46 protein-coding genes and 1 tRNA gene (1 of these 47 running past the window's edge) are annotated in these 57,671 nt (G+C 45.7%); 24 read left to right on the forward strand and 23 right to left on the reverse strand.

Annotated features, from left to right (window positions below; all coding sequences use genetic code 11):
- Positions 1 to 596 precede the first annotated feature (596 nt).
- The 3 genes from BIW15_RS20330 to BIW15_RS20340 all read right to left on the reverse strand — a co-directional run bounded on the left by BIW15_RS20330 (position 597) and on the right by BIW15_RS20340 (position 1,991).
- The gene (locus BIW15_RS20330; RefSeq protein WP_025535771.1) at positions 597 to 827 is read right to left on the reverse strand and encodes a hypothetical protein; all 231 of its coding nucleotides are present in this window, start codon (positions 825 to 827) and stop codon (positions 597 to 599) included.
- A gap of 87 nt (positions 828 to 914) precedes the next feature.
- Positions 915 to 1,469: a sugar O-acetyltransferase gene (locus tag BIW15_RS20335; protein WP_005459239.1), complete on the reverse strand. Its 555-nt coding sequence runs from the start codon at positions 1,467 to 1,469 to the stop codon at positions 915 to 917.
- A gap of 123 nt (positions 1,470 to 1,592) precedes the next feature.
- Positions 1,593 to 1,991, reverse strand: a complete 399-nt coding sequence (locus BIW15_RS20340; protein WP_005459319.1) for an OsmC family protein — start codon at positions 1,989 to 1,991, stop codon at positions 1,593 to 1,595.
- Between the two features lie 205 nt (positions 1,992 to 2,196).
- Between BIW15_RS20340 and msrB the strand changes: the two genes are divergently transcribed.
- Both msrB and BIW15_RS20350 read left to right on the forward strand, forming a co-directional pair.
- On the forward strand, positions 2,197 to 3,339 hold the full coding sequence (gene msrB / locus BIW15_RS20345; protein ID WP_005479994.1) for a peptide-methionine (R)-S-oxide reductase MsrB: 1,143 nt from the start codon (positions 2,197 to 2,199) through the stop codon (positions 3,337 to 3,339).
- Between the two features lie 32 nt (positions 3,340 to 3,371).
- On the forward strand, positions 3,372 to 3,521 hold the full coding sequence (locus BIW15_RS20350) for a DUF2256 domain-containing protein (protein WP_071653083.1): 150 nt from the start codon (positions 3,372 to 3,374) through the stop codon (positions 3,519 to 3,521).
- Positions 3,522 to 3,524: 3 nt separating this feature from the next.
- Here the strand turns inward: BIW15_RS20350 and BIW15_RS20355 are convergent, their stop codons facing one another.
- Genes BIW15_RS20355 through BIW15_RS20365 form a run of 3 tightly spaced genes read right to left on the reverse strand, consistent with a single transcriptional unit; the run spans position 3,525 to position 7,114 of the window.
- Positions 3,525 to 4,232 carry an SDR family oxidoreductase gene (locus tag BIW15_RS20355; protein ID WP_005480002.1) on the reverse strand — a complete coding sequence of 236 codons (708 nt, stop codon included), beginning with the start codon at positions 4,230 to 4,232 and terminating at the stop codon, positions 3,525 to 3,527.
- Positions 4,232 to 5,776, reverse strand: a complete 1,545-nt coding sequence (locus tag BIW15_RS20360) for a cryptochrome/photolyase family protein (protein ID WP_069515023.1) — start codon at positions 5,774 to 5,776, stop codon at positions 4,232 to 4,234. The genes BIW15_RS20355 and BIW15_RS20360 overlap by 1 nt, the downstream gene beginning before the upstream one ends.
- Positions 5,777 to 7,114: a DASH family cryptochrome gene (locus BIW15_RS20365; RefSeq protein ID WP_077281545.1), complete on the reverse strand. Its 1,338-nt coding sequence runs from the start codon at positions 7,112 to 7,114 to the stop codon at positions 5,777 to 5,779. It abuts the gene before it with no gap.
- Between the two features lie 320 nt (positions 7,115 to 7,434).
- Between BIW15_RS20365 and BIW15_RS20370 the strand changes: the two genes are divergently transcribed.
- Complete coding sequence (locus BIW15_RS20370; RefSeq protein WP_005479978.1) at positions 7,435 to 8,448, forward strand: GGDEF domain-containing protein; 1,014 nt, start codon at positions 7,435 to 7,437, stop codon at positions 8,446 to 8,448.
- Positions 8,449 to 8,573: 125 nt separating this feature from the next.
- Here the strand turns inward: BIW15_RS20370 and BIW15_RS20375 are convergent, their stop codons facing one another.
- Entirely contained in the window at positions 8,574 to 9,152 is a 579-nt protein-coding gene (locus tag BIW15_RS20375) for a malate synthase (protein WP_005484284.1), read from the reverse strand.
- 174 nt (positions 9,153 to 9,326) lie between these two features.
- Between BIW15_RS20375 and BIW15_RS20380 the strand changes: the two genes are divergently transcribed.
- A complete protein-coding gene (locus BIW15_RS20380; RefSeq protein ID WP_005479975.1) occupies positions 9,327 to 10,883 on the forward strand; it encodes a DUF3612 domain-containing protein in 1,557 nt (518 codons plus the stop codon).
- A 397-nt stretch (positions 10,884 to 11,280) separates the two neighbouring features.
- Positions 11,281 to 13,278 (forward strand): methyl-accepting chemotaxis protein, encoded by a 1,998-nt coding sequence (locus BIW15_RS20385; RefSeq protein ID WP_077281546.1) that lies wholly within the window; start codon positions 11,281 to 11,283, stop codon positions 13,276 to 13,278.
- 89 nt (positions 13,279 to 13,367) lie between these two features.
- Here BIW15_RS20385 and BIW15_RS20390 read toward each other — a convergent pair whose 3' ends face one another.
- Positions 13,368 to 14,723, reverse strand: coding sequence for a diguanylate cyclase (locus BIW15_RS20390; protein ID WP_023624819.1), 1,356 nt, complete (start codon positions 14,721 to 14,723; stop codon positions 13,368 to 13,370).
- 137 nt (positions 14,724 to 14,860) lie between these two features.
- Here BIW15_RS20390 and BIW15_RS20395 point away from each other — a divergent pair, with 137 nt between their 5' ends.
- Complete coding sequence (locus BIW15_RS20395) at positions 14,861 to 15,466, forward strand: alpha-ketoglutarate-dependent dioxygenase AlkB (protein ID WP_015312834.1); 606 nt, start codon at positions 14,861 to 14,863, stop codon at positions 15,464 to 15,466.
- A gap of 69 nt (positions 15,467 to 15,535) precedes the next feature.
- Positions 15,536 to 16,630, forward strand: coding sequence for a DUF3541 domain-containing protein (locus BIW15_RS20400; protein ID WP_045586718.1), 1,095 nt, complete (start codon positions 15,536 to 15,538; stop codon positions 16,628 to 16,630).
- 109 nt (positions 16,631 to 16,739) lie between these two features.
- Here BIW15_RS20400 and BIW15_RS20405 read toward each other — a convergent pair whose 3' ends face one another.
- On the reverse strand, positions 16,740 to 17,948 hold the full coding sequence (locus tag BIW15_RS20405) for a NupC/NupG family nucleoside CNT transporter (RefSeq protein WP_005459233.1): 1,209 nt from the start codon (positions 17,946 to 17,948) through the stop codon (positions 16,740 to 16,742).
- Positions 17,949 to 18,511: 563 nt separating this feature from the next.
- Between BIW15_RS20405 and BIW15_RS20410 the strand changes: the two genes are divergently transcribed.
- Both BIW15_RS20410 and BIW15_RS20415 read left to right on the forward strand, forming a co-directional pair.
- Positions 18,512 to 18,595 (forward strand) — tRNA-Leu (locus BIW15_RS20410).
- Positions 18,596 to 18,627: 32 nt separating this feature from the next.
- Positions 18,628 to 19,239, forward strand: coding sequence for a DUF2913 family protein (locus BIW15_RS20415; protein ID WP_017448027.1), 612 nt, complete (start codon positions 18,628 to 18,630; stop codon positions 19,237 to 19,239).
- Positions 19,240 to 19,357: 118 nt separating this feature from the next.
- Here the strand turns inward: BIW15_RS20415 and BIW15_RS20420 are convergent, their stop codons facing one another.
- Complete coding sequence (locus tag BIW15_RS20420) at positions 19,358 to 20,758, reverse strand: tryptophanase (RefSeq protein WP_005479941.1); 1,401 nt, start codon at positions 20,756 to 20,758, stop codon at positions 19,358 to 19,360.
- Positions 20,759 to 21,171: 413 nt separating this feature from the next.
- On the opposite strand from BIW15_RS20420, the gene BIW15_RS20425 reads away from it, so the two are divergent.
- Positions 21,172 to 21,567, forward strand: coding sequence for a cystatin domain-containing protein (locus tag BIW15_RS20425; protein ID WP_077281547.1), 396 nt, complete (start codon positions 21,172 to 21,174; stop codon positions 21,565 to 21,567).
- A 66-nt stretch (positions 21,568 to 21,633) separates the two neighbouring features.
- Here BIW15_RS20425 and lhgO read toward each other — a convergent pair whose 3' ends face one another.
- The 3 genes from lhgO to BIW15_RS20440 all read right to left on the reverse strand — a co-directional run bounded on the left by lhgO (position 21,634) and on the right by BIW15_RS20440 (position 26,084).
- The gene (gene lhgO, locus BIW15_RS20430) at positions 21,634 to 22,860 is read right to left on the reverse strand and encodes an L-2-hydroxyglutarate oxidase (RefSeq protein WP_005459316.1); all 1,227 of its coding nucleotides are present in this window, start codon (positions 22,858 to 22,860) and stop codon (positions 21,634 to 21,636) included.
- A gap of 8 nt (positions 22,861 to 22,868) precedes the next feature.
- On the reverse strand, positions 22,869 to 24,992 hold the full coding sequence (locus tag BIW15_RS20435) for a TRAP transporter permease (protein WP_077281548.1): 2,124 nt from the start codon (positions 24,990 to 24,992) through the stop codon (positions 22,869 to 22,871).
- A gap of 81 nt (positions 24,993 to 25,073) precedes the next feature.
- The gene (locus tag BIW15_RS20440) at positions 25,074 to 26,084 is read right to left on the reverse strand and encodes a TAXI family TRAP transporter solute-binding subunit (protein ID WP_005459299.1); all 1,011 of its coding nucleotides are present in this window, start codon (positions 26,082 to 26,084) and stop codon (positions 25,074 to 25,076) included.
- Between the two features lie 881 nt (positions 26,085 to 26,965).
- On the opposite strand from BIW15_RS20440, the gene brnQ reads away from it, so the two are divergent.
- Positions 26,966 to 28,276, forward strand: a complete 1,311-nt coding sequence (gene brnQ, locus BIW15_RS20445) for a branched-chain amino acid transport system II carrier protein (RefSeq protein ID WP_077281549.1) — start codon at positions 26,966 to 26,968, stop codon at positions 28,274 to 28,276.
- A 103-nt stretch (positions 28,277 to 28,379) separates the two neighbouring features.
- A complete protein-coding gene (locus BIW15_RS20450; RefSeq protein ID WP_021821278.1) occupies positions 28,380 to 29,588 on the forward strand; it encodes a GGDEF domain-containing protein in 1,209 nt (402 codons plus the stop codon).
- A gap of 36 nt (positions 29,589 to 29,624) precedes the next feature.
- Here the strand turns inward: BIW15_RS20450 and BIW15_RS20455 are convergent, their stop codons facing one another.
- The gene (locus BIW15_RS20455; protein ID WP_025794499.1) at positions 29,625 to 30,980 is read right to left on the reverse strand and encodes a sigma-54 dependent transcriptional regulator; all 1,356 of its coding nucleotides are present in this window, start codon (positions 30,978 to 30,980) and stop codon (positions 29,625 to 29,627) included.
- 268 nt (positions 30,981 to 31,248) lie between these two features.
- Here BIW15_RS20455 and BIW15_RS20460 point away from each other — a divergent pair, with 268 nt between their 5' ends.
- The 3 genes from BIW15_RS20460 to BIW15_RS20470 all read left to right on the forward strand — a co-directional run bounded on the left by BIW15_RS20460 (position 31,249) and on the right by BIW15_RS20470 (position 36,230).
- Positions 31,249 to 33,321 (forward strand): sensor histidine kinase, encoded by a 2,073-nt coding sequence (locus BIW15_RS20460; RefSeq protein ID WP_077281551.1) that lies wholly within the window; start codon positions 31,249 to 31,251, stop codon positions 33,319 to 33,321.
- 209 nt (positions 33,322 to 33,530) lie between these two features.
- The gene (locus BIW15_RS20465; protein WP_077281552.1) at positions 33,531 to 34,658 is read left to right on the forward strand and encodes a conjugal transfer protein TraF; all 1,128 of its coding nucleotides are present in this window, start codon (positions 33,531 to 33,533) and stop codon (positions 34,656 to 34,658) included.
- Between the two features lie 180 nt (positions 34,659 to 34,838).
- The gene (locus BIW15_RS20470; RefSeq protein ID WP_077281553.1) at positions 34,839 to 36,230 is read left to right on the forward strand and encodes a glycoside hydrolase family 1 protein; all 1,392 of its coding nucleotides are present in this window, start codon (positions 34,839 to 34,841) and stop codon (positions 36,228 to 36,230) included.
- Between the two features lie 92 nt (positions 36,231 to 36,322).
- On the opposite strand, the gene BIW15_RS20475 is transcribed toward BIW15_RS20470, so the two are convergent.
- Positions 36,323 to 38,359: a PhoX family phosphatase gene (locus BIW15_RS20475; RefSeq protein ID WP_077281554.1), complete on the reverse strand. Its 2,037-nt coding sequence runs from the start codon at positions 38,357 to 38,359 to the stop codon at positions 36,323 to 36,325.
- Positions 38,360 to 38,716: 357 nt separating this feature from the next.
- Between BIW15_RS20475 and BIW15_RS20480 the strand changes: the two genes are divergently transcribed.
- Entirely contained in the window at positions 38,717 to 39,055 is a 339-nt protein-coding gene (locus BIW15_RS20480; RefSeq protein WP_005459294.1) for a YggL family protein, read from the forward strand.
- Between the two features lie 615 nt (positions 39,056 to 39,670).
- Here the strand turns inward: BIW15_RS20480 and BIW15_RS20485 are convergent.
- Complete coding sequence (locus BIW15_RS20485) at positions 39,671 to 40,537, reverse strand: helix-turn-helix domain-containing protein (RefSeq protein WP_005459287.1); 867 nt, start codon at positions 40,535 to 40,537, stop codon at positions 39,671 to 39,673.
- A gap of 168 nt (positions 40,538 to 40,705) precedes the next feature.
- Here BIW15_RS20485 and BIW15_RS25430 point away from each other — a divergent pair, with 168 nt between their 5' ends.
- The 4 genes from BIW15_RS25430 to BIW15_RS20510 all read left to right on the forward strand — a co-directional run bounded on the left by BIW15_RS25430 (position 40,706) and on the right by BIW15_RS20510 (position 44,238).
- Positions 40,706 to 40,951: a hypothetical protein gene (locus BIW15_RS25430; RefSeq protein ID WP_306291489.1), complete on the forward strand. Its 246-nt coding sequence runs from the start codon at positions 40,706 to 40,708 to the stop codon at positions 40,949 to 40,951.
- A 536-nt stretch (positions 40,952 to 41,487) separates the two neighbouring features.
- The gene (locus BIW15_RS20495) at positions 41,488 to 42,378 is read left to right on the forward strand and encodes a LysR family transcriptional regulator (protein WP_077281556.1); all 891 of its coding nucleotides are present in this window, start codon (positions 41,488 to 41,490) and stop codon (positions 42,376 to 42,378) included.
- A 460-nt stretch (positions 42,379 to 42,838) separates the two neighbouring features.
- A complete protein-coding gene (gene rimK, locus BIW15_RS20505) occupies positions 42,839 to 43,744 on the forward strand; it encodes a 30S ribosomal protein S6--L-glutamate ligase (protein WP_005459235.1) in 906 nt (301 codons plus the stop codon).
- 65 nt (positions 43,745 to 43,809) lie between these two features.
- Complete coding sequence (locus BIW15_RS20510) at positions 43,810 to 44,238, forward strand: RimK/LysX family protein (protein ID WP_005459284.1); 429 nt, start codon at positions 43,810 to 43,812, stop codon at positions 44,236 to 44,238.
- 66 nt (positions 44,239 to 44,304) lie between these two features.
- Here the strand turns inward: BIW15_RS20510 and BIW15_RS20515 are convergent, their stop codons facing one another.
- The gene (locus tag BIW15_RS20515) at positions 44,305 to 45,030 is read right to left on the reverse strand and encodes an MBL fold metallo-hydrolase (RefSeq protein WP_021450327.1); all 726 of its coding nucleotides are present in this window, start codon (positions 45,028 to 45,030) and stop codon (positions 44,305 to 44,307) included.
- A gap of 323 nt (positions 45,031 to 45,353) precedes the next feature.
- On the opposite strand from BIW15_RS20515, the gene speA reads away from it, so the two are divergent.
- The 4 genes from speA (at position 45,354) to BIW15_RS20535 (ending at position 52,295) form a co-directional block, all read left to right on the forward strand.
- The gene (speA, locus tag BIW15_RS20520) at positions 45,354 to 47,264 is read left to right on the forward strand and encodes an arginine decarboxylase (RefSeq protein ID WP_021451067.1); all 1,911 of its coding nucleotides are present in this window, start codon (positions 45,354 to 45,356) and stop codon (positions 47,262 to 47,264) included.
- A 1-nt stretch (position 47,265) separates the two neighbouring features.
- Positions 47,266 to 48,186: an agmatinase gene (gene speB, locus BIW15_RS20525; RefSeq protein WP_005393578.1), complete on the forward strand. Its 921-nt coding sequence runs from the start codon at positions 47,266 to 47,268 to the stop codon at positions 48,184 to 48,186.
- Between the two features lie 411 nt (positions 48,187 to 48,597).
- Positions 48,598 to 49,803 carry a multidrug efflux MFS transporter EmrD gene (gene emrD, locus BIW15_RS20530; protein ID WP_042765987.1) on the forward strand — a complete coding sequence of 402 codons (1,206 nt, stop codon included), beginning with the start codon at positions 48,598 to 48,600 and terminating at the stop codon, positions 49,801 to 49,803.
- Positions 49,804 to 50,129: 326 nt separating this feature from the next.
- Positions 50,130 to 52,295: a S9 family peptidase gene (locus BIW15_RS20535; protein WP_077281557.1), complete on the forward strand. Its 2,166-nt coding sequence runs from the start codon at positions 50,130 to 50,132 to the stop codon at positions 52,293 to 52,295.
- Positions 52,296 to 52,503: 208 nt separating this feature from the next.
- Here BIW15_RS20535 and BIW15_RS20540 read toward each other — a convergent pair whose 3' ends face one another.
- From BIW15_RS20540 to BIW15_RS20565, 6 genes are all read right to left on the reverse strand, one after another.
- Positions 52,504 to 53,502, reverse strand: coding sequence for a porin (locus BIW15_RS20540; RefSeq protein WP_077281558.1), 999 nt, complete (start codon positions 53,500 to 53,502; stop codon positions 52,504 to 52,506).
- A gap of 215 nt (positions 53,503 to 53,717) precedes the next feature.
- Positions 53,718 to 54,587: an ABC transporter substrate-binding protein gene (locus BIW15_RS20545; RefSeq protein WP_077281559.1), complete on the reverse strand. Its 870-nt coding sequence runs from the start codon at positions 54,585 to 54,587 to the stop codon at positions 53,718 to 53,720.
- A 35-nt stretch (positions 54,588 to 54,622) separates the two neighbouring features.
- On the reverse strand, positions 54,623 to 55,498 hold the full coding sequence (locus BIW15_RS20550) for a metal ABC transporter permease (RefSeq protein ID WP_005479618.1): 876 nt from the start codon (positions 55,496 to 55,498) through the stop codon (positions 54,623 to 54,625).
- On the reverse strand, positions 55,498 to 56,232 hold the full coding sequence (locus BIW15_RS20555; protein ID WP_077281560.1) for a metal ABC transporter ATP-binding protein: 735 nt from the start codon (positions 56,230 to 56,232) through the stop codon (positions 55,498 to 55,500). Before BIW15_RS20555 ends, BIW15_RS20550 begins: the two co-directional genes overlap by 1 nt.
- On the reverse strand, positions 56,232 to 57,158 hold the full coding sequence (locus tag BIW15_RS20560) for a metal ABC transporter substrate-binding protein (RefSeq protein ID WP_025504831.1): 927 nt from the start codon (positions 57,156 to 57,158) through the stop codon (positions 56,232 to 56,234). The genes BIW15_RS20555 and BIW15_RS20560 overlap by 1 nt, the downstream gene beginning before the upstream one ends.
- A 22-nt stretch (positions 57,159 to 57,180) precedes the next feature.
- Positions 57,181 to 57,671: the 3' portion of a DUF6162 family protein gene (locus BIW15_RS20565; RefSeq protein ID WP_025522664.1), read on the reverse strand. The gene runs 64 nt beyond the window's last position; the window shows 491 of its 555 coding nt (coding positions 65-555); the start codon falls outside the window, past its right edge; it ends in the stop codon at positions 57,181 to 57,183.

Raw genomic sequence — 57,671 nt, forward strand, 5'->3', positions numbered from 1 at the left:
AATTGGTGGGATACACATAAGAGAAATCATCAAAACCATCCGTTGTTAGTAATGAATTTCGCATTTAAAACAAAAGATAGAAACAAGATCAAATTCATGTTTTCTAATATATCGATTCAACCTTTCACAAGTTTGAATAGAAAATCAAACTTTCAGTCAATCTAAAAACAACAAAACATTCACCAAGTGAATATTCAAAAGATAAGTCAAAACTAAATAGCACATACGGTCAGCATATTTGTGAATTACTATTCATTAATTATTTTTTCATAAATTAAACATTAATGTGACCAATTTCACACAATTACACCGCGTACAACATAAAGTAAACGAAATTTAAGTGTTTACTGACTCAAAACGTGTCGATAGAACAGAGGTTAAACATCGAGCTGAAACACGTATTTCCCACCAAAATTTATTATACATAGCAGTGAGTTACCTGCATCCAAGCGGTTAAAATGCGTACTAATGTGACTCATTTTTGAGAGAGGAACATAAGAAGAGCAAAAGCACTAAAAGAGGATAATGCGATTTGAATAACCAGTGCTTCAAACCGCACTTATGAACTTATGCAGAGAAAGAAAGACTATCAGTTACTATTGAATGGTTTTATGACCACAGTTTTCGCAGATCAAGTGACGTTCAAATTCATCCATAGAAGCAAGGAAGGCGCCGAACACTACACTTTTGAGAAAGCCAGCGATGAACTCTTTCTTGTTACGATTTTTATCGCCTTCAAAGCCACTTTTTTTTCTAACTAACACCACGACATGATGCGTTTCTACCCCACATGTAGGGCACATGAGGACTTCTGTCTTGTTCGACATCTTAGACTCCTTGACGAATTATCCCTTTCTGATGGCATGATTCTCATACGCCTGTAAAGCGAGTCATCATGCCATCACTATCGATTCTTACTCTTCTTCGTTGAGACGACGAATCAACTTCGCTGGTGTGCCTCCGTATAGACAATCTGGCGGCACATCATGGTTAACGACTGAATTCGCCGCAATGACTGAGCGAGCACCTATCGTCACACCTTGGTTAATGACCGAATTTCCGCCAATCCACACATCATCTTCAATCGTGATGGGTTTACAAAACGTTTCCCAACGTCGGCGACTTCGGTAATCAACAGAATGAGAAGCGGTATACAATTGCACGCTCGGGCCAATGAGCACGTTGTTCCCGATGGTAATTTTGGCACCATCGAGCATGACCACGTTCATGTTGATAAAGGTTTCTTCGCCGATTTCGATGGTTTTACCGAATTCGCAATGGAAAGGGGCTTGAACAATGCAAAGACCCGCTTTGCCAAACAGCTGTTTTTGCAATTCGTCGCGCTTACTTTCGTCAGTGTTGTTATTGAAGGCGCGCAGGGCAAGAGTCGCTTGAGTTCGAATGGCGTCAATTTCTTTGTCCATGCCATCAAATACTTGGCCGGACATCATTTTTTCTAGTTCGGTCATTGGAAAATTCCTACTACTTCAGACCAAACACACAGTACGCGAATTGCACAAGAAAAAAAGAGAAAAGCCTGCACTTTTCTCTTTCCTATTTTGCTATTTTTTCATTCTGCGGAGGGTATCGATTTACACGATTTCCCAGCTGTGTGTCATTTCGACACCTTTGCCAAGCATTAGGCAAACCGAGCAGTATTTTTCTAGCGAGTCAGCCGCCACTTTTGCTACGACTTCTGGGTCAAGCTCGTCACCTGACACTTCAAAGTGGATATTCACTTGCGTAAAGATACGTGGCGCGGTTTCACGACGCTCAGTGGTTAGCTTAGCGTTAACAGATACCACCTTTTGGCCTGCGCTTTTTAAACCATCCACAACATCCACAGAGCTACAACCACCAGCGGCCATTAGCACCATTTCCATTGGGCTTGGTGCCGTTGCACCACCGTTACCATCCATCACGATTGAGTGACCGGACTGCGATTGACCGAGGAATTTAAAATCTTCGACCCATTTAACTTCTGCTTGCATGGTTTACCTCATTTTGGCATCGCTCGTTGGGTGTAACTTTTGCCCGATTGAGCGGTGTATTTCGTGCCGATACTGTATCTTTCTTATCAAAAAGGGCAACGGAATTTTAAAAATCGCTGTAATTTTTTCGCTCTGTTGCCTTTCTATTTACGTAGCACTTTTTATTTCAGTCACACTTTCTACGGAAAACAACGTTGAGGTAGCTATGAAGAAAATATCTAAGTTATTGGTCGGATTCTCTTTCGCACTTCCTGTCTTGTTTCTACTTTTGAGTAAAACAGGCACCGCCGATACGATGGATAAGATGAAGGCTTTAGAGAATGCAGAAATCGCCACACTGGCTGGCGGCTGTTTTTGGTGTACGGAATCGGACTTAGAACAGCTTCCTGGCGTCTTGGATGTGGTGTCTGGCTACTCCGGCGGGCACGTGAAAAACCCAACCTATCGCCAAGTATCTTCTGGAAAAACCGGACACATTGAATCCATCGAAGTGAAATACGACCCGAATGTGGTGAATTACGAACAAGTACTCGATTACTTTTTCCGCCACATTGACCCAACCGACGATAAAGGATCATTTGTCGACCGAGGTCCACAGTATCGACCTGCTATTTTCTACCACAACGCAGAGCAAAAGCAGATCGCAGAGCAGTTTATGATGGAAATCGACAATGCAAAGGTTTATCCAAAACCGCTTAAAACTGAGTTGATCAAGTTTGAGACATTCTATCCAGCGGAAGAGTACCATCAGGATTACTACAAAAAGAGCAGCCTAAAGTACAAGTACTATCGTTACGCATCCGGTCGAGACAAATACTTGGATGAAGTGTTTGGTGACGATCGCAAAGAACATCCGAAAACACTGCGTCAGCTTATCGATGAGAAAAAGCTGCTGTCGAAGGTAAAAGCATACAACAAGCCGTCTCAATCGAAGATCAAGTCTACGTTGACTGAGTTGCAATACTACGTAACGCAAGAAGAAGGTACCGAGCGCCCGTTTGACAACGAATATTGGGACAATAAAGAAGCCGGTATTTACGTCGACATCGTAACTGGTGAGCCGTTGTTTTCTTCTACCGACAAGTACAAATCGGGGACGGGGTGGCCAAGTTTCACTAAGCCAATCAACCCAGGTTACATCGTCGAAAAAACCGATTACAAGTTGATTTATCCTAGAACAGAAGTTCGCAGTAAGTTTGGTGATTCTCACCTAGGGCACGTATTTACCGACGGCCCAAAACCAACCGGGCTGCGTTACTGCATGAATTCGGCAGCGATGAAATTTGTGCCAGTAAGCAAAATGGCACAATTGGGTTACGGCGACTATTTGTTCTTGTTTGAACAATAATGAGGACTGGTTAGCGTTTGAGAATTAGTATGATGAAAGGCTTTAAATCGCACTTACCAACAAAGCTGTGCCCCGTCTGTGAGCGACCTTTTTCATGGCGCAAGAAATGGGCGCGAAATTGGGAGACAGTGATTTATTGCTCTGAACGCTGCCGACGCAGCAAACCAGAGAAAAAACCGTAACGCTTACCAAGGCAAACGCTCACCATCGTACGTCAAAAACGCCCCGCTATCTTGCGGGGCGGCTTTTACTATCTGCCCCATTAAATCACTGGCAACGCGCTCTGGTGTAAACAACTTACCCTCAGGGACATTCGCTTGAAACGGTTCAGACAACGCGGTATCCGTCGTGCCCGGATGCAATGCCAAGACCACGCCATTTTTAAGCGTGCGTTGCCATTCAATCGACATGGTTTTGAGAAACATATTCAGCGCGGCTTTCGAGGCTCGATAACTGTACCAACCGCCAAGATGATTGTCGCTAATGCTGCCAACTTTGGCCGATACAACCGCAAATTTCGGTGCACCACTGCACTTTAAAAGTGGCGTGAAATACTTAGCGAGTAACATGCTTGGCAAGGTGTTAACGGCGATGTTTTGCAGGAAAAAGTCAGGCTCCACCATTCTGAGATTTTTCTCCGGACCTTTGTTTGGCGTATGCAGCATACCGACACAGTTGATCACCCAATCGATACTATTAACCGCTTGACTCAAATTTTTGACCTGCGTTTCATCCGTGACATCGACCTGGTGCCAAATCAAGGCTGAATGTTCATAATCGGATTTTGTGCGCCGATAGGTCGCGTGAATTTGAGCCTGCGGAAAGCGCACTAGTGCCTCTTTGACCATCGCCAAACCAATCCCTCCGTTTCCACCGACGATCAAAATGTTCATCACAAATGCTCCAAATCCGCGATATAGCGTTCAGCCGTATCAAGAATCGCTTGGCGCTGCGAAGCTTCCATATTGTCCCAAGACCGGAAAATCATGCCGATGCGTGGATTGGTAGCGAGTCGCTTTTCATGCTTGTCCATAAATCGCCAATAAAGACTATTAAATGGACAAGAGCCTTCACCACTGCGCGCCTTGTTGTCATAGTGGCAACCTTTACAGTAATCGCTCATTTTGTTGATGTACGACCCGCTTGCGGCATAAGGCTTGGTGCCAACAATGCCACCATCGGCGAACAATGCCATACCGCGTGTATTGGGCATTTCTACCCACTCAATCGCATCGACATAAATGCCGAGATACCAAGCATCTACTTGGTCAGGATTCATCTCGGTGAGCAAACAAAAGTTGCCCGTCACCATCAAACGCTGAATATGATGGGCGTAGGCATAATCGAGAGACTGGCCTATTGCATTGCGCATACAAGCCATCTTGGTTTTTCCTGTCCAAAAGTAGTCGGGTAAATCACGTGATGCTTCGAGCTCATTTTTCTGCGGATACTGCGGCATATTCGCCCAGTACACACCCCGAATGAATTCCCGCCAACCTAAGATCTGACGAATGAATCCTTCTACCTGTGCAATATCGATGTGTTTGTTTGATTGATACGCACTAAGTGCAGCATCTATTACCTCTTTGGGGTGCAGTAACTTACTGTTCATCGAGAACGACAAACGACTGTGGTACAAACTCCATTTGGCATCGTGCTCCGCCGTCATCGCATCTTGAAACCGACCAAAGTGAGGGAGACAAACCTGACAAAAATGCGCGAGCAAAGATAGGCTTTGAGCGCGATTCACTGGCCATAACAAATCACCATTTAGTGAACCGATGGTCGAGATCTTGTGTCGCATTAGTCGCTCTACAATCTCGTCAACATTCAGGCTAAACATCAGCGGTTTGGGTAATTGCTCGATATCTTTCACTTTCAGTTTATTACGGTTGTTGGCATCGTAATTCCACTTTTCACCCACTGGCTTACCGTCTTGCATCAAAATATCAAAGCGCTTGCGCATCCGTCGGTAAAAGTGCTCCATCATGACGTGTTTGCCTTGCGGGAACTGCTGTTCTATTTCTGCAAAAGGCAGTAAAAAATGCTCGGTATCGACGCAACGTTTGACAACACCTTCTAATTTCAACTTGGTCAGTTGTTCCAACAGTCGATATTCATCAGGCTGTTGATACTCAAATTTGCTTGCCCCTACTTCACGAACGTAGTGCTGCAATACTTGGTCAAGATCGTCAAAAGCGGCAGTGTCATCCAAAGTTAGATGCAGAACATGATGCCCTTCTTCTTGCTTCTCTTGAGCAAACATAGCCATCGCGGAGAAGAAGGCGCACACCTTTTGAATGTGATGCGTAACGTAAGTATTTTCTTGCTTGAGCTCAGCAATCAAGTAAAGCACGGTATCATCCGCTTGCTGAAACCAAGAATGCTCGCTGTTGAGTTGGTCGCCGAGAATCAATCGCACCGTGTCATAACGCATTTATTTATCTCCATTTTCTTGCTGCGTTGTGATTGGCCAGTCGACCATATCGACAACGTCTTGCTGCGCTCGGCTGTCACGCCCTTGCCATCGTTCAATGAACTCATGATTTGGGTCGTACATTTGTGTCTGCTTCTCCAAATTAAACTGACGAGAGCCTCTCGGATCTGCCCCTACTCCCGCTAAATATTGCCAGTTTCCCCAATTCGAGCCGACATCGTAGTCAATCAACTGCGTTTCAAAGTAGGCCGCGCCATACCGCCAGTCCAGCCCCAGTTCATGAACAAGGCAACTTGCAACCAACTGGCGACCACGGTTAGACATATAACCAGTGTTATTCAGTTGGTGCATACACGCGTTGACGATGGGATACGGTGTGGTGCCATTTTTCCACTGCTGAAAACGATGCGCATAAAAACTGGTTAACGGCGGTTGATTGCGAATACCACCAAACCGAAACAGCCTTTGTTGATAACACCTTGCGTACCAATAAAAATATTCGCGCCACAACAATTCAAAGTAAATCCAGTAAGTCGAATCATTCGCCCCTTGGGTTTGTTCATACTGTTTGAGCATGGCATAAATCATTCTTGGCGACACACAACCAAGCGCAAGCCAAGGTGAAAATTTGGTGGAATACGCCATCCCGTCGAGTCCGTTGCGCGTCTCTTTATATGAGCTTGCCAAGCCAGAAGAAAAGTAACGCCGACAATGCGCAAGACCACTCCATTCTCCGCCAGAAAACAGCGCAGACTCATCAAAGTAAGAAGAGGATAAAGTTGGCAGTTGAGCGTCTTTTGGCATTGGCGGTAGGCGGCTCGGCGCATCTATTGGGTGGGCGATGTCTATCCCTTCAACGCACTTTCTAAACTGAGTAAAAGTCTCGGGCAGATCAGGCAACGTAAACGGCAGCTTGCTTTCGTCGAACAAACTGCGTACAGCGTGCTGAACAATGACAAGGTGTGGGTATTCATCTTGCAGCTTGTGCAATATGCTCTGTTCATCCGAGCCAGCCATTGCGTCTGCATAAAGATGAGTGACACTCAAATATTGAATGGCATATTTGAGGGCTTGATACGGGGGTAAATCTAGCGTCCAAAGTCGCTGGCCTAATTGGCCGAGTGCGTCATTCAGTTCGCACAAAGACGCATCGATAAATTTCTGCCTAGCTCGTCCTAGCGTTACCTCCTGAGCAAAATGATGGAGAAAAGGAGTTACTGAAGGGCGACAATACAAGCAAACCAATTCATCCAGAAAAGATGAGGCATTAACCAATAGCGAGTTATCGTGAAGTCTTAGGTCAAACGTAAACCAGTAAAGCCCTATTTTCTTTTTCAAAAAACGTCCTTAGGCAAGGAGCTAAATGTACTGATTTGTTTTACGCTCGGCATCGCGAGCGGATCATCCATTCTTACTAACTACAGCGCTTTCCATGCTCTTTGCATGAATCGTGAACATAGGAGCCAAATCGTATTTCCACCCTCAATCGTTCACTTTTTAAACCACAATTTTATAAGATCAAATTTCAGATTTATGAATATCACCGCTATTTGCTCATTTTTTTATATAAACCAAGCAAAAATGATAAAAATTAAAGCGATATTAGTTAATATCCGGTAATCTAAATCCAATTCCATTTTGCTAGTAACATCGCAGAAATGACTGACGAGTTTAAGAAATCGACCGCTAACTTAAAAAAAGCGGTGCCACTAATGATCAAAAATCATGTAGCTGCCACCCCCGCAAACTACGCGCTTTGGTATACCTACGTAGACAAAACCATTCCAGAACTCAATTTTGAGATGGACGAAGTGTTAGAACACTACGGTATTTGTCCACCAGCAGCGAACAAACAGCTTTACAACAACTACGTGGCCAGTAGAGCAGAAACCAGTTTAGAAGATCTCAAAACCAACGTAGAAGTGCTATTGCATGAAGTGTCGAGCTCCATGAGTGATACTTTGTCAGATACCTCTTCTTTCTCTGCGATGGTCGATAAAAGCTTCAACAAATTAGAAAAAGTCGAAGACAACAGCTTGAGCATCGAAGAAGTGATGGTGGTGATCCGCCAACTCGTTGCTGAATCTCATGAGATTCGCCACTCAACTAAATTCTTAAACCGTCAACTCACCAATGCGAGTGAAGAAATTTCTCGTTTGAAGCATCAATTAGCCGAAGTACAAAAAGACGCGCTGTTTGATGGACTCTCTAATCTTTACAATCGTCGTGCCTTTGATACTGATTTAAGCATGCTGATTAACGCTAATCAGGCGATGACTCTCATCTTGCTGGATATCGACCACTTTAAAGCGTTCAACGATAACTATGGGCACCTATTTGGTGACACAGTATTGAAAGCGATCGCGCGTCGACTACAACAAAGCTGTCGCGATGGTGTGAGTGCGTACCGCTTCGGCGGCGAAGAATTTGCGTTAATTGTGCCAAACAAATCCCTACGAATCGCCCGCCAATATGCCGATACCCTGCGCCGCATGATTGAAAAGCTACGCGTACGTGATAAACGCTCGGGCACACAAGTTCATAGCATTACCGCTTCTTTTGGTGTGGCAGAGTTCGAAGTTGGTGACACCGTAGATTCATTAGTCAACAAAGCCGATAAACAGCTTTATGAAGCAAAACAACTCGGTCGAAACCGAGTGATGCCTATCTAAGCTAACCTCTCTGGCAACACAGTAAAGACGGTTAGAACAAATAAAGAAACCCCGCACTGTTTAGCGCGGGGTTTCTACTTTCTCGTCCTACATACCCCAAGCAGGCTACTTGGGCTTATATTTGATTAATCAATGCTGTAGCAGTAGCTAAGAACATAGTCGTCACCATTTTTTGCGGTGTACTCTTTGTCTTCGCTACACGCCATCGGTTTGCCTTTCTTGTCGCCTTTAATAAGACTAATCCAATGACGCATCGCGGTTGGCGCATTGCCAGTCAACTCTGGATTGAACGTGATGCGAGTTTCCAATTGGATGTCATCGATGTCCATCAACTCCACACAACCTGTGCCTTTATGGCAACCAAACAGCACTTCTACGTGGTTGCCTGAATCATCTTTGAACAAGATCGATTTTGGATCTTCCTTTTCACCAGTGTACGCCACGAAGTGTTTTGGGCTTTTCAGGCCGCTGTGTGTACCGTCTTTGAAATAAGCCAAAACATGGCGGTAATCAATCACGTAACTTGATACATCTTGGTGCGACCCGTTCTCCAATGGGAACATGCGGTCTAGTAGTTGCTTCGCTTTTACTTGTTTCTCACTCTGCTGCTCAGCACTTACCGCTTCGACGGCAAATACGGCTTCAGCGATAAATGGGCGTTGTTGTTGTTGCATCTCTTTTTTATCGAAGTTCAGCATATTCATCGTCATATCCTCGCACTTAAAAACTCGTCCTAGAGTAAAAACTTAAATCCTTTATTTAAGTTTCAGGCAATTCTGTGAAGTTGATGGTTAATTTCCTTGCCTGCTCATTATGTAGACTAGCGAAATATTGACTACAATTTCACAACAAAAATTTTACAATGTGAATTTTACAAAATGTCTGTGTCAAAAAGTCTTATTCGTCAGTCCCATTTTCTTGGTACGAAAATTCGTAACCTAAGAAAAAACAACCATTTAACGATGGAAGATTTGTCTGCCCGTTGTGTAAGGATTAATCCTGAGTACGCGCCGTCGGTTTCTTACCTTTCGATGATTGAGCGCGGAAAACGCGTCCCGAGTATCGATATGCTCGAGGTAATCGCAGAAGTTTTTCAAAAAGATCCGGCGTGGTTTTTAGATGATGAGCCCGAATTAGAAGCCATTACCCCCAACAAAGGGAATCGAGGCGGAATTAATGGCATGGCGCTAGAACCGAGCTTCCTGTTTTCCAATGACATTCTTCAGATTGCTATTCCAGAAATGCTGTCTCAAACCGGGATCACAGGTCGTCAATTTGCTCACCTGCTAATCCGCGCGCACCAAGAGAACCATCAAAACCATTTTCCTGATTTAGAACGTGCCGCCGAAGAAGTGGGATTGAAGCGCCTTAATTTGTCGGTTGAGGATTTGATCGACATTGCCAAAAGTATGGGCTTGGATATCCGCTGGGTTGACCGAGCGCCTCAAGATGTCATCGATGAATTGGGCGTAAACGCCAAGCAATTGATTACGTCATTCATGGAACCACCAGGCACCATTTATCTCAACAAACGGATGCGCGACTACCCTACCCGTTTAAAATACGACTTATCGGTATACATTGGCCACCGCGTATTGCACAGCAGCGACGCGATGAATAACGTGCTCTCCATCGGACATCAGAATAACTGGGAACAAATGGACAGCCCCGTGTCGAACTCTGAGCTAAATTCGCAAGACATTCTGCAAGCTTGGCGAGACTTTGAGTCCAGCTTTTTTGCAGGAGCTCTGCTTTGCCCTAAAGTGCCATTTCGTCAGTTGCTCGACCGCTCCGGTTACGAAATTGATGTTCATAAAAAAGCAGGCGTTTCACCATCGGTTGCGATGCGCCGCATGACCGTTGTGTCACCATATCCCCATTGGCACTATTTCGACGCGTACGGGCCGGGCAAGCTTAAAGCTGTGTATCGAGGGAATGGCATCCCACTCCCTTGGGGCAACATGCGCAAAGTGAATGACCCATGCCAACACTGGGCGGTATTCAGACGTCTATCCCAACCTTTAGATACGAGCTCTGCGCAAATCTCGATTTTGAATGTGGGTGACGAGCCACGCATTTATTGCTGCGAATCGGTCAACGTATTTGACCCGGCGGGGAACAACCGAGTGTTGTGTGCGGGGATAGATTTAAACCCTGCGATTTCAGCACAAGGCGGTGATGCGGTTTCCATAGCGGAAGAGTTGAAGTCTCTCTGTGTCGCTTCCGGCGGAAGCAGTGTTATTCCGCCTCATATCAAAAAAGACTTAACTACGATCGCTAAAATCTTAAATATCAATTGGATAGAACGCGGCATTCAAAGCCAAGCAAGATTGATTTGTTCAAGAGGGGCGGTATGTCCAAGACAACCAAGCTGTTACAGCAAATGCGGGGAAGCGGACGAGACGGGTGACAATGTGAATATTATCGGTCTCTAGAAAGAAAAAACGCCAATCACAAGAAAGGTGATTGGCGGTATATACTTGTGAACAATGTGTATTCACTAACAACGTCAGTTGGCTAGGTGACCCTCGGCTTAATAAGGGTCACTCTAGATAAAGCACGATGCGTGCCAACTTTAAAAAAGCTGTTTTTTAATAGATCCAGGTGCATATCGACGCATTATTAACCAGCATTTTCGCAAATTGCATTTGCAAAATGCAATAGCATGCAAATATGCCACTTGTTACATTGCTACTAATCACTTTCTCAGCAAAAAACCAACTACTACTTTGTGATTATCCATTAGCTTTCATATTTTTACCCTATACTGCTAATTAATGAGGAAAAATACCTCAGTAAATGGATTTCACGGTTGGTACCTAGGAGAGCTCTATGTTTGCGTTCGTTCGTCAGTTTCCCCTCTATATCATGGTCAGTGTTGTTGCAGGCGTCCCATTATTACTTGCTATTTTTCTTGCGGTTCAGCACACCATCAATTTAAACACTCAGTCCCACCAAGCCCTGAAAGATCAGCAGCTAGTGACCTTAATCACCCACTACGACAACCTTGCGCATAATCTCGCCCTCGAACGTGGACTAACAGCCGGCGTACTGGGTAGCCAAGGCAAAACTGAAATCGTGCAAAAGCTGACTCAGCAAAGAAAAAAAGTCGATGACGCGGTCAATTCATTGGTTCAACTTAACACGCCATTAATTAGCAGCAGCGATAGCTACGACTTACTCCAAGATGTCCAAGTGCAGCTCAATCGACTCAATCAGGTTCGACAAGGGGTCGACCGCTTTTCGCCTCAAATCGCACCTTTTGGTTATTACTCCAACCTGAATCAGCTCATCATCGACAACATCGACGTTTTGATTGCACAGACTCAAAGCCGAGAGCTAGGTACGCTCGGCGATGCATTGATCTCTGTGATCGTGATGAAAGAGCGTGCAGGCCAAGCACGCGGCGCACTTAATGGGGTATTTGCGAAAGGAAGCGCCACATCTGTTTTGTTCTCCAACATTGAGGGATACATCCAATCGGGTGATTACGCATCAAGAAAAGCGCAAATTGCGTTCCCAGAACAATATCGACAGTCATTGCAATCACACCAAAGCAATCCTGCGTGGAAGAAGGTTGAGCAAGTACAGCAATCCTTCCTTAACCAGAGTGCCAACCTAGACAACATTCAGGGGCCTCAAGCAACGGAATGGTTTCCTATGGCAACCGAGCGCATCGGTCTCATGAACCAGTTGCGTAACCAAATGGTTGATCAGATGCTCAGTGCAGCAGAACATTCCGCGCAGCAAGCCACGTTAAATCGTAACTTGTTGATGGCTGCGACTACTGTGATTTCTCTGCTTATGATCATGATGGTGTGGGGGTTGGTTGCAAGCCTACGAAGCCGCGTTGGTCGCCTGAAACAAACCCTGCGCAGTATGTCTGAGCACCACGATATGACGGTTGAACTCGATTCTCGCGGCAAAGATGAAATCGCTTCCATCTCGAACAGCATTAATGCCTTGATCTCTAACTTCAGAAAGCTGCTGTTTGACGTCACTAAGACCAATAACGAGAGCTCAAATCGACTACAAAACATTGTTGACTCTGCGCAGGATCTTGATAGCAGTAGCCGCTCTACCATCGCTAAATGCGACAACATCGCAACCGCGATGACTGAACTCGCACAATCGAGTGTGGAAATCGCTCAGTCCGCAGAGCGCGCAATGGGTGACACCACAACCATGAATAACAAAGTGGTCGACTGCCAGACCCAAAGTGAATTGTCTTACCGCTCCGTACAAAGCTTGTTGGAGCAGATCAACGCCACTGAACAATGCATGGCAGAATTAGCGAACGACACGCAGAGCATTGGCCAAATAGTCGAGACCATCAACAGCGTTTCTGAACAAACCAACTTATTAGCCCTTAACGCAGCAATTGAAGCCGCTCGTGCGGGCGAACATGGTCGCGGCTTCGCGGTTGTCTCTTCTGAAGTGCGTGATTTGGCGCAGCGCAGCCAAGAAGCTACCGAGAACATCAGCAAACTGTTGGACCAAATTGGCGAGAAAACCCGTTTCTCAGTAGAAAGCATGGCGAAGAGCAAACAAGCCAGTGACGACACGTTTGAATCCGTGCAACAAGTGAATGAGAGTGTGTCTTTACTCGAAAGCAGCATCGAACACGTGAACAATCACATCAGCACCATTACGCACTCGACCATTGAGCAATCTAAAGCATGTGAAGCCATCGACCAAGATATCGACGTACTGGCGAGCATCGCGCACAAAACGGGTCAGCACGCTGATGACTTGAACCAGATTGTTTCCGGTTACCAAGCTGAAGCGATGGAGCTAAAACATCAGCTAAGTGCTTTCAAATTGGCATAGAGAATTCTTGGGGACGCACTTTTCTACCTTCCCTATCTTTCTCACTCTGTAAATACAACAAAGCCCAGAATCAATCTGGGCTTCGCTTTTTATCCGCCGTGTTTTTGTTGATACATCCGTTCGTCCGCGATTTTCATCATTTGTTCTGGAGAAGTCATTTGCGGATCGAAGATGGCGTAACCAATGCTCACGCGTAGGTAGATCAGCTCTTCGTCATAAATAACGGGCGTCGAACACAACGCCAACCTGAGCTTTTGCAGTAACTTCTGCACGTGCTCTTCCATTCCCAAATTGTGTACAACCACTAAAAACTCGTCACCGCCCATTCGCGCGACCATGTCTGAACGTCTCAAGCTGCTTTTGATGCGCTCTGCGGTGGCAATCAACACCTTGTCACCCGCGTCATGGCCGAAGGTATCATTGATGTGTTTGAATCGGTCTAGATCTATATTGATCAACGCAAAGCTGTAACGTTTTTTATAGCGCTTAGCGATTTCAAACTGCTGCTTGTATGACTGCATAAAGTAGCGGCGATTAGGCAAATGCGTCAGTTCATCATGCAGCGCACGGTCGTCAGCGATGATGTACAAACGGTAAATCACGATCAACGCAATACTCAGTGCAATGAGAATGGGATAGCCAATGATTCTGACGATGTTCAGCTCAAACCACGAAATTTGTTGCTCAAGCTGCCCACCCGCGTAGGCCGCCATGCTCCAGCCACCGTAAGGGAAGTGCACATGCTCTTTGGCGTACAGTTTGCCCGTTTGATTAGGATCACCAAAGAACATATCCCCATATTCTCCGCCGCTGTCATAACCGCGTATCGTCAAAGGATAATGGTATGAGAAGTCGAATACGCCGGTCTCTCGCATTAAACCATCAAAATCCACCACGGCGCTGATCACCCCCCAATACTCTTTGTTGATTGGTGGGTCTCGAAATACTGGCACGCGTACAATAAGCCCTCGCCCACCTTGAACAAGCGACACAGGCCCCGCGATGAAAATCTCTTGAATATCTTTGGCTTTTTGAACTTGTACCCATTGCGCTGGTACTTTACGGTAATCCAGACCAAGGACGCGCTCGTTGCCTTTAGTTGGGAATATATGGCTAATTACATCATTTTCCGCAATACCGATGACCGTGATGTGCTTACTTTTGTTAAGAATACGATCGGCGGCAATGCTTAGCTCCTCTTCTTCGCTATTTGGCAGCAAAGTGATTAGCGTCGCTAATGTGCTGGCTTTGTAAATATCAGCCATGAGTACCGCTTCCAAATTGGAGCGGAGAATAGACAGTTGTTCTTTGGCTTCAACTTGCACGCGCTCTTGCTGAAGGTCTTGCTGATTCTGATGCAACAGCTCAATAACACCAACACACAAGGCAACAAAAGCGAAAAAGAACAGTGCAAAATAGCACTGTTTTCTGGGTGAATAACGCATTAGCTCCCCACTAGCTCGTCCGTTACTACGAGAATTATTCTTTTATTGTTAAAATTCTTATTATCTACAAGAATAACCAATAGCCTTTGCAAAGGTAATAATTATCTGAAATTTTTATGGTTTAAATAGGCAACGGGATGCAAGGACAAGGCGATTTATTTGAAAGTACGGATTGGCAAGAGGTACGCCAAGGTAAGCTCTTTTATCAGCCAAACTTTCTTTCTCAGCAAGAAGCGGATACGTACTTTTCAACGCTTATGAGTACCTTGCCTTGGCAACAAGAACGCATAACCATTTTCGGGAAATCGGTACTTCAACCTCGTTTGCAGACTTGGCATGGCGATGCGCCTTACACCTATTCGGGTTTAACCATGGCACCTCACCCTTGGACGTCTGAGCTGTTATCACTCAAGGCTCGCTGTGAAAGCCTTGCCAACACCCCGTTCAACTCTGTATTGGCGAATCTGTATCGCGACGGTCAGGACTCGATGGGATGGCACCAAGACAATGAACCAGAACTGGGCAGAAATCCGGTGATCGCCTCGTTGAACTTAGGTGATACGCGCCGATTTGTGCTACGAAATTTACATTGTAAAACTCAAATAGAATATGAGCTCGGCCACGGCGCATTATTGATCATGGCTGGGGAGCTTCAGCACCATTGGAGACACTGCGTTCCCAAAACAGCCAAACCAAAAGGAGAACGTATCAACCTGACTTTTAGACATATTTTGAACTATTGACTCAGATTTTACATTCTTAACAAACATTGATGATAAGTTTACATCCAGGTTATATCAGGGAATGGATTTATGCGTATCAAACCTATCAGCTTGGCGGTTTTGCTCTCTTGCTCACTCATCTTGAATGTTCAGGCATCTCAAGAAGAGGTGCCTGCACTTAATTACTCTCAATCAGCACAGCTGATTCGCGACACATACGAACGTGAGTTATTCACGCTTCCTCCCTTTAAGGAAGGCCACTTTGGGCTGCGTATGTTCCGCCAAACCTTAGATGAAAAATACTACGCAACCATTTGGACGGACATGGCTCAAGTCGCAAGCCGATTGAATCGCTTCGCGAATGACGTCGTCAAACCAGAAGACATCATTTTATATTCCTCTGAGCGGCTTACTCGCTACCAAGAAAAAGAGGACGAACGTAGCCAACGTCGTTATACCGCAACAAAACATCACCCTGAGTATTTGTATCTTGGCGTCGATTTACTGGGCGCGATGGCGAGAGCAGATGAGTACGGCTTAAAGCACCAACAAGATAAAACACTGCGAGAAATCATTCGTCGTTACGATTTTACTCGCTACGCCACCGATAAAGAGATGATTGAAGCATGGGCGGCGCAGTTGGCAAATCAGGTCTATTGGCTGCGTCAACTGGGTGAACAAGATGTGGTGAACGCGTTCATTGAAGCATTCCGAGCGACCTACCCCGACGACAATGATAAAAAGCTCTCTGCTCAGCAATACGGCAACAAAATCTATGGCATGACGCACATCATCTTTGCCGACTCTCAGTATTATCAAAAGCGCGTGAATGAAGCGGATCATCAATGGATTTATGATTACTTCCGCGACAACATCGACACGATTTTATTGCGAGCAAAAGAAGACATCATTGCCGAAGTAGGTATTTCATTTTTACTGGCTGGCCTTGACCACGATCCCGCCGTTGAGAAAACACGCCAAGCGATTCGAGATGCCATCAGCACCGAACAAGGGATGATCCCATCCGTTGATGGTGACTTTGATCTAAAGTATGGGGAACATCGCAATGTGCTCGCGATTATGCTTTTAGATTGGAAAGGTGTGCACAAGGCACCAACATATCAAGCGCACCCGAAAGCATTCAAATCGATCCCTTATGGGTTAGTACCTAAATCCCCCAAATAACATCGAATAAACATGGTTCGGGAATGCTCTTACACTGACTCACACGACGTTCCCAACACCATAAAAAAACCCGCCACATCGGCGGGTTTTCATTTATTGCTCAATCATATTAAAGCGAGATAAAGATACCTGCTAGACATGCGCTCATTAGGTTCGCTAGCGTACCAGCCGCTACCGCTTTAAGACCCATGCTTGCTACATCTTTACGACGTTCAGGTGCCATCACACCGATAGAACCTAGCTGAATCGCAATCGAACCGATGTTCGCGAAACCACATAGAGCGAATGTGATGATCACTTGAGTGTGCTCAGACAGTGTCGCTTTGTGCTGTACGAAGTCGATGAACGCCACAAATTCGTTCATTACAACTTTCTGACCAATGTAAGAACCAGCCGCTAGGATCTCGTGGCTTGGCACACCAATCAACCATGCTAGTGGTGCAAATAGGTAACCCAAAATCGCTTGCAGTGTTACGCCAGCAAAACCAAACATTTCACCTAGGTTTTCTAGGCCTGTGTTCACCATCGCAATCACACTCACAAAGGCAATCAGCATAGTACCGACAGCCACTGCGACTTTCATACCGCCCATCGCACCGCTTGCTAGTGCATCGATAACGTTGCTTTCTTCTGATTTGTCTAGCTCAATGTTGTTGTAATCGCTTGGCGTTTGACGCTCAGGAACGATGATTTTTGCCATTAGCAAACTACCAGGTGCTGCCATGAAGCTCGCAGCGATAAGGTATTTCAGCTCCACACCCAAGCCGGCATAGCCGCCAAGCACACTGCCAGCTACCGATGCCATACCACCAGCCATTACTGCAAATAGCTCAGAACGAGTCATGTTTGATAGGAACGGACGAATAAGAAGTGGTGACTCACCTTGAGATAGGAAGATATTACCCGTTGCAACGAGTGATTCCGCTTTACTGGTACCCAAGAATTTCTGGATAGCGCCGCCGATAAATTGAATTACTTTTTGCATGATGCCCAAGTAGTAAAGGGCAGAGATAAGAGCGCTGAAGAAAATGATGATAGGAAGGACGCGAACAGCGAAGATGAAACCAGTAGAAGCGAGATCACCAAAAAGGAATCGAATCCCTTCATCAGCAAAGCTTAATAACCCGGCAACGCCATTACTTAAACTCGCTAGTGCGGCTTGTCCCATCGGGAAATAAAGCACCAGAGCGGCAAAGCCCAACTGAAGTAACAAAGCGCGAGACACTGTTTTCCAATTGATGGATGAACGGCTCTCAGACAGTAGGAAAGCACAACCTAGTAGTGCAACAATACCAAATAAACTAAATAGAACACTCATGAGTCGGACCTACTGAACGTTGAAAAAGAAAAGAGAACCAAAGGAATTGGCAGAAGAAAGGGACAACGTATCGAGTGGTAAAGCACTCGTAGATCCAGAATGTAGACTGAACGGATAGTTCGACATCTTAATTTTTACCTTATACAAGCAATTGAACTTAGCTGGTCCGGTCCGTGGGGTCATTCACTGCTGGTGAGTTTACAACTCGACCTGCTCCTTGTGACGGCTTGTATGGGTAAGGGTCCTGAACAACTAAACCCTAATTCCCGCTTAAACGGGACGCAAGTATAGCCAAGCGAACGAGATATTCATCACATTTATTGACGCAAACGTTCAAGCGTTCAAAATTTATGCAAACCTGCTATTTTGCAGCCATACTGGTAGGGAAAGTAAGGGCATTGGGACGGTTCTTTATGGTAAAAAGATCAAAAACGGCCAATAAATACGCAATCAAACGTGAAACACCAAAAATGAGCAATTTTACTCTCGCCAACAGATGGAGTTTGGTTATACAATTTGGAGTGCTTCTTTTTGAGGCCTCTGTGTATGCAGAGCATCATGATGCCGAGATGGTGAAATTGGTAGACACGCTAGCATGAGGTGCTAGTGCCTTAGGTGTGAGGGTTCGAGTCCCTCTCTCGGCACCATTATCCTTCTTCTTAAATTTCGTTTGAGTGTAATGCAAAGTTCTAAGCAGGCAAGACAATCCGCAGATGCTAACCAACTTCTGAGCGAGCTTGCAGTGCACGCCTTATTGCACCTGCACTTCAAAATCCATGCGTCTTCACGCTCTCTCCCTACAACAGAGCGTAACGATCTGCTGCAAAAATGGCTAAAGCCCAAACTGAAAAGCAATCGCTACAAACTGATTAAAAAGCCGTTAAAGTCTCTGACTCAACAGGCGAAAGGGGAAAATGGCAACCTTGAAGCCTTACTTGAACGCTGCGTTGACGCGAATAAACCAAGTAACCCGCAACCTCACTTAGATAGCTACCTGCTACTCATTAACGAAATTGAGAAAAAACTCGGTACCACGGTACTGCTTTCTCGTCCTGAAGATGTCGACTTATCGCATGACCAGCATGGCTGTTTGCTGTGTGTGTTATCAAATAACTTAAACCAACATTTCGACGACAATAACGCCATGATTGCACCAATTTCGATGCTTTTCCGTGGCCCAATGAGTCAGCGCTCATTGTTCCTTGGCAGTATTTATGCCAGTGGCACATTCAATTATGAAGTGCAATATCAAGACGAACAGTTCGTGCGCATCACGTTAGAGCTAGCGTAATATCCGCTCGGAATGAACTGAACAGACAAAATCAAAAAAGGCCGCGACACTCGCGGCCTTTTGCTCTTTACTAAAGTACCTAGATACCTAATTATCTAAGTGTCAAACCTACTTCAGGTTAATCAATTTCACGGAAGCGAGCCGTAAAGTGACGTAAAACCGGAGGCTCATATTCGAACATCAAACCTTTCAATTCATGAGCTCGGTTCTTCAACTCGATCAACGCATCCGCGATATAGTCCATGTGGTCGTTAGTATAGACTCGACGTGGAATCGTTAAGCGCATTAATTCAAGCTCAGAGGCTTTCTGTTCACCCGTTTCAGGGTCACGTCCGAGCAACAATGAGCCAATCTCAACAGCTCGAATCCCAGCCTCCAGATACAACGCATTGCACAGGGCTTGTGCTGGGAACTGATCGGCTGGAATGTGCGGCAATATTTTCGCCGCATCAACAAACACCGCATGGCCACCAGTTGGATATTGGATTGGAATTCCCCCCTCCCGTAGACGCTCGCCCAAGTATTGTACCTGACTGATTCGATAATGCAGGAAGTCTTCATCCGCGCCCTCATACAAGCCACGGGCTAAAGCCTCCATATCGCGCCCAGCCATGCCGCCATAAGTGACAAAACCTTCCATAGGAACGCAGCGCGTTTGCACCGCTTGGAACAACTCTTGATGATCACGAATACAACACATGCCACCAATGTTCACCATTGGATCTTTCTTGGCAGACATCGTGAGCATATCGCCGTATTGATACATTTCACGAATGATTTCCAAAATCGATTTGTCAGCGTAGCCTTCTTCACGCTGTTTGATGAAATAAGCATTCTCACAATAGCGAGCCGAGTCAATCACCACTGGGATATCGTATTTGGTGGCAATTTCGTACACGCTGCGCATGTTTTCCATCGATACCGGTTGGCCACCCGAGCTGTTACACGTCACTGTCGTGATGATGGCACAGATGTTCTTCGAGCCATGCTCTTCAATCGTTTCTACCAGTTTGTTGAGGTCGAAGTTACCTTTCCAATCGTAAGGCGTCGTGGTATCGAACGCTTCTTCCGTCACAACGTTGATAGCCTTACCGCCGTTGAGCTCAATATGCCCCGCAGTAGTATCAAAGTGATAGTTCGAGATGAACACTGGCGTTTCACCGCCACGTACTTGGCGCATACGTTCAATCAGAGCAGGGAACAATATCTGCTCCGCTCCTCGGCCTTGGTGCGCAGGCACCGTCAGTTTGTAGCCGAAGAAATGCTCCACTGCGCTGCATAAGTTGTAGTAGTTACGACTACCCGCGTAAGACTCATCCCCCAACATAATGCCAGCCCACTGGTTATCGCTCATGGCACCTGTGCCGGAATCGGTAAGCAAATCGATATACACGTCATCACTGCGCAATAAAAATGGGTTGTAACCCGCTTCTTTGAGAGCGATTTCTCGGTCAGCCAACGTGGTCATTTTGATTGGCTCAACCATTTTGATACGGAAAGGTTCTGGAATACGTTTCATTGTTAATTTCCTTGTACGCATGACCCTACGCGCTAAAGCGTAAGAATAGAAAACAAATAGATCAGATGCTTTTCAATGCGAGAGCATTGAGGAAATTAACGAGAAGATATTTTGCTAAGAAGAGACAAGCAGTAGTCTAGGTTGTACCAGAACGACAGCACCAAACGGCTATCGAGAATATCCTTAATTCTCATCGTCTTCGTCCTCCTGATAAAAGAAAAGCCAGAAACCCCATGTCTCTGACTCTTTCAATATAGTGCACTTTTCGGACAAATTTCAGTGAAGCGGCGCTCATTTATGTATCGAAAGGCTCACCACTATTTTGTACGACTTTCCGTTCCAACTTCTTCTCATTATGTAAAGCAACACAGCCGTGCTTATACTCAATCAAGGACAAATAACGGAGTGTCTTTATGAGTGTTAGGAAATATTGGGGAGCCGCAGCCACTCTTGCAATCCTCACGATCACCAACAATGTCTACGCCGTGGACAAGCAAGTTTCACCCGCGATGAAAAAGAAAATGCAGGCAATTTGTTCGGCAGAAAAGAGTCAACCCGTTGGATGGCAAGTTTCTCAAGTTACTCCAGAAGCGCAGCGCTCGTTGAGTATGGTTTTGTACCAGATGAACGCCGAAGATAAATTAAAAAACATCAACGAAGTACGCACTCAAGTGGTAGCGGGTACTCACTATGCGTTTGAGTTCGAGCTTCAAGACGGTGAAGTGTGGAACGCAATGGTCTTACGCAGTGCAAGAGGCGATTACATGATCGAAAGACACGCCAAAAAAGGCGAACTTTGCCCGAAGTAGAATGCCACCAACAAAAACCTGATGAAATGAAAGAGCCAGTGTTCAAAACTGGCTCTTTATGTCTGACTAGACGACTTTAGCTACCACTTTCTCATCGACCTTATCGCAAATGTACTCTCCGATAGGCATGGCAGATGTGGCCGCTGGGGAAGGCGCATTACACACATGAAGGCTTCTTGCGCTCTCTGCAAATAGGAAATCGTGCACTAGAGTGCCGTCCGACAACACCGCTTGCGCGCGAATCCCTGCAGGGTAAGGTTGAAGATCCTCAACACGAATACTCGGACAATATTTATTGACCAGTTTCAAATACCCAGGCTTCCACCACGAGTTTTTAAACTCTTCCAAGCCCGTTTTTAAGTGCTTTTGTGTGACTTTCCAAAAGCCAGAAAAACTCAGCATTTGCAGTGTATCTTGCAGGTTAAAGTTCACTTTTCCATACCCTTCTCGCTTCCAACCCTGAACGGCATTTGGACCAACCGTCACAGAACCATCAATCATACGAGTCAAATGCACCCCCAAAAATGGCAAATCTGGATCTGGAATTGGGTAGATTAAGTGATTCACCACTTGGTTATGCTTACTGTCTAATCGGTAGTATTCACCGCGATAAGGCACGATTTGAAAATCGGTCGGAATGCCCATCATTTTTGTCATCCGATCGGCCATCAATCCACTGCAAGTGACTAGAAACTTGCAGTTCAGCTGCATAGATTGTCCATCGGAAACGCAAGTCAGTTGTACTTCTTCATCTTTCTCATCGGCGGCAACCACCTTGGTTCTCAAGCTAATATGACCACCTAAACTTTGGAACTCCTGTGCCATATGCTCTGTTACCAAGCGGTAATCAACAATACTGGTGGTTTTCACGTAAATCGCGCCCAACCCTGTGATATTCGGCTCCGCCAACTTGAGCTGCGCTTCATCAAGCAATTCCACATCAATCCCGTTGACGTGGCAGCGTTCATAAAGGGCGTTCATTCGTTCGACTTCTTGCTCGTTAGTTGCAACCAACAACTTGCCGCAGTTTTCGACCGGAATATTGTGCTGAGAGCAAAACGAGAGCGTTTTTTCTACGCCGCGTTTACAAAAGTCGGCTTTTAAACTGCCCGGCGCATAATACACACCCGCGTGGATAACGCCGCTGTTATGCCCGGTTTGATGCTTAGCAAAACCAGACTCTTTCTCAACCAATAAAATAGAACACTCTGGATGGCGTTGTTGGAGCTGCCAAGCCGTGGACACGCCAACGATACCACCACCCACAACAATGTAGTCATAGACTGATTTCATACGACCTCTTATAAAACCGAAAGTTGAGACTGTTGCAATTTGAACTTGCGCCCACTGTAAACAAACACGGCAACGAATACCGCGCAGCACACCACACGAATTAAGATTGGAATATCGTGCCAAACCAAAAGCACACCGATAGTAAGCAGAACCAGCCTCATCAATATATTCAATGGTCCTTCTAAGTAACCTTCAATGGCTCCAATGAGCGCGTAAGTACCCGCTATCGCAAAGAAGCCGACCGTAATTACTGATGTCACATCCCAACTGACCAATCCGGTATAAGCAATTAACAATGGAACCAAGTACAGCCCCTTCGCAATTTTCCAAGCCATTAAGCCTGTTCGCATTGGTGGCGTTTTCGCAATGGTCGCCGCTGCGAATGCGGTTAAACACACTGGTGGCGTAACGTTACTGTCTTGCGAAAGCCAGAAAATGATCAAATGCGCAGCCAACAATGCCAAGCCAACCGCCTCTAAACCCAGACTTTGCTCTAGTAGCGTTTCAACAAAATCAGCAGGAACCAGCGACAGCATTTCTTTCGCCGTTTCCAGCGCCATTGGCGCATTGAGAAGTTCGAGCTTATCTGGTGCCGCTAGCATGAAGATCGCTTTCGCTTGCTCAGGCAACTGCCCTGAAACCATCAACTCTAAAAGTTGGTTCTCGGCAATCAACTTATACAAGGCAGGGGCAGACAAAGTGCCCAGAACAATATACGCCGCTGTCACAGGTAAGCCCATACCTAAAACCAACGATGCCAAAGCAATCAACACGAGCATGATGAACAAATCACCATTCGCCCAACCATTGATCATCAAAGAGAAAGTATTGCCGATGCCTGTGGTACTGATTACGTTGATCACTAAACCAATACCCACCAGCAAGACGGCGGTGGTTGCCATGTTCTTCGCGCCTTGAGACATAGCCTCGATGATCGCTTTTGGTCCCATTTTGTGATCTTTCGAAAACCACGAAGAGACAACAACAGAAATGATGGAAAGGCCTGCCGCATAAGTGGGTGTAAAACCTTTCACGAGCAACGTCACCAGAACCACCAAAGGAATGAGGTTGTGCCAACCACTCACCAGAACTTTGATAAGCGATTCGTCACTGGTTGTAATTTTCTGCACGCCGCTACGCTTCGCTTCGATACGCACAAAAAACGCGACCGACAAGAAATAAATCAACGCAGGTACAAACGATACAGCAATGATATCCACGTAAGGAATTTGAGTATAAGACGCCATAATGAACGCGCCCGCGCCCATCACCGGAGGCATCAACTGACCACCAGTAGAAGCCGCAGCCTCAACCCCTGCAGCAAAGCGCGAAGGGAAACCTGCTTTTTGCATCAACGGAATACTGATCACCCCTGTCGACACGGTATTCGCCACGCTAGATCCCGACACAGAGCCCATTAAACCCGAGCCAAGCACGGCAATGAAACCCGGCCCTCCGATGATTTTTCCTGCGGCTGCACGAGCGACATTGATGATGTAATCCCCAACGCCAGAGCGTACTAAAAACGCACCAAAGAGGATGAACATAAAAACGAATGTCCAACTGATGCGAGAAATAGAACCGAACATGCCTTCAGAAGAGTAGAAACTGCGATAAAGCAGCGTTTCCATGCTCAACCCCGGAAAATGAAAAATACCCGTCGCCCATTTTCCCCACAAAACAACGTAGCTCAAACAGATTACAATCAGCACAGGAATAAACCACCCCATGGTGCGGCGAATCAGTTCGATGACGATCAATATCGCCATAATGGCAAAGACCCAATCGCTAGTGACAAACTTAACACCACGTTCATACAACGCATCTTCGGCATAAGGAATGTAAAGCAAACAGGCGATAGCCCCTGCTGCGATGAGCACATCGACCGCTAGAGCCATTTTGCTCTGCTTCAAAGAGATATGAGCCGGATACCAAAGTGCACAAATTACCGCAAAGCCAGCAAAGTGCGTCGCGGATATCCAGAGTTCCGGTAACGTCGATAAGGTGTTAAACCAAATATGCAATGCAGAAAGTACCACGCCGAACACCGTGATGGTGGTGGTTACCCACGGGAAATCAGTGCGCGTGGGCAGCTCAAATTTCTGCAATTCCTTTTCCATAGAGTCGCTCATATCCTACTCCAAGCTCTAACGGCTTTTTCAATGTTCAAAACAAAATAAAGGCCCCGAGATGCACTCGGGGCGAAGTTGGCGTTATTGCGCCATCAGTTCAGATGGGATTTCGATTCCCATTTCTTTGTAGTAACGAATCGCACCCGGATGCAGCGGTAAAGGAAGTCCCGAAATCGCTTTTTCGATCGCCATCGCTTTGGTTGCTTTGTGGATGCCTTGTAGGAACGGAAGGTTCTCGTAAATGGCTTTGGTCAGTTGGTAAACGTCCTCTTCCGAGATATCGTCTCGAACCGCAAGGAAGTTGGGCTGAGCAATCGTCGTGATTGGTTTATCTAAACCTGGGTAAGTGTTGGCAGGAATGTCGTACTTGGTCCACAACTTGTAGTTACCGTTGGCTTGCTTGATTTGCTCGTCAGTGAACGAAAGAATCGAGATATCTTTGCCTAGCGCCGCAAATGCTTGCGTCACCGCCCCAACAGGAACACCAGCTGGCGTATTCATACCATCGATGGTGCCATTTTGTAGCGCACTTGCACTGCCGCCATACCCCATAAAGGCAAGGTTGAACTTATCTGGGTCAACACTCAGGCCTTTCATGATCTGACGGCCTGAGTTCTCAGTACCGGAGTTCTTTTTACCGATAGAGAACTTTTTCCCTTCGAGGTTTTTCAGATCACTAACCGTACCGGTTTTTGCTAAGTCGCTACGAACAATGAAGTGTTCAACGTTTTGCCATAGCATTGAGACTGAACGCAGCTTTTCTTGGCGACCGCTTTTCTCGTAAGGACCTTCCCCCGACCAAGCCCACGCACCGTACAAACCTTGCAAAATCGCAAATTGTGCTTCGTTTTCATTCAGTAGTTTGACGTTTTCACCAGAGCCAGCAGAGCTGATAGCAGAAAGGGAGAAGTGGTGCTTTGGTGCGAGTTTCACTTTACTTAATGTCGCCAAAGCTACCCCAACTGGGTAGTAAGTGCCACCAGTAGAAGCGGTTGCAAGGATGTAGCTGCGCTCTTCCGCTGCTGCATTTGTCGCGATACCAAAAGATGTCACAGCAATAGCCAGTGCTTTTACGAGCTTATTCATTTTCATTATTACTCTCCGTGTAGTCGTTTCACGATTATGGATTTACATCATGTTAAATCTTTATTAACAACAAAACGCTAAGAGCAACTTAAATGCCAATTTTCAACTCATTGTTTTTATTTAATAAATATAATCTCCCAGCCCAAAATGAGCAAAAACTCGCTCATTTGCCCGTAGACCAATAAGCAAGATATTGCCGACAATAGAATGAGACTAAGCGGTACAACCTCGCAAAACGTTAATGAATTGTGATCGATACAAAAGATTTGCCCTTTTTAGCCATGAGCAAGTTTTTGCCGATAACAAACAAGCCTTCAACTCTGTCGCGGAGTGTCCCAACGCAACATCTCTTAGCGAAATAGGTCTAAAAACGTATCTAGTTCATATCAAGTCGAGCACCACCATAAATTAGCGTTCACTTATTGAGCAATACAGCTTAGATAAAAACTCCAAATGATGAACGAAATTCCAACAAACACGGGCATGTTAACGGACTGAAAAGTTATTTATTCCATTTTAAGATTCAAATTCCAGTTTAAACCACTAACTTAAAGATAAAGATTAACCATATCGACTTATTTTCTCCTTTGGGGTTGTGCCGATCCCCTTAAGTTCGTTAGGGTAAATGAACACCAAGGCAAACGTATTCCTTGGTATTTTTTCGTCATTAAGGATCTCTCATGTCAGCAACTGCGCAATCACAATTCGCATTAAAACGCCCGTCCGGCGTTGCTGCAGCGATCCTCCTGCTCTCTCTGGAACTGATTCAGAGCTGACAGGCTACATCTAAAATTTCTGTCAGCTTGAGAAGAAGCTGACGGGAACAACCACATACTCTCTCCCATTCCTTCAGTTTCTTCCAAGCGAAACGTGTAAGAGGAATAACAATGTTAAGCGCACGCAATATCGCCGCCTTAGGCTTTATGACTTTCGCCATGTATTTGGGCGCCGGTAACCTTATCTTCCCTCCATTTTTGGGTTACCAAGCAGGTGAAAACTTTTTGAGTGGAATGTCTGGATTCCTTTTAACTGGCGTGGGTCTACCTGCTTTAGCACTGGTAATGGTGGCGATAGTTAATGGCTCAGACAAGCTAACCGCTGCGCTACCAAAACCGCTAGCAACCAGTTTTTGGGTGATGGTCTTCATCGTCATCGGGCCAGCATTTGTGATTCCGCGAGCCATTACCGTCGCCTATCAATTTAGCTTCGCCCCAATCTTTGGTGAGGCGGCATTAGTGCCGTTTACGATTGCCTTTTGTGTAGCAACCATTTGGTTTGCGCTTTACCCAGGAAAGTTGGTTGATAACTTAGGCAAAATCCTAACACCGGCGTTAATGGCGATTTTGATCATCATGTCTGTCACTGCCTTGATTTACCCAGCAGGTGAGTTGACACAAGCCAGTGGCCCATACGTGAGTGGTGCGTTTGCAGAAGGTTTGACGCAAGGGTACATGACGATGGATGCGTTAGGCTCAATTGGCTTTGGTTGGATCATTTTCCGTGCCATTCGCAGCATGGGAGTGGACTGCCCGAAAGCAACGGCGAAATACACTCTAATTGCAGCCTTAATGTACGCTGTCGCGATGGCGTTTGTTTACATTTCGTTGTCTTACATCGGTTCCACTAGCTCTTACTTAGGTTCAGAATTTAGCAATGGTGGCGATATTTTAACGGCGTTCACCTTCAACCACTTTGGTGCGTTTGGCTCGGTGTTGTTGGGTGCAGTCATGGTATTGGCCTGTTTAACCACAGCGATTGGCGTAACAACCGCAGGCAGCGAGTTCTATGACAACACCTTTAGCGAAGTGAACTACAAAAGCTGTGTCGTCATCACCATGGTACTGTCAGGCTTTATCGCCAACATCGGTTTAGAGCAGCTATTGGCAATCACTTTACCTGCGGTTGTGGCACTTCATCCTGTGGCGATTGCTTTGATGATGATGGCACCCGTTCGCAACAAAATGTCTCAGTTCATGTTGGTGCTTACCGCGTTCACCGCACTAGCATTTGGTTGTGTCGATGCTCTGCACATTTTGGGCTACATGCCAGAATCCGTAGACCAATGGATGAGCCACAACATGCCTTTGTACAATGAGTTCGCGAGCTGGATTGTACCTAGTGTCATCATGGCAATGATCGGACTTTTGTTCACTAAAAAAGCAGAAGAAATCAAAGAATTCGAGCTGGTCAACGAATAGCCGCTTAACTTAAGACATCATTCTATAATTACGCTAACATACTGGACGTTTATTGATGACGGGCAAAGGAGTTGCCCGAATAATGGTTCGCTGTGGAGCACATATGGAGAGTCACTATTTAGATATAAGAACCCTCAACTTTATTATCATTTTGTTTTCTTGTATCTATGCTATTAGCCTGCTTTGCTATCAATATACTCAGAGCAAAATTAAAGGATTAAAAACGTTCGCCATTTCTCTGCTGTTTATTGGCTTAGGCCCTTTTTTATTGGGATTTCGTGACTCAGCCCCAGATTGGCTGACGATCATTCTTTCCAATACCATCATTATCATCGGCTTTTTGCTCACGTTATATGGCGTCAGCATTTTTCGTAAATTCCCCCTCAAGTGCGCTCATGTACTCACGTTTCTGGTACCGGTATTCAGTGGCCTTTTTTATTACTTCACCTTTTATTCGCCATCTATTCGTATCCGAATCATTTTTCTTAGTATCTACTTGAGCTTAGTCACCTTCTGCAGTGGTGTTGCGATGATCAAGGGAAAAAGAGACGATCTAAAACTGCCCGTTCAAGTGATGGCGTACGCCTTCTTTGGGTTTAGTGCTTTTATGGCGGGCAGAACCGTTTGGAGCATTTGGGCACCAGAAGTCACCAGTTTTATGAATGCAGGTATCATCCACCAGCTGACGTTTCTATTTAGTATCTGCCTCATTGTTGCTTTGAGCTTCAGTATGTTGTGGTTGATCAACGCAAGATTGGTGAAATCCATCAACGATCTTTCTCATTTGGATGCATTAACTGGGTTATACAATCGACGTGCAATGGAAGTCATTGTGCCTAACCTTGTGAATCAAGCACGCGAAAAAAATACGCCTATCAGCATCGTTATGACTGACGTGGACGATTTTAAAACCATTAATGACCAATACGGGCACACCACTGGCGACTCAGTCATGGCAACCATCGCCACTATTTTTAAACAAACGTTACCAGAGTCAGCATGTACCGTTCGCTTTGGTGGTGACGAGTTTATGATTGTGTTGCTTGCCAATGCCGAAAACGCGAAAGCCTATTCCGAGTTAGTACGTCGCAGCATTGAACGTGAAACGTCGCTGCTTGCTTTTAAAAACCAAGTCACGATGAGCTTCGGCATCAGCGAGTTAATGCCCAATGACCGCTTGCAAGACGCACTCACCCGAGCCGACGAAGCACTGTATTGTTCGAAGCACACCGGGCGAAATCAAGTCACGACATTCCAAGATGAAAGCGAGGTGGGTGGTAAGTTCATCCAAACACCGACCAAAAGCGCATAACGGAAAGGTAAAACGACATCGCTCCTATTATTCCATTCACGAATCGGTGTAATCGGAGCGATTCAGACCAAATTTTTGCATTTTCTGATTTAGGGTGCGGCGTGGTAAATCGAGCTCTTGCATCACTTCATTAATCCGTCCTTGGTGCCTCACTAATGAATCATGCAACACTTTGCGCTCAAAGTTGTGCAACTGAATCATCAGTGGCACACCCGCTTGAGTCTCTTCCGTGGTTGACGACGGGCGGCTAGAAAGAATTTCCATCACAGAAACCGTATCATCCAGCGCGAAACGCATTGCGACGTTACGTAATTCGCGCACATTTCCTGGCCAAGCGTAAGAAAGCACGGCATTTCTGTCGGCATCACTCAACGGTCGACTGTCTGGATTTGTTTGCAACGCAAAGTGCTCAAACAGAATCAACGCGTCTTCTTCTCGCTCCCTAAGCGGCGGTAAGTAGATCTGTGCAACATTAAGTCGGTAATACAAATCTTCGCGGAACTCTTCATGATCGTTGAGATCTTCTTTCGCGGCAGCGATCACTCGCAAATCCACATTGATCTGCTGGTTACCACCAACTCGCTCGACAGTATGTTCTTGCAATGAGCGCAGCACTTTCACTTGCATTGAAAGCGGCATACTCTCAATTTCATCGAAAAACAATGTGCCTTTATCGGCGTATTCGAGTTTGCCAATCCGTCGTTTACTTGCTCCGGTAAAAGCGCCGGGCTCGTGACCAAACAGCTCACTTTCGAACAGATTTTCGGGAATCGCGCCACAGTTTATCGGTACGAAACGATGTAATTTTCGTTGGCTTTCTTTATGCAAGCTGGTAGCCACCAGCTCTTTACCACAGCCAGTTTCACCATAAATAATGACGTTGGTATCAATACGCGCTAGCTTTGCAACTTGTTCACGCAATTGCTGCATGACTCGGCTTCGACCAATCAGTACTTCCTCGAGCCCACTTACGCTCGCGAGATATTCTTGACGATCTTGCGTTGACGTCTGCGCTCGATAAGTCTCGACCGCTTCAGTCACACGTTGCGAGAGTCGCTCTGGCTGAAATGGTTTCTCAATAAAATCAAATGCGCCCTTTTGCAACGCACTCACCGCCATATCCACATCCCCATGTCCGGTGATCAGGATAACGGGCGTTTGGATATGATGGTCAATAAGGCTTTCTAAAATCGAGAGGCCATCGCTATCAGGCAAGCGAACATCACTGACAACAGCATCAAACTCTTGACTTAGTATCGCCGCCTTTCCAGCGTCACCGGTACTGAATGCCTCAACGTTAAATCCGGCCAGTTGCAGCCATTGGCTGGTTGCCTGACGAACAATGTCATCATCTTCAATAAGTGCGATGTTGGGGGTGCTTTCAAAAGCCATGAATTACTGCCTGTTTAAAACGTCTTTCGTAACGGTAGCAAAAACCACGAGGGAGAAAAGGAGCTAGATCTCACTTCTTAATTACAACTCTTTAACATCCAATCAGTTAGGCGCACTCTGTCTCAATCTGGATAAGTAATCACTGTGAACCGCACAGGAAAAATCTAAATCGGCAAACCTGCATGTGGATTGGGTCATCAATCAGGACGAAGCAGAACTGAAAATCAATAACTTATCTTAAGAAAACGAGTACTTGGATGGAGTCGGTATGACGCTCAGCGGAAAAGGGAAAACGTGGTTGCTTGTGATTTTTGCAAGCGCGATGGTGCTATTTTCTTACAGTGCTAGTCGTGAAATCGCCCACCAATTGCTCAGCGCACAAACGCAAACCGAAGCGCAACAAAAACTACTGGATTACATCGGCGAAGTCCGCCGAGCACTGAAACGCTTTTATCACCTGCCTTATTTGGTCACCAACAACCCCGAAACTATTGCGTTTGTGAAAGGCAATTTGACTTACTATGAACCACTGCAAGCCCAGTTAACCCAACTCGACAAAGCAGCGAATACCGAAGGTTGGTTGATCCTCTCCACCTCTGGTGAAGTGTTGGTTTCCAGCCTCATCGATGAACGATTTAGCCGTTCAGATCGACGTGCCATTGTTGAACAAATTCATCGCCAAGGTGAAGGCGTCTCTCTGGTAAATAAAACCAAAGGCTCGAGCCCTCTGTATTATTTATCGGCACCGATTTTTGATGGCCTAAACATCGCGGGTATTGTCGTCGTACAAATTAACTTGAGCCTTCTGACGGAACAAACCATCACCAGCCAAGACATTATTACACTGCAAAACCGCCATCAGCGTTTCTTCCTGTCGAGCAGCACCACTTACAACGCAGACTGGTTCAATGAGCCAAACCATGCAGTAAATGAGGAAACACAAAAGCTCTACGACAACACCGTGATCCATTTTTGGACGCTGGATCAACAACGCTATTTTGCCCATACCGTTAAATTAGATGACCTCAATTGGTATGTCAGTTATCTCATCCCGACCAAGCCAGTTCAACAAGCCATTAATGTCATTGGTTGGAGTGTCGCTGCGTTGCTGTTATTGATCATTTTGTTGGTCATTATCGGTTTGCAACGGCACCAGAAAAACCAGAACCAGCAGCGTATTCAGGCTCTACTGGAGGAATCCCAAAGGCGACTTAAGCAGATGATCAACAAAACTCACGTTGGGTTGCTGTTGATCAATGAGCAAGGACAGCTATTCGATCTCAATCCAATGGCTAAGCGGCTGTTTTGTTTGCCAGAAAACGTCAATCGTCAAACTTTTGCTTGGGAGTTGTTTGATGCAGGTAATCCCAACTCAACCACGCTCACACTGCTCAGAGATCTACCAAAACATAAGGAGCTGGCAGAAATCAGTGCCGTTGAAACGATGGCAAGGCGAAGTGATGGGAGCGTTTTCCCGGTGCTGTTCTCATTAACGACCTTTCCTTGGCACGGAGAGCTGTATTTTCTTGCCACCCTCATCGATATCAGTAAACGCAAAAAGGCTGAACAATCGCTACAACTCGTCAACCAAGAGCTAGCGCAGCGGGTAGAAGAGCGCACGCAAGCGCTACGTCAAGCTCAGGAGCAATTGATTGAATCGAGCAAAATGGCGGCGTTGGGCCGCATGTCGAGCGCGATTACCCACGAGTTGAATCAACCTCTTACCGGATTGCGCACCCTTCTCACCACCAACGAGTTATTGGCAGAACGCGGCGAAACCGCCATGATGAAGGCCAATAATGTGCTCGTGCAAAAGCTGATTGACCGCATGGCAAGCATGACGAGCCAGCTCAAAACGTTCGCGTACAACAAACCTGAAAAGCTACAAGCACTAGCGTTAACCAGCGCGTTGGAAGAGACGCTGCGTGTCTATCAATCTCAGCTGGCGAATGTGGATGTTCGCGTTCGAATACCTAGCGATCTGTCGCAAATTCAGGGGGAAGAACAACGCTTACAACAAGTGCTTGGCAACCTGATATCCAATGCGCTTGATGCAATGCAATCTAGGGACAATCCCCAACTTTCAATCGTTGTAACACCAACTAACAACCACGTTGAAGTGGTGGTCAGTGACAACGGTTGTGGCGTGGCACTAGAACAACTCGACACCATTTTCGAGCCATTTCAAACCAGCAAAAAAATCGGCGAGGGCTTGGGTTTAGGACTGTCAATCACCGCGAACAACATGCGAGACATGAATGGGCAAGTCACAGCACAACGCAATCCAGGTTCCGGTATGTCGTTCATCTTGCGATTTCAGCTCGCCAATACGATTGATTGAGCCACATAAAAAACTATTTGCATTTATCTTTATTAGTGCAGACCAATAACTCGCCCTCAGCTTTATAAAGCAGATTGCTTAACCTACGCTTAACATGATGAATAACCACCCTGCCATTCATCAATGGAATTGTTGGTTGTCAACATCCGCTTTGGCATCCAACCGTTAACTTATTACAAGTATTTACTTCAAGTAAGAATGGACGCGTTATGAGAAAAACAACTTTAGCAGTGACAAGTGCCCTTACTTTGTTGTCACTTCCTGCCTTTGCTGCGCCTTATGCAGCCGATGCTCGCAGTCACGGTATGGGAAATACTGGAGTGGTATCGGCAGATTATTTAACTGCTCCACTTCACAACCCTGCGCTTGGTGCACTTTATCGAGAAAATGATGATATTGGTCTACTGATCCCCGCCTTTGGCGTCAATATTCACGATGAAGATGACGCTCTTTCGACCGTCGATGATGTACAAGATTTGTATGACAGCATTCAGGGGCTACCCACTCCCACAGACGAAGCTGCAATGAATCGACTGTTAGATCAGCTAGATAGCAGTATGCCGATCGTTATCAACGGTGGATTAACCTTTGCCATCGCGATACCAACACGTTTTATGTCAATGAACCTTTTTAGCGCTGGCTATGTGGAGATTCTTGCAGCACCTGATATTTCTGACGCCACCAACACCGCTGAGCGATACCTAAACTCGGCAGTTAATTTGGCGGCATTTGGCAGCGCAGAATATGGCGTCTCTCTATCAAGAACCTATACTCTTGGCGGACAAACCGTCGCCTTTGGCCTCACACCTAAATATCAACAACTCAAAACTTACACCCAACGTACAACGCTTGATGACTTTGATATTGAAGATTACGACAAAAGCGAAGTCTCAAAAAACGCCTTCAATATGGATGTTGGCATCGCTTGGTATCACGAAGCCTTTCGTGCAGGTTTGTCCGTTAAGGATGTCTTCAAGCAAGACATTAAAACCAAACTCGGTAGTTATACCTACGAACTCACTCCTCAAGCAACCGTTGGGATTGGCTACGTGAGTAACTACGTAGCACTGAGCTTAGACGCCGATCTAACCACGCAAAAGCGCTTTAAAGAACTTGATGATGACACTCAATTTGTGCGCATCGGTATCGAAGGCGACGCATGGGGATGGGCACAACTTCGCGCAGGCTATGAAATAGATCTGGAGAATAACCTAGATAACTCCGTCACTGGTGGTATTGGGATCAGCCCATTTGATGTTGTTAGCCTTGACCTAGCAGGTTCTTACGCAGGCGATAATCAATTCGGAGCAGCGGCGAACTTAGCCTTCACTTTCTGATTCACCACCTGAATAGTTACGCCAACCAGATTAGCTTCGGTTGGCGTCTTTTCTAAAACCGAACCAATCGCCCTTCAGAAAGTCGATCTGGCTACAAGAATCGTGATGTGACCTGCACTATTCTCAAGCAAAGAAAAATCCAAGTAACTGCAATTTTCTAATGATAAAAGAGTGAGAAACATGATTAAGTTTCCAGATAATTTCCTTTGGGGTGGTGCCATTGCTGCAAACCAAGTAGAGGGGGCATACAACCTTGGGGGTAAAGGTTTATCAACATCAGATATGTTGCCAAACGGCATTCTGAGCCCGCATCAAACGCGTGAAGAACGAACGCCCGGTATCAAAGATCTTGCGATCGATTTCTACAATCGCTATCCAGAAGATATTGCTCTATTTAAAGAGATGGGATTCACCTGCCTGCGCTTGTCCATCGCTTGGAGTCGTATTTTTCCTAATGGCGATGAACTGGAGCCAAACGAAGAAGGACTGGCGTTTTACGACAACATTTTTGATGAGCTAGCCAAACACGACATGCAACCATTTGTGACGCTTTCTCATTACGAGATGCCTTACGCCTTGGTTGAGAATTATGGTGGTTGGGGCGATCGTCGAGTGATCGAGTTTTTCGAGCGTTACGCTAAAACCGTGTTAGAACGCTACAAAGATAAGGTCAAACTGTGGCTTACCTTCAACGAAATCAACATGTCTCTGCATGCACCATTTACTGGGGTTGGTTTGCCAGAAGACGCAACAGAGCAAGAGATTTACCAAGCGATTCACCGTCAATTGGTGGCGAATGCTAAAGCAGTGAAGCTGTGCCAGAAAATTGTACCGAATGGCAAAATCGGCAACATGTTACTGGGTGCCATGAACTACCCATACACTTGTAACCCTGATGATGTGTTAGCCGCCATGCATGAAAACAACAAGTGGTTGTTCTTCGGTGATGTGCAAACTCGTGGTCAGTATCCTGGTTATATGAAGCGCTATTTCCATGAAAATGGCATCGAGATCCAGATGGAAGACGGCGATTTAGAAGACATCGCCTCGGCCAGTGTCGACTTTATCTCCTTTAGCTACTACGCCAGTGGCTGTGCGAGCGCGGATCCGAAACAGAAGGAAGTCGGCAATATTGTTGAGAGCGTGCCAAATCCATATTTGGAAAAGAGCCAATGGGGCTGGTTGATCGATCCCAAAGGTCTGCGTATTTTGTTGAACTTCTTGCACGATCGCTACCAAAAGCCGCTCTTTATCGTGGAAAATGGTTTGGGAGAGAGAGATGAATTTGACGAAAATGGCGAAATTCAAGATGACTACCGCATTGCCTACCTCAACGATCACCTAGTGCAAGCGCACGAAGCCATTCTTGATGGCGTGGAATTAATGGGTTTCACCAGTTGGGGGCCGATTGATTTAGTAGCCAACTCAACGGCAGAAATGAGCAAGCGTTACGGATATATCTACGTTGATCGTCACGATGATGGACAAGGCACTTTAGAACGTAAACGCAAAAAGAGCTTCTACTGGTATCAGGATGTGATTCGTACCGCAGGTGGTTCGTTAAAACGCTAACGCACATATGTGAATGACAGCGAAACACAAGCCTAAACATCAAGCCCTGCAATTGCAGGGCTTGAGTTTTAAGGTCTTAATACACGATGAGATTAAACCGCTATTTCGCCACCATCTTCACGACGAATCACAACGGTTGCAGCACGAGGACGAACTGTAGTTCCAGCCGGAGTTTCTTGCGCGGCATCATCACTGTATGGCCAGTTACCAGGGTGTTGAATGTTTACAAATAGCGATTTGTAATCTGGGCTAATGGTAAAGCCTGTCACTTCACAACCGTTTGGACCAACAAAGAAGCGTTTCAGCTCTGCTTGGTTGTCTGCACCGATCACTGCTTGATCGCCATTTTCATTCGTGAGTTTAGATGGTACAACCGCCAGCATTTGGTCGTTGGTGTAAGACGTGACTTCATCTGCGCCGTTATCAGTTTGAATCCAAAGAATACCGCGACCATCAAATGCCAAGCCATCTGGACTTGCAAACTGGTTAAACTCATTCAAGCCAGAACGGTTTGTGTCTGCATCACCATTTGCAGGCGAACCAAAGACAAAGATATCCCAAGTAAAGTCTGTCGCAGAAGTGCCTTCATCCCAACGAATAACGTGACCAAACTTGTTGTTTAAGCGCGGATTTGCTGGATTCGTTTCGTCTGTGCGGCGCGTGTTATTGGTTAGCGTGAGATAGACAGAGCCTGTGAACGGGTCAACCGAACACCATTCAGGACGATCCATTGGCGTTGCGCCAACAAGGTCAGCCGCGCCAGCCGTATTAATGATAACTTCCGCTAACGAGTTAAAATGATCAGCAAGCGTACCACCAGATGTCGTCACACTATCAAGCGTTAGCGGCAACCAAGTACCTGTGCTGTCTTCATTGAAACGCGCAACGTAAAGTGTGCCTTCGTCCATGTACTTGTCGCCCGTCGCCAAGCGATTCGCAGGATTTGCATCAGCAGGATCCCAAGTCGCTGTAGATTCGAACTTATAAAGGTATTCAAAACGAGAATCATGACCTGAGTAAAATACTACGGGTTTGCCTGCTTCTAGCTTACCGAAAGCACAACCTTCGTGGCGGAAGCGACCAAGCGCGGTACGTTTTTTCGCACGAGAGTTTTGGGTATATGGGTCAATTTCTACAATGTAGCCATGGCCGTTCGCTTCGTTACGGTAATCGTCCGCAGAGCTGGTGCCTGTTGGTGCAACATTAAAACGCGTGAACTCATCTAAACGCTCTTCTGCGTTACCTGCCAATGTTTCCCACAAGTAGCGCGTGCTCTTATCATCCACACCAATACGATCTTGTTCTTCTGTGCGAGTCCCCGTATTAACGAAGTAACCGGGCCAGTTCTCTTCACACGTGAGGTAAGTGCCCCACGGCGTATAGCCGTTGCCACAGTTGTTTAACGTACCACGAGCTTGGCTGCCATCAGGCGAAAAACGCGTCACAGTAAGCGCCGTGTGAGCGACTGGGCCAGATAAATCCATCACTGTCGCACCAGTGTATCGGCGGTTAAGCGGATCGGTATCCACCAATTTCCACATATTGTCTTCTAGCTGAATACGAACAACGGAAACGCCGTGAGCGTTAATCTCTTTGCGAACTTCATCAACTATTGTGCGAACGCCATTCGCAACTGTTGGACCGTTTGGATGCAGTGCTGATGTATCAATGTATTCATGGTTGATGCAAAGAAGGCCGTCGGTCGTACTGTCATTTAATGGGAAAAAGTGCATGCCATCATGGTGCATGCCCAACGCGTTAAGTTGGTCTGAGCTGGTATTGCTGCCATCATTTTTCCACGCGCTGCCTTGAGCATTCAGCGGTGTACCCCAAGGTACTAGTACCTGAGCGGTATAACCCTGTGGAATAGAAACGGCATCAGTCAACGAGCCAGGAATTGAGTCAAAGTTAAGTACCGCTTTCGAAACGCCAGAACCGTTACTTGCCGACGTGCCAGAGCTCGAAGAATTACAGCCCGCCAATCCAAAAGCACCAAACGCAGTCATTGCGCTGATACCAAGGCCACCTTTTAAGATGCTACGACGAGATAGACTCGCTTCTAGTACTTCTTCAAAAGGCTTGTTATCGCTTTGGTTATAACGCGTTGCGTCGAAGGTTTCCTTGCTCATTTTTACTTTCCCGATCTTATAGTTAGTGAATAAATTGTTGAACGGCAAGAAGTTTGGAGAAGAAAAATGACAGAAATGCTCAATCTATATGAAACTTGTATTTCAATGATGTGATCACTCAATAAACGAGACACGGCAACTCCGTATCCCTATCGACTCTTCATATATTCCTCCTCTCTCACTTCCCACAGCGAGCAATGCAACACTCCAGAGCTCAAAAATCGTGCACAACGCCAACCTATCCTTAGGTTTGATTACATAATCGCCAACTGTATCGCTTCATTCTGATTTTTCTTGGGCTAAAGTCTGATAGAAGGTATAAGGTGTACGTACTCAAATCATCTACGAGAGAGAATCATGAAATTAGACAAAATCGATAACAAGAACCGTCGTATCCGTAAAAAGCTGTTCTTAGGTGAGTTCGCAATCCTAGGTTTCGAAATCAGCTGTGAAACAGACATCAACGACTTCGACCGTTACGATGCATTCGTTGATGACTTTATCGACTACATTGATACTCTAGGTCTATGCTTTGGCGGCGGCGGTCTGGAGCTATTTGAAGGCTTCCTATGTTCTACAGAACGTTACGGTAGCGCGACAGAAGAGCAAAAAGCACAAGTCGTTGCTTGGTTAGAAGCTCGTCCAGAAGTGAAAAGCGCGAAAGCTGGCGACTTGCTTGACGCAAACTACCTGTAATAGCAGGCAAGCAAATACGTTAGAGAAAGCTGGTCTTCGGACTGGCTTTTTTTATGGGTGATGAAACTGAATTTAAAATTAGATTTGAAGTGTTGGTGGTGTTTGGAGCTGGCAATGCGTAGAGAACGTTTGAATTCTATTGCCAGCTCAAGGACTTCGAGTATGGTTAACTATGATTTCTTAGCTGTTGCTTCTTTCGTATCTTTCCAGTACTGGATGCGAACACGATGTAGCTGAGCTCTTCTCATTTTTTTCATAGTAATCTCCCTCATCTTCTATAAGTAACGCTCTTTATGAGCTTATTGTCTAAGGTTTTTTATCCCCTTCAATCTATAAGGGAACCAATTATTTAACCGTGACTCATTTCACAACATAATGATAAAAACGGTTCTATTGCAGCCATTTTTGACACCTAAAACCGATTATTACCTTCCTGACACGGTCAAATTACTCACGAGATATGACAGAAAAATGGCAATCAAGTTCCCTAAATTAACTGTCATTGAATCTTAATAATGATTCCTGAAAAACTTTGCAAGTAATATACCAATTGCACATCACTTTCCGTCGAGTAACTCTTTTCACGTTCTTACTAGCAGTTGCATACCATTCCCATTAAGGCTGAATTCGCTGCTGATAATGCTGGCGGTAGTCGCGTGGTGTTAGTCCTTTGTACGTTTTGAAGTGGCGATTAAACAGGGCTTGATTACGATATCCGACTCGCTCAAACACAATCCCAATCGGCAACGACGTAGATTGCAGCAAATCTGCGGCATGATTGATCCGCAATTTCATTAGACGTTGGCTAAACGGCTCTTTAAAGTGCTTTTGAAACAATCTTGTGACCGCACTTTCACTCAGCGATAAGTAGTTCGCCAAGTCTGCGAGCGTCACCTTAGTTGCAAAGTGTTGTTCGAGATACGCGTTAACACTTGCCACGCGCTCTCTTTCCTGTAGCTCGTGTTCACTCATCGATAAGTATGAGTGAGTCATCAGTGTTTTTGCTCCTTCATCGTGAGCAATCAGAGACAAAACATGGAGAAATCTCGATAGTTGCTCCATTGCAGGAAACGTCATGAGCTCATGCAGAAGATCCACCACGTGCTGAGCTGTCCGTTCAGAAAACACCACACCTTTATTGGCCGCCTTTAAAAGCGGGTCAAGCTTTCTAAGCTCTGCGCAATAGAACATCAAATTGGCAATCCACTCACGCTTAAACCAAATCACATGAGTCTCGCACTTGCTTTCGACCAATGTGGAGTGAATTGAATGAGGCACACCAGGCGCGATCAATAGCATTTGGTTGTGAGTCACTTCTAATTCGTGATGACCAATATGCAAACTGCCAGTGAAGTGTCGATGGATGACCAACTCAAACACATCATCGTGAAAATGGAGGTCGTACTCTTTCTCTACCTCATCAATGCGACGATAGCGCCAAGAAAAACCTGGTCTCTGCGGTACTTTTTCGATGTGCGCCATTGGCTACTCCACAAGATAGTATTGTTTCACGCTCAAATAATATCAGTATTGCCGACATAATCTTCATCACGCCGAAATAGTATTGATATTAAACGGCATACTATCAACTTGGTGTTGCCCCTCTCCTTATTCTTGCCTTGTAAAGACAAGCTAACTAAGGAAGCTTTTATGAGCCACTTCACTATCAAGCTACGCCAAATCTTGCACAAGACACGCGATGAATGGGCAAAATTCGCTATCAGAGAAATAGAAATCCCACCTAACACCATCGCCAAATTTTATGGTTACAAATCGAGTTGTGATCTTGAGCAAATTCTTAAACAGGATAAAAACGACGCCAATTCGGACATTTGCTCGACACCTTGTGCGAGATCTCTCACAAGCGATGTAAGAAAAACGACCATTTTTGACTAAGATAAAATCAAAAAATGTATATAACCAATTGTAAATTAAAACTTATAGTATTTTTCATAATATTCGCTGCCAAAGTTTTTTTACCTAGCTGATTGAGAGTAATCAGCAAAACATCAATACTGATTGTGTCGACAGGATGTTGGCGGGAACAGGAAAAAAGCCTAATGGACTAGGTATCTTCAGGATGAAGATTTGGTAGCTTAGGATGAGTTATCAGCAAGGATGTAGTTAAGCTCTAGGATAGAGTTCGCCCGTCAGGATGATAGGCAAGAATGGACACCGCTAGGAAGGCGATGAACAAGGAACTCGGTTAAAGGACTTAGCCACAATCAAGGATAGATGCAGGGAGCACCTATTAGTAGCTGGATTGCTGCGAAAGAGAATAAGCCCCGTCTGGGAAATCAGGCGGGGTTTTATTTTGTTTGCTATTTACCATTCGCGAACCACCCCAAATCACTTCGGCCGATTTATTTCGGGCAGTGCCATGCTATTATTTTCTCAACGTCTCTTAGCAAGCTCACAGCACATCACGCACTATGCTTAATCCCGTTTGGTTACACACGTTTAAGACTCTGGTCGAAGTCGGCCACTTTACGCAAACCGCAGAAAAGCTCTACATGACTCAACCCGGTGTTAGCCAACACATCAAGAAGTTAGAGCAAAGTTGTCAGCATGCCTTGATTAAACGTGAGAACAAAAGTTTCGAGCTCACCGAACAAGGTCGTATGGTTTACGCCTATGCGTTGGAGCTAGAGGAGCGCGAAAAAAGCTTACTAGAAGAACTCAGCTTTGATGATGCCTATTCTGGCCATTGTAAACTCGCTTGTTCCGGTGCGTTGGCCCTCATGCTTTACGGCCCGCTATTAGAGCAACAAACGCAATATCCTAGTTTGTCCATCCACTTAGAAGCCGCGCCAAACCAATCTATTCTTAATGGTATCTCTGAAGGCCGTATTGATATCGGCATCGTGACTGATGCTCCAAACAAAAGCCACTACCAAAGCGAACGAATCGGTCGAGAAGCGCTGTGCTTGATCCTTCCCCACGCATATAAAGCCGAGCCCTTAACGCCTGAGATCTTGCAAAAATGCGGTGTTATTGGCCATCCCGATGCCGAGCACTATATGACGTTGTTTTTTGACCAATGTGCAGAGCCACAATTAAAAGAGATAAAAATGAGTGACATGCCGCTTTCGGGCTTCGTCAATCAATTAAGCCAAATATTATTGCCAGTTAGCAAAGGATTGGGATTTACGGTGTTGCCTCAAAGTGCAGTAGAAAGCTTTCCAAATAGAGAAGAATTGCACGTCGCGCAGCTAAAACAAACTGTTTATGAGGATTTGTATTTAGTCAAAAAACGGGGGCGCACATTACCGCTGCGCTATACCACGATAAAAGAGGTGTTATCAGGCATCATTGGGAAATAAGCGTCTTTCGCAAAGAAAGTGGGGGGGGGCATTGGTTAAGACCACCTTTTGTATAAGTTTCGTAAAATTTATAGTGGCTAAAAAATCTTTTCTGTTGTGATTTTTGTTCCAATAACGCCAATATGCATGGCCTTGCGCAAGTAAATCCGCGCGTTTTTTGCGCGAATTTCAAACTCAATGCCCATGATTTTTTCACTGGTTTTATTCGCTAAACTATTGACACACAATCGCTGTAAGGCGCGATAAATCGACAAATAATTTTTGTCGTAACGAATGCTTTTTTTCGTTTTAAACTTGTAACAAAAAAACCTAAGGTGCGCACCTCTGACGACGTGGTTGTTCAACCACACTTCTAAATCGTTGAAGTAAGTAGGTTATGTCATACCATGATCACCTGCCTACTACATTCTATACTCTATACTTATATTTTAATTTGGTACTGACTTACTAAGGAATTGCCATGCGTATTGCTATTCTCTCTCGTAATGAGAATTTATATTCAACCATGCGCCTAAAACAGGCGGGTGAAGAGCGTGGGCATCAAATCGATGTTATCGACACTCTGCACTGTTATATGGACATTACGAGCAACAACCCTATGATCCGCTATAAGGGTGAAGAATTGCCGCAATACGATGCTGTTATTCCACGTATCGGTGCATCCATCACTTTCTACGGCACTGCTGTTGTGCGTCAGTTTGAAATGATGGGCACATTTTGTGTCAACGAATCTGTAGCGATCAGCCGCTCTCGTGACAAATTGCGTTCATTGCAATTGCTATCACGTAAAGGCATCGGTTTGCCGCGCACGGGCTTTGCTCACCACCCTGACAACATTCAGGACGTGATCAAAAACGTTGGTGGCGCACCTCTAGTCATTAAATTGCTAGAAGGTACTCAAGGCATCGGTGTTGTACTTGCTGAAACAAATAAAGCGGCAGAAAGTGTGATCGAAGCATTCATGGGTTTGAAAGCAAACATCATGGTGCAAGAGTTTATCGAAGAAGCAAAAGGCGCGGACATCCGCTGTTTTGTTGTCGGTAACAAAGTTATTGCTGCAATGAAGCGCCAAGCAAAAGAAGGCGAATTCCGTTCGAACCTTCACCGTGGCGGTTCTGCGCAACTCGTACGCTTAAGCAAAGAAGAACGCGCAACCGCTGTAAATGCAGCGAAAGTGATGGGCTTGAACCTTTGTGGTGTGGATATCCTTCAATCTAAAAATGGTCCAGTGGTGATGGAAGTGAACTCTTCACCTGGCCTAGAAGGCATCGAACTAGCAACAGGTAAAGACGTTGCTGGTATGATCTTCGATTTTATCGAGAAAAACGCTAAGCCAAATTCAAACCGTACTCGCGGTAAAGGTTGATTTTTGTTTAACGCACAAGAGAGCCAAAATCCGGCTCTCTTGTTACTCGTCGCTAGGATGACACTATGAATCAGAAAATGATCATTGGGAATGCCGAAGCTATTTGCTTGCCAGAGTTAGGGATTACTCACCTTGAAGCGCGTATTGATACGGGCGCACAAACATCTTCATTGCATGTAGATAACATTGATTGCTTTGAAAAAGATGGTCAGTCTTACGTTGCATTCGATCTACACCCGGATGTTTATCACTTAGAACAAGTGGTTCGCTGCACAGCGAAGCTAAAGGCAAACCGCAAGGTTAAGTCTTCGAACGGTACTTTTGAGCACCGCTGCGTCATCACCACGATGCTACGTTTGGGCGACCAAGAATGGCCAATCGACATTACGCTGACTAACCGTGAAAAAATGACTTACATGATGTTGTTAGGTCGTCAGGGTATGGCAGACAAAGTGCTGGTAGACCCTAGCCAATCTCACTTATTGGCGTCTTAACCCCGTAGCTTCAGATGAGTGATCGAACGTTTTTGTTGAGCATCACTCGTCTGGCTTTGCCTTCATCTACTTCCTACGAAATAGCGCAAACAACAATCCCCTCGCTTTAACTTTTGTCACTCGCCAATGGGTCATCGGCTTAGTCGGCGCAGTATGCAGAATGTGCTGATACGCTTTCTCATCAAAAGTCACCTCTCCCCCATGTGCCAAAAGCAAACATTGCGGATTCATTTCAAACACGCGCTTTAACGATTGGCGATATTGGTTTGGATGAAATATGGGAAACGGCGCAATAAGATGCTTCTTAACCTGCACCATCAAATCCGCCACATACAATACATCTTGTTCAGAATGATAAACCGACAGATCTCTATCGGTATGTCCTTGCGTTTCTAGTACCTGCCAATCATCAAACCCCGGAATACACTCACCATCGATGAGTTCGATATCGGGCTTTAGCTTGCGCGAATACCACAGGTTTCGCTTTGGTTTACGCATCCGGTTCGCCATCCAGCGCGCCAACATCAAATCGGTTAAATGCATTAACCAACCATCTACACCGTCATACCACTGGCTTTCTCGCTTTGCTGCTAACACTTTGCATCCAGTCAAATCACGCAGCTTGTGCGCGCCACCAGCGTGGTCTGGATGCATATGAGTGACAACGACCAACTTTAGGTCAGAAAAAGGGCGATGGAGTTGATGTTCAATAAAATCTTTAAGGTGAGGAATGTCTGCTCGACTTGCACCATCAAGCAACATTAATTTATCGGGATATTCGGCGAGATACATGGTCTGAATGTATCCCTGAATTCTGTGCAGCTGCAAAATATGTCCTTATTTGAGTGAGATTTTTCATGACCGCTTCCTTGCTGGTCAGACCAACTATAACAGCAGAATCTACGCTCCGGTAAACAAATGTTCACACCCAACTACGACAACAAATCATAATCGAGATGATAGATTTTAATCATTAGACTCAGAGGCACTTTTATCCGTTAATGCGCGCACACGGAGTTCGTGTCAGGGTATGAGGTTAATACCTCATGATTTGCTTTTTTGTACTTTTCCTTCTAATTAATTAAGGATTTAAGTACATTTTTGTGAGAATCGAGTTGGAAAAAGCAACTAAATTAGACCGCATCCGCGCGGACTACAACGTTCACTACTGGAGCCAAGGTTTCTACGGTATTGATGACCAAGGCGAGGTTTACGTATCACCTCGTAGTGATCGTGCACATCAAATCCCTTTCAGTGCCATTGTAAATGAGCTAGAAGCGCAGCAGTTAAATCTGCCTGTATTAGTGCGCTTCCCGCAAATCGTGCACCAACGTGTGCATGGAATTTGCCACGCTTTCAACCAAGCAATTGAAGAATACCAATATCCAAACAAATACCTGTTGGTGTACCCAATTAAAGTAAACCAACAACGTGAAGTGGTGGATGAAATTCTAGCGAGCCAAGCTCAACTAGAAACCAAACAGCTTGGTCTTGAAGCGGGTAGCAAGCCAGAATTGTTGGCAGTACTTGCATTGGCTCAACAAGGCAGCTCCGTGATCGTGTGTAACGGCTACAAAGACCGTGAGTATGTGCGTCTTGCACTGATCGGTGAAAAGCTAGGCCACAAAGTATTCATCGTACTAGAGAAGCTTTCTGAGCTGGATCTGGTGCTAGAAGAAGCGAAAAGCTTGGGCGTAAAACCGCGCCTTGGTTTGCGCATTCGCCTCGCCTCTCAAGGTGCAGGGAAATGGCAAGCAAGTGGCGGTGAAAAATCGAAGTTTGGTTTGTCTGCATCGCAAGTGCTCAGCGTTATTGAACGTCTGAAACGCGAAGGTAGCCTAGATGCGATGCAATTGGTTCACTTCCACCTTGGCTCACAGATGGCAAACATCCGTGACGTACGTAATGGTGTGAACGAATCTGCTCGTTTCTACTGCGAACTACGCGCACTGGGTGCAAACATCGAATACTTCGATGTGGGCGGCGGTTTGGCAGTCGACTACGACGGCACACGCAGCCAATCATCGAACTCGATGAACTACGGCCTTGCAGAGTACGCGCGTAATATCGTCAACACAGTGGGCGATGTGTGTCAGCAATACGAACAACCAATGCCAGTGATCATTTCTGAATCCGGGCGTTCACTGACAGCACACCACGCTGTATTGATTTCGAACGTAATTGGTACCGAAACATACCAACCGGAAGAAGTGCATGAACTGGGCGTAGATGCACCACTCTTGCTACAGAACATGTGGCGAAACTGGGAAAACTTACAAGATGGTACAGACGCTCGTGCGTTAATTGAGATCTACAACGATACCCAAAGTGATTTGGCAGAGGTACACTCTCAATTCGCAACTGGCGTGCTTAACTTGGAGCAACGTGCATGGGCAGAACAACTGTCACTGCGTATTTACTTCGAACTAAGCCGCAAGATGAGCACTAAGAATCGCTTCCACCGTCCGATTCTGGACGAGTTGAGCGAACGTCTTGCAGATAAGTTCTTCGTGAACTTTTCTCTCTTCCAATCTCTACCAGATGCTTGGGGTATTGATCAGGTGTTCCCTGTTCTGCCACTTTCTGGTCTTGGCGATGCGGAAGAGCGTCGTGCTGTGATGTTGGACATCACATGTGACTCTGATGGCGCGATCGATCACTACGTTGATGGTCAAGGCATCGAGAGCACGCTACCTGTACCAGCTTGGAGCAAAGACAAACCGTACCTAATGGGCTTTTTCCTAGTAGGCGCATACCAAGAAATCCTTGGTGACATGCACAACCTATTTGGCGACACCCATAGTGCAGTAGTCAATGTTGATGAACACGGTCAATTTGAGATCAGTTACATCAATGAAGGTGATAGTGTAGAAGACATGATGCGCTACGTTCATATCGACGTGGATGCGATTCGTGACAATTACAAACAATTGGTTTCCCAACGAGTTGAAGCCAATGAACAAGCACAAATCCTAGCAGAACTAGAACAAGGTCTAGCGGGATACACCTATTTAGAGGACTTCTGATATGAATGATTTGTTTACTAAAACCGATTATTCGCTTTACTCCAACTCTATGTCGTTTTTACGTCTACCGTACATTCGTAATCCGGTATCGGCAGACGCAGACGTTGTGGTGCTAGGGGTTCCTCTGGACATGGCTACATCTGGTCGTCCAGGCGCACGCATGGGTCCAGATGCAATTCGCCGTGCCTCAGTCAACTTGGCATGGGAAGGTAAGAAGTTCCCTTGGGACTTCAACGTATTGGATAAACTGAAAGTGATCGACGCGGGCGACCTTGTGTTCGATTGCGGTGATGCGGAAGATTTCACTTACCGTCTAGAGGCGGCAACCAGTGAAATTCTAAAAAGCGGCAAAACCATGTTGGGATTGGGCGGTGACCACTTCATCACACTGCCTATCCTACGTGCTTACGCAAAGCATCATGGTCAAATGGCTTTGATACACTTTGACGCTCATACGGATACCTACGCAAATGGCAGTTCATACGATCACGGTACGATGTTCTACCATGCGCCGAAAGAAGGTTTGATCTCAGCGAAGAACTCAGTACAAATCGGTATTCGTACCGAGTACAAACAGCAAGATCACGGCTTCAATGTGATTAATGCGATGCAAGCGAATGACATGTCGGTGAACGAGATCTTAGAAGAGATTCGTCGCACCGTCGCAGACAAGCCTGTGTATGTTACTTTTGACATCGACTGCTTGGATCCAGCCTTTGCACCGGGAACAGGTACACCAGTTTGTGGTGGCTTGAACTCAGACAAAGCGCTGAAAATTATTCGTGGCTTAGCCGGCATGAATATCGTGGGTATGGATGTTGTAGAAGTATCGCCTCCATATGACCACAGTGATGTTACCGCACTAGCGGGAGCAACCATTGCGCTAGAAATGCTTTACGCATACGCATCTGGCCGCGAATAGACATAATCATTTCTAAGGGAGCTTCGGCTCCCTTTTTCTTTATCGCGGCTTGTTAAGCCTTTTCCTCACCTAAAATCTCTTTTTCCCACACTAAAGATTGGTACTTTCTCATCTACTGTTTTTATCAGTAGAACCAATGATCTAGCAATAACCATATGTCGAATCGACATAGAAACCTCCCCTTAATTGAGGAAATGGCATCATGCGTTTCCCCCCACAAAATAAAGATTAGTTTTTCTAATCCAAATCATAGATTTTTATCTTGCTCAAGTTCACACTTTTAGATTGCTAATTGTATAGGCAAGCACTAATATCTCGCGCAAATAACCCCGTAACACCAGCAATAAATTGGCACTTCGACTTGGAGAGCTAAGGGTTTTTACGTCTTAAATTTTTTGGAGAGATACGCAAATGTCTGCCTCGTTTCCATTAGCGAAACTTACCTTTTTAATCGCAATATTGACTGCCGTGGGTCAAATGACCCAGACAATGTACGTGCCTTCAATCGGTCATATGGCGGGTGAGTTTTTGGTATCTGCGTCATCACTTCAAGCAGTGATGGCTTGTTACCTGATCCCATATGGCTTGTCTCAATTTGCATACGGTACGCTATCAGACCGCTTAGGTCGTAAACCGATCATTATTATCGGTCTACTTATCTACATCCTAGGTACTTTGGTGGCGCTATTTGCACACCAATTTGAGTGGTTCTTGGCTGGTAGCTTCATTCAAGGTTTGGGGATCGGTTGTGGCGGCGCGATGTCACGAACTCTAACTCGCGACTGCTTTGAAGGTGCTGAGCTGCATCGTGCAAACAGCTTGATCAGCATGTGCGTGATTTTCTCACCACTCATGGCACCAGTACTTGGCGGCTACCTAACAGAAGCATTTGGTTGGCGCTCTAGCTACCTATTTCTAGCCCTGTTCGGCATCGCGGTGGTGATTACCATGATGACCAGCATGATAGAGACTCTGCCAAAAGAGAAACGCAAGTTCGAACCAGTGGCAAAAAGCTACAAGCACGTTCTGTCTGACCGCCGCTTCCAAGGCTTTTTAATCTGCCTAGTTGCGACGTTTGCCGGCGTAGGTGTGTTCGAAGCAGCTGCTGGGGTATTACTAGGTGGTGTATTGGCATTACCAGCCACTACTGTAAGTTTGCTGTTTATCTTGCCGATCCCGGGCTACTTAGTGGGAGCAGGTTTGTCTAGCTATATCGCGCAGCGTCGCTCTGAGCGTCGTGCGCTAAATGTTGGTTTGGTGTCGATCTTTATCGGTTCAGCCGTCGTATTAATCCCAGGCTTGTTTGGCGTAACAACTGCACTGACGTTAATTGGTGGCGCAACTATTTATTTCCTAGGTGCGGGCATTCTGTTCCCTGCGGCAACAACAGGCGCAATTGCTCCGTTCCCTTACCACGCGGGGACAGCTGGTGCGACTCTGGGTGGTATGCAGAACTTGGGCGCCGGTATTGCAACCTTGCTTGCATCGCTATTCCCAGCGCATAACCAAATGCCGCTTGGTGTTTTGATGATGGCAATGTCAATTGTCGCGATGCTTGGTCTATTGTGGGTACACAGAGCGCACGATCACTCAAACGAAATGCCACAAGTCATTTAACCGACATTTCAATCTGACCAACGCATTGAAAAGGGACGCACGAAATAGTGTGTCCCTTTTTTCATATCACACTCCGTCTATTTATTGATGAGAATGATTTAACTTTAGAAGTGATATTTGTTAAAAATAACAGTTGCTTACACAATGCGTTTTCAAGCCAACAGGTCACAACAATGAGCCGTTCAGAAATGGTGAGAGTATTCACTTCTCGAACCACATTTCTGCTCTCTAAAACAAAAGCGTGACCAGCCTGAAAACTCTCAATGAAACCAAAGTCCATACCCTCAGGATGAGGCAACTTAGGTATAAAATATAAGGATAAACAGATGCGTTTCACTTTAACTACGTTGGCCGTATCGGTCGCGCTTATCGCCGGATGCAGCAATCAAGGAACTCCAACCATGACTCAATATTCCCAATCACAGATCGTTGCTCAGCAAACTCAAGCCCCGGTTGCAAAAAAAATCCCTCACGCGATGACCAATCATGGTGATACTCGCGTTGATAACTACTACTGGATGCGTGACGACGAGCGTAAAGATCCAGAAATTTTGCAGCACCTAGAGCAAGAAAATCAGTATGCGGAAACCGTTCTCAAGCACACTGAAACTCTTCAAAATGAGCTATTTGAAGAAATTAAAGGTCGCATAGCAAAAGACGACAACTCCGTTCCTGTGCGTAAAGGAAACTACTTCTACTCAAGTGAAGTTACCGGAGATAACGAATACGAAGTTCATCTTCGAGCGAAAGATTTTGCTGGTAAAGACAAACAAGTCATCTTAGATGTCAATGAACTTGCGAAAGAGCATGAATTTTTCAGTATTGGTGGCCTGTACGTCAGCCCGAATGAAAACTTATTGGCGTATGGCGAAGATACATTAAGCCGCCGTGTTTACACCATTAAGATTAAAGATCTGACCACAGGTAATTACTTACAAGATGAAATTGAAGGGGCGTCAAGCGCTGTCGCATGGCAGAACGACAACAACGCGTTCTATTACATCAAAAAAGATCCACAAACCTTGCTAGGCTATCAAGTTTATCGTCACGTATTAGGCACACCACAAAGCAGCGATGAGCTGATTTTTGAAGAAACCGACAGCGCCTATTACACCTCACTAAGCAAAAGCAAAGATGGTGACGAGGTTTACATTTGGCATTCGAGTACAGAGACCAGCGGCGTCTCCATCATCGATGCGAACAATCCTAAAGCGAAGGCGGAACCGTTCTACCCTCGTGAAGATGGCATTGAATACAGCATTTCCAAGCTAGACAATTGGTATTACATTTATACCAACTATCAAGCCGTCAACTTCCGTTTGATGAAAGTTAAGCAAGAGGAGATGCACGATCGTTCTAAATGGCAAGATGTGATTGCCGCAGACGACAATACTCAACTTGTTGACTTCGAGCTATTCGATGACCACCTCGTCTATGAGCAGCGCTCTAACGGTCTAGCGAGCGTCACTGTGCGTCAGCTTTCAACAGGAAAAGAATTCCCGCTCACATTTAATGACGATGCGTTCGCGGCATACTTAACAGGCAACTTCGAACTGGATAACAAAAAAGTTCGCATTTACTACAGTAGCTTGACTACTCCAGGAACCTACTACGACTTCGATCTGAAAACGGGCGAATCTGAAATCATGAAGCAGACACCTGTATTGGGTGACTTTGATGCGGATAACTACCAATCAGAGCGCATCATGATCAAAGCACGTGATGGAAAAGAGGTCCCTGTGTCACTGGTGTATCGTAAGGACTTGTTTAAGAAAGATGGTACAAATCCGCTTTACCAATACGGTTACGGCTCTTACGGTGCGACCATCGAACCGACGTTCGGCTCTGCACGACTAAGTCTGTTGGACCGTGGTTTTGTATTTGCAATCGCTCACATTCGCGGTTCTGAAATGCTAGGCCGACCTTGGTATGAAGATGGTAAAAAACTCACCAAACAGAATACCTTCAACGACTTTATTGATGTGACTAAAGGTTTGGTTGAGCAAGGCTACGGCGCGAAAGACCAAGTCTTCGCCGTTGGTGGATCCGCGGGCGGTTTATTGATGGGTGCCATTATTAATCAAGCCCCTGAGCTGTATCGCGGTATTGGCGCACATGTTCCATTTGTCGATGTTGTTACAACGATGCTTGATGAATCGATTCCACTCACCACGAATGAGTATGATGAATGGGGTAACCCGAACAATAAAACATACTATGACTACATGTTGAGTTATTCGCCTTACGACAACGTCAAAGCGCAAAACTACCCGAACATGTTGGTGACAACAGGCTTACACGACTCTCAAGTGCAGTACTTTGAACCGATGAAGTGGGTAGCCAAGCTTCGTGAAATGAAAACCGACGATAACGTCTTGTTGTTCAAAACCGATATGGAAGCAGGACACGGCGGCGCATCTGGCCGATTCAAACGTTTGAAAGAAGATGCATTGGAGTACGCGTTCTTCCTCGACTTGCTCGATAAAAAATAAGCATATACACGCCACTCATAAAAATGCCCGCACACTGCGGGCATTTTTGTTTGGACACATTCTCGAAGCAGAGAAGCAATTTAAGCCTAAACCTCATTCCACCTGCTTAGGGGGAAATCACCACCAAAGCGGAAAGAAAAACGCCTACTCACAACGAGTAGGCGTTAACACAATAAATGTGTTTAGGCAGTAGAAACTGTCCTATTTATTAGAAGTAGTAACGAGCGCCTAGAGTCCAGTAATCGTTCTCTTCGTTGTTGTAGTCATTACCTAGGTCGAATTGGTAACCAACGAAAGTAACGAACGAAGGAGTCACTGAGTACTCAGCTTGTAGTGCTGTTTCGCTCTTAACTGTCTTGTTGTCTTTGTCGTTTTCTACGCCTTCGTAGTTAACGCTGAACGTCCAGTTATTTACACCGTACGCCAATAGACCTTCAAGCTGAGATGTGTCTTCAAGCATCTCGTAGAAGTATTCATTCATACCGTAAACAACAGCAGCGTATAGACCAGAACCGTACTCACCGTAATTTACAGAGAATAGGTGTGATTCAGCTGTTTTAGTACCTAGAGCTGCGTTCTTCACATCACCGCCACTGTACGTGTAGCCTAGACCGAAGCCCGCTACAGAACCGCTAAGTGCGATTTGACCACGTTGCTCGTAAGTTGTTGCCTTTGAAGTTTGCTCACCTTGCCAACCTAAACCTAGGTTGAAAGCAAAACCTTCACCAAACTGGAAACCTTTGCGGTAGCTAACCATTTTCTCTGCACGAGAAGATCCTAGCTCGTAATAACCATCTGCGTACAAGAAATCATTGGCAAATGCGATTGGTAAATCCGCAACGCCACCAACATCGTAATATGGTGACCATTGTGTACCAACAACAAGACGACCAAGTTGTTCATGAGTTGCGCCGATGTAACCCAAACGAGTTGAGAACGACTGATCGCCACCGTTAAGGTAGTTTAAAGACCACTCACCTTTTGCATCTACAGTAACACCGTTGCCAATGTCCTTTTTACCCGCCACGTTGATACGCGGAGACACTTGGTGAACTTTCACTTCATCTTCGAAATACTCACCCACGCCAACAGAAACGTGACCGCCAATCGATAAAGATGTACCATCGCTGTTATAAACTTCTGCTGCGAAGGCCTGTGAACCACATGCTAGTGCCGCCACTGCAACGGCTAGAGTTTTCATTTTCATTGTTAACATCCGTATAGTTGTTTGTACCGGTTCGTTTCAAAACAGAATAAAACTGAATCGTTCGCAACGAACAGATAACAAAGTAGTAATGAAATATAAATGAAACAAACACTTTCTTATGCAACTGGTGTTATTTGTGCTCAATTCTTGATCTACGCCACAAAAAAATAGGGAACTTTTCATTCCCTATCATTACTTCTGTGGCATTTTACGTGTTACATCTTCCACCGTGCGAGTGGCTTCTCAGTTTTGATACCCTTACTACCCCAACGGTCAATATTATCAATTTGCAGTATGCGATCCGGTGATACCAAAGAAGTTAAGATTTTTGATGGTTTTTTATCCGTCACCAACCATAGTGTTTTATCTTGTTCAAACTGAGCTTTTAAAGATAGTTTGTCTTTTTCACTCCATTCTAACTCCGGTTTGAACTGACGTTTGACGACAAAAAGTTGGTTTCCTGAAGCAAAATCTTCTAGTGATTCACTCATCAACACGATTGAATCGATCTCTTTTTCAAATATCACTGCTTGTTGTTGGTTAATCAACTCACGCACGCTAAGCATTAATGCTTGTTGATTACTTTGGATTTGCTCTTGGAACTGCGGATACAACTTTTGCAGATCGTCACCGACAATCGCTGTCATACGAATTAAATTACTGGGGTTCAACCAAACGTATTTAGATGTGGCTCCATCTTCCAGCTTTAAGGCCGCAACGCCTTGAGCTCTAGGGGAAATCGCTTGTGACGCATCAATTTCGATCAAACGAATGTTGCCTTGTCGTGCGTAGACATACGTCGGGTCTTGGTCCCAAATGGCTCTCATGGTAATAGCCACGGTTGCGCTCTTTCCTGCCTCTGAAACTTGGTTTGCACCTTTAGTGGCGAACCAATTCGCCATGCGTTCAATGCCATAGCGTTTGGGAGGCAGATATGTGGTTTCCACGCCCGTTCCTTTCATCAGTTGCTGTGACAGCATGTAAGTCACAGGGGTACTGGTTAAAATATCTTTGGCCATCGCCAATGATGACAATGTACTCATCGCCATCAATCCTAAACCTAAAGTAAGAGTTTTCATTTTCATGTCGAGATACTTAAGTTGGGTAGGTAAAAGCGTTATCACGCTTTACGAATAATTCGATAAACCGTTGCAGTTAAGAAGAAAGCAGCGGAAACAATGATGATCGACGCGCCCGATGGCACCGGTAAGTCGAGCTCCATTGGCAATATGGTGCCAACCAAGCAAGCAACCGTCGCAAGCAGAGAAGAAAGCAATACAAAGCTTCCCATTCGCTTGGTGAGCAACCGAGCTGTCGCACCAGGGATCAATAACAGCGCACCCACTAACACGGCACCAATGATCTTCACTGCGGCGATCGTCACTAAAGTGATCATCATGACGAATAGGTAATCGTAAAAGCTGGTATTGAAGCCACGCACGCGAGCAATATCTGGGCTGATACACGTGAGCAAAATGCGATTAAATGTCGGAATCAGCAGCAGCAGGATGATCAAGCAGCTCACTGCAAGCAACGTGATGTCTCTATCGGTCACCGTCAAAATCGAACCGAACAGTACGTTTTCTAGCATGTGTATGTTGATCTTACGTGCGACGTACATCAGCAACGCCGCCCCGACCGCCAGAGCTAACGCCAGAAATACACCGACCAACGTGTCATAAGGTACATTGGTGCGATTTCTCACGAAGTGCAGCAGCAACGCAAAGATCATGCAGAAGCTAAACAACCCTATGATTGGGTTTTCTGGCGGTTCACCAAGTAAAACACCAATAGCGATCCCCGTCAGTGCTGCGTGGCCAACTGCTTCGGAGAAAAACGCCAAACGCTTAGCAATCACTAATGTGCCCAGCCCACCGAGTAGCGGCCCCAAAATCAGCGCAGCGACCATCGCGTTCACCATAAAAGCGTACGCAAAGCTGTCGCTCAACCATCCAGCGTCTACACCACTCACCGCCAGTGCTCGTAACCACTCCATTACGCCGCCTCCGCTTTGGTTGTGTAGTGCTTAAATAATGTTTCAATACGATCTGGGCTGAGAACATCCGAGTGGTGTCCGGACGCCACAATCTGACGGTTAACAACGTGCACTTCTGCATCCAAACGACGCACCGCAGTGACATCATGATGAACCGCTAACACCGTTTTGCCCTGCGCGACAACTTCATGTATCAACCCTTCAAGGTAACGCACACCTTGCTCGTCCATCCCTGTTGTAGGCTCATCCAACACCAACAAGCTTGGGTCATCTAACAAAGCCTGAGCGAACAACACACGCTGTTGCTCACCACCAGAAAGTTGCCCCATACGACGATCTGAGCGAGCGGCCATGCCGACGCGATCTAATTGCACCAACGCACGTTGTGTTTGTTTGGTTTTACGGCGCCAGAATAGTGGGATTCGTGTTTGGTTCAGCAACACAAAATCCATCACCGTTAGCGGTAAGCTGGCTTCAAACATCGCTTTTTGAGGAACATAACCAACGTTTCCGCCAAGCTTATTGTGAGTCTTATTCGGCCAGTGAACGGAAATGTGGCCAGTAAAAGGCGTAAGTCCAAGTACGGAGCGCAACAACGAGGTTTTTCCTCCACCATTTGGACCCATGATCACATGGCACTTGCCCGGCTCGAAGGTTGTCGTGACATTTTGCAATATCACGTTGTCACCGTATTGGAGACTTAAATTATCTATCGAGATAGAAGGACCAAGCATTACGCTTTCTCCTGTGCGTGTTTGCTTGCCACGAACTTCATCGCTTCAATCAAGGTCTCAACGTTTTCGCGCATCTCAACTTCCACTTTGTTCGCTTCGTATTCCCCATGCGTCATGTGAGAAAAACGGTAGAGCTTAACTCCTGTCGCTTCTTCGATGGTATCAACAAAGCGATTTGGCATATTCAGCTCGTAAAACAACACATCAATGCCAGATCGTTTGATCTTCTCGATCGTCTCTTGCAGTTGGCTCGCGCTCGGCTCCACGCCATGAGCTGGCTCAATCACTGCGGCAACATCCACACCAAACTCTTGCAGAATGTAGCCGTATGCGTTGTGCGTTGTCGCAACCTTCATACCCGCCGTGTCCAATTCGCCCAACGACAACATGGCATCACGTTTCATCATGCGAAAAGTTTTGGCGTATTGACGCGCGTTTTTACGGTAGAAATCGGCATTTTCAGGGTCGAGCTTGCTCAACTCGCTCGCGATGGTATAAACCTTTTGAATCGTTGTTGAGAGCCCAACGAACGTATGTGGATTCACCGCGCCTTGCCCGACTGATTGTCCCATTGCTGGCAATAGCGGAACTTCTTTGTTGGCTTCAATGACAACGAGATCATCACGTTGCGACGCGTTGATCACCTTCAATGCAAAATCATCATGGCCAATACCATTCACCACGATGACATCCATTTCATTGAGACGTTTTAGATCATTCGGTTGCGGTAAGTAGTTATGAGGATTAAAGCCAGCATCCACCAGCGGCAAGATTTCCGCTTTGTCACCAACAACAGCGTGCACATAGCTGAAATAAGGCTGAAGCGTGATACCAATTTTCATTTTGTCACTCGCGAAACTGGACGTGCTAGCGACCAATAAAGCGCAAGTTGCAAACATGGAACGTAAAAGCGAACGTGTGATCATAATATGTATTCTTTGAATTGAGTTAAGTGTGCGAAGGATGAGCAAAAGATGGGGAAGAGAGAATTAGCTGTTGCCACCCCTGTTGATGGCGATGGCTTTCTTCGCTCAATGTTGGGGTTGGCGCAAAACCATGGGCATCGATTAGCCAAATGTCGGCGTGGCTTTGACGACTATCTAGAATCATTGAAGCCGCCCCTTGCTCACTCTGTCTGATGCCCAAGTAGATCCCGTCACCAATGCTCTGCCATTGATGCGAACCTTTACGCTTCCAGTTTTGATCTTGAACAAAGGGGGCAATCCACAGTGACGCCATCTCTTCCGTATCTGGCCAAGTACCGGACTCTGCGTGTAAATCGCGCAGTTCTTCATGCGCCAGTTTTAGCTCGGCAATCAAACCGAGCTCTTCTTGGTGCAAGTCCGTGATTCGAATTTGATGAGAAAGCACTTCAGAATGGGGAGAATCAACTTGGTGCAGAGGCATCAAAACACTGGCGCAAGCAAGAATACCAGCGA

This window comes from Vibrio sp. SALL6 (assembly GCF_002002385.1).
GTDB classification, from domain to species: domain Bacteria; phylum Pseudomonadota; class Gammaproteobacteria; order Enterobacterales; family Vibrionaceae; genus Vibrio; species Vibrio parahaemolyticus.

Bases quoted from the DNA above. Each gene is read 5' to 3' on its own strand.
- BIW15_RS20405 (WP_005459233.1), bottom strand. From the start codon at position 17,948: ATGAGTGTTCTATTTAGTTTATTTGGTATTGTTGCACTACTAGGTTGT.
- BIW15_RS20380 (WP_005479975.1), top strand. From the start codon at position 9,327: ATGTCTGTGTCAAAAAGTCTTATTCGTCAGTCCCATTTTCTTGGTACG.
- BIW15_RS20470 (WP_077281553.1), top strand. From the start codon at position 34,839: ATGATTAAGTTTCCAGATAATTTCCTTTGGGGTGGTGCCATTGCTGCA.
- BIW15_RS20370 (WP_005479978.1), top strand. From the start codon at position 7,435: ATGACTGACGAGTTTAAGAAATCGACCGCTAACTTAAAAAAAGCGGTG.
- BIW15_RS20480 (WP_005459294.1), top strand. From the start codon at position 38,717: ATGAAATTAGACAAAATCGATAACAAGAACCGTCGTATCCGTAAAAAG.
- BIW15_RS20460 (WP_077281551.1), top strand. From the start codon at position 31,249: ATGACGCTCAGCGGAAAAGGGAAAACGTGGTTGCTTGTGATTTTTGCA.
- msrB (WP_005479994.1), top strand. From the start codon at position 2,197: ATGAAGAAAATATCTAAGTTATTGGTCGGATTCTCTTTCGCACTTCCT.
- BIW15_RS20495 (WP_077281556.1), top strand. From the start codon at position 41,488: ATGCTTAATCCCGTTTGGTTACACACGTTTAAGACTCTGGTCGAAGTC.
- BIW15_RS20425 (WP_077281547.1), top strand. From the start codon at position 21,172: ATGAGTGTTAGGAAATATTGGGGAGCCGCAGCCACTCTTGCAATCCTC.
- BIW15_RS20560 (WP_025504831.1), bottom strand. From the start codon at position 57,158: ATGATCACACGTTCGCTTTTACGTTCCATGTTTGCAACTTGCGCTTTA.
- BIW15_RS20465 (WP_077281552.1), top strand. From the start codon at position 33,531: ATGAGAAAAACAACTTTAGCAGTGACAAGTGCCCTTACTTTGTTGTCA.
- speB (WP_005393578.1), top strand. From the start codon at position 47,266: ATGAATGATTTGTTTACTAAAACCGATTATTCGCTTTACTCCAACTCT.
- BIW15_RS20330 (WP_025535771.1), bottom strand. From the start codon at position 827: ATGTCGAACAAGACAGAAGTCCTCATGTGCCCTACATGTGGGGTAGAA.
- brnQ (WP_077281549.1), top strand. From the start codon at position 26,966: ATGTTAAGCGCACGCAATATCGCCGCCTTAGGCTTTATGACTTTCGCC.
- BIW15_RS20415 (WP_017448027.1), top strand. From the start codon at position 18,628: ATGCAAAGTTCTAAGCAGGCAAGACAATCCGCAGATGCTAACCAACTT.
- BIW15_RS20540 (WP_077281558.1), bottom strand. From the start codon at position 53,502: ATGAAAATGAAAACTCTAGCCGTTGCAGTGGCGGCACTAGCATGTGGT.
- BIW15_RS20420 (WP_005479941.1), bottom strand. From the start codon at position 20,758: ATGAAACGTATTCCAGAACCTTTCCGTATCAAAATGGTTGAGCCAATC.
- BIW15_RS20350 (WP_071653083.1), top strand. From the start codon at position 3,372: ATGAAAGGCTTTAAATCGCACTTACCAACAAAGCTGTGCCCCGTCTGT.
- BIW15_RS20440 (WP_005459299.1), bottom strand. From the start codon at position 26,084: ATGAAAATGAATAAGCTCGTAAAAGCACTGGCTATTGCTGTGACATCT.
- BIW15_RS20475 (WP_077281554.1), bottom strand. From the start codon at position 38,359: ATGAGCAAGGAAACCTTCGACGCAACGCGTTATAACCAAAGCGATAAC.
- BIW15_RS20545 (WP_077281559.1), bottom strand. From the start codon at position 54,587: ATGAAAATGAAAACTCTTACTTTAGGTTTAGGATTGATGGCGATGAGT.
- BIW15_RS25430 (WP_306291489.1), top strand. From the start codon at position 40,706: ATGAGCCACTTCACTATCAAGCTACGCCAAATCTTGCACAAGACACGC.
- BIW15_RS20555 (WP_077281560.1), bottom strand. From the start codon at position 56,232: ATGCTTGGTCCTTCTATCTCGATAGATAATTTAAGTCTCCAATACGGT.
- BIW15_RS20535 (WP_077281557.1), top strand. From the start codon at position 50,130: ATGCGTTTCACTTTAACTACGTTGGCCGTATCGGTCGCGCTTATCGCC.
- BIW15_RS20335 (WP_005459239.1), bottom strand. From the start codon at position 1,469: ATGACCGAACTAGAAAAAATGATGTCCGGCCAAGTATTTGATGGCATG.
- BIW15_RS20550 (WP_005479618.1), bottom strand. From the start codon at position 55,498: ATGGAGTGGTTACGAGCACTGGCGGTGAGTGGTGTAGACGCTGGATGG.
- BIW15_RS20515 (WP_021450327.1), bottom strand. From the start codon at position 45,030: ATGTATCTCGCCGAATATCCCGATAAATTAATGTTGCTTGATGGTGCA.
- BIW15_RS20455 (WP_025794499.1), bottom strand. From the start codon at position 30,980: ATGGCTTTTGAAAGCACCCCCAACATCGCACTTATTGAAGATGATGAC.
- BIW15_RS20485 (WP_005459287.1), bottom strand. From the start codon at position 40,537: ATGGCGCACATCGAAAAAGTACCGCAGAGACCAGGTTTTTCTTGGCGC.
- BIW15_RS20360 (WP_069515023.1), bottom strand. From the start codon at position 5,776: ATGCGTTATGACACGGTGCGATTGATTCTCGGCGACCAACTCAACAGC.
- BIW15_RS20400 (WP_045586718.1), top strand. From the start codon at position 15,536: ATGCGTATCAAACCTATCAGCTTGGCGGTTTTGCTCTCTTGCTCACTC.
- rimK (WP_005459235.1), top strand. From the start codon at position 42,839: ATGCGTATTGCTATTCTCTCTCGTAATGAGAATTTATATTCAACCATG.
- lhgO (WP_005459316.1), bottom strand. From the start codon at position 22,860: ATGAAATCAGTCTATGACTACATTGTTGTGGGTGGTGGTATCGTTGGC.
- BIW15_RS20435 (WP_077281548.1), bottom strand. From the start codon at position 24,992: ATGAGCGACTCTATGGAAAAGGAATTGCAGAAATTTGAGCTGCCCACG.
- BIW15_RS20395 (WP_015312834.1), top strand. From the start codon at position 14,861: ATGCAAGGACAAGGCGATTTATTTGAAAGTACGGATTGGCAAGAGGTA.
- BIW15_RS20450 (WP_021821278.1), top strand. From the start codon at position 28,380: ATGGAGAGTCACTATTTAGATATAAGAACCCTCAACTTTATTATCATT.
- BIW15_RS20375 (WP_005484284.1), bottom strand. From the start codon at position 9,152: ATGAATATGCTGAACTTCGATAAAAAAGAGATGCAACAACAACAACGC.
- emrD (WP_042765987.1), top strand. From the start codon at position 48,598: ATGTCTGCCTCGTTTCCATTAGCGAAACTTACCTTTTTAATCGCAATA.
- BIW15_RS20355 (WP_005480002.1), bottom strand. From the start codon at position 4,232: ATGAACATTTTGATCGTCGGTGGAAACGGAGGGATTGGTTTGGCGATG.
- BIW15_RS20510 (WP_005459284.1), top strand. From the start codon at position 43,810: ATGAATCAGAAAATGATCATTGGGAATGCCGAAGCTATTTGCTTGCCA.
- BIW15_RS20390 (WP_023624819.1), bottom strand. From the start codon at position 14,723: ATGCGTTATTCACCCAGAAAACAGTGCTATTTTGCACTGTTCTTTTTC.
- BIW15_RS20340 (WP_005459319.1), bottom strand. From the start codon at position 1,991: ATGCAAGCAGAAGTTAAATGGGTCGAAGATTTTAAATTCCTCGGTCAA.
- BIW15_RS20385 (WP_077281546.1), top strand. From the start codon at position 11,281: ATGTTTGCGTTCGTTCGTCAGTTTCCCCTCTATATCATGGTCAGTGTT.